General features: G+C 68.4%; 55 protein-coding genes (1 of these 55 only partly in view). 31 read left to right on the top strand and 24 right to left on the bottom strand.

Annotation, left to right across the window (positions count from 1 at the left end):
* Together ABD116_RS11980 and ABD116_RS11975 are read left to right on the top strand one after the other, a co-directional pair.
* Positions 1–189: the final stretch of an alpha/beta fold hydrolase gene (locus ABD116_RS11980; RefSeq protein ID WP_343968066.1), read on the top strand. It extends 450 nt beyond the left edge of the window; 189 of the gene's 639 nt are visible here — the last part of the coding sequence; the start codon falls outside the window, past its left edge; its stop codon occupies positions 187–189.
* 62 nt (positions 190–251) lie between these two features.
* Positions 252–1,181, top strand: a complete 930-nt coding sequence (locus ABD116_RS11975) for an acyl-ACP desaturase (protein WP_343968064.1) — start codon at positions 252–254, stop codon at positions 1,179–1,181.
* On the opposite strand, the gene ABD116_RS11970 is transcribed toward ABD116_RS11975, so the two are convergent.
* On the bottom strand, positions 1,178–1,840 hold the full coding sequence (locus ABD116_RS11970; protein ID WP_343968062.1) for a MerR family transcriptional regulator: 663 nt from the start codon (positions 1,838–1,840) through the stop codon (positions 1,178–1,180). The genes ABD116_RS11975 and ABD116_RS11970 overlap by 4 nt on opposite strands.
* A 76-nt stretch (positions 1,841–1,916) precedes the next feature.
* Between ABD116_RS11970 and ABD116_RS11965 the strand changes: the two genes are divergently transcribed.
* Together ABD116_RS11965 and ABD116_RS11960 are read left to right on the top strand one after the other, a co-directional pair.
* Positions 1,917–2,390 (top strand): DUF4188 domain-containing protein, encoded by a 474-nt coding sequence (locus ABD116_RS11965; protein ID WP_343968060.1) that lies wholly within the window; start codon positions 1,917–1,919, stop codon positions 2,388–2,390.
* 19 nt (positions 2,391–2,409) lie between these two features.
* Positions 2,410–3,693, top strand: a complete 1,284-nt coding sequence (locus ABD116_RS11960; RefSeq protein WP_343968058.1) for an MFS transporter — start codon at positions 2,410–2,412, stop codon at positions 3,691–3,693.
* On the opposite strand, the gene ABD116_RS11955 is transcribed toward ABD116_RS11960, so the two are convergent.
* From ABD116_RS11955 to ABD116_RS11940, 4 genes are read right to left on the bottom strand one after another with little or no spacing between them, the layout of a single operon-like run.
* Positions 3,668–5,041: an ABC transporter permease gene (locus ABD116_RS11955; protein WP_343968056.1), complete on the bottom strand. Its 1,374-nt coding sequence runs from the start codon at positions 5,039–5,041 to the stop codon at positions 3,668–3,670. The two genes, ABD116_RS11960 and ABD116_RS11955, sit on opposite strands and share 26 nt — an antisense overlap.
* Positions 5,038–5,730 (bottom strand): ABC transporter ATP-binding protein, encoded by a 693-nt coding sequence (locus tag ABD116_RS11950; RefSeq protein WP_343968216.1) that lies wholly within the window; start codon positions 5,728–5,730, stop codon positions 5,038–5,040. The genes ABD116_RS11955 and ABD116_RS11950 overlap by 4 nt, the downstream gene beginning before the upstream one ends.
* A gap of 23 nt (positions 5,731–5,753) precedes the next feature.
* Complete coding sequence (locus ABD116_RS11945) at positions 5,754–7,052, bottom strand: peptidoglycan-binding protein (protein ID WP_343968055.1); 1,299 nt, start codon at positions 7,050–7,052, stop codon at positions 5,754–5,756.
* Positions 7,049–8,137 (bottom strand): hypothetical protein, encoded by a 1,089-nt coding sequence (locus ABD116_RS11940; RefSeq protein WP_343968053.1) that lies wholly within the window; start codon positions 8,135–8,137, stop codon positions 7,049–7,051. Before ABD116_RS11940 ends, ABD116_RS11945 begins: the two co-directional genes overlap by 4 nt.
* A gap of 111 nt (positions 8,138–8,248) precedes the next feature.
* On the opposite strand from ABD116_RS11940, the gene ABD116_RS11935 reads away from it, so the two are divergent.
* The 4 genes from ABD116_RS11935 (at position 8,249) to ABD116_RS11920 (ending at position 11,981) form a co-directional block, all read left to right on the top strand.
* Positions 8,249–8,962, top strand: coding sequence for a response regulator transcription factor (locus ABD116_RS11935; RefSeq protein WP_343968051.1), 714 nt, complete (start codon positions 8,249–8,251; stop codon positions 8,960–8,962).
* Positions 8,952–10,835, top strand: a complete 1,884-nt coding sequence (locus ABD116_RS11930; protein ID WP_343968049.1) for a sensor histidine kinase — start codon at positions 8,952–8,954, stop codon at positions 10,833–10,835. Before ABD116_RS11935 ends, ABD116_RS11930 begins: the two co-directional genes overlap by 11 nt.
* Before the next feature lie 13 nt (positions 10,836–10,848).
* Positions 10,849–11,268 (top strand): MmcQ/YjbR family DNA-binding protein, encoded by a 420-nt coding sequence (locus ABD116_RS11925; RefSeq protein WP_343968046.1) that lies wholly within the window; start codon positions 10,849–10,851, stop codon positions 11,266–11,268.
* Between the two features lie 215 nt (positions 11,269–11,483).
* Positions 11,484–11,981, top strand: a complete 498-nt coding sequence (locus tag ABD116_RS11920; RefSeq protein WP_343968044.1) for a hypothetical protein — start codon at positions 11,484–11,486, stop codon at positions 11,979–11,981.
* Between the two features lies 1 nt (position 11,982).
* Here the strand turns inward: ABD116_RS11920 and ABD116_RS11915 are convergent, their stop codons facing one another.
* Positions 11,983–12,663 carry a DUF6518 family protein gene (locus tag ABD116_RS11915; RefSeq protein ID WP_343968042.1) on the bottom strand — a complete coding sequence of 227 codons (681 nt, stop codon included), beginning with the start codon at positions 12,661–12,663 and terminating at the stop codon, positions 11,983–11,985.
* Between the two features lie 94 nt (positions 12,664–12,757).
* Here ABD116_RS11915 and ABD116_RS11910 point away from each other — a divergent pair, with 94 nt between their 5' ends.
* Positions 12,758–13,381, top strand: coding sequence for a hypothetical protein (locus tag ABD116_RS11910; protein WP_343968039.1), 624 nt, complete (start codon positions 12,758–12,760; stop codon positions 13,379–13,381).
* Here ABD116_RS11910 and ABD116_RS11905 read toward each other — a convergent pair whose 3' ends face one another.
* From ABD116_RS11905 to ABD116_RS11880, 6 genes are read right to left on the bottom strand one after another with little or no spacing between them, the layout of a single operon-like run.
* On the bottom strand, positions 13,382–14,326 hold the full coding sequence (locus ABD116_RS11905) for an LLM class F420-dependent oxidoreductase (RefSeq protein ID WP_343968036.1): 945 nt from the start codon (positions 14,324–14,326) through the stop codon (positions 13,382–13,384). It abuts the gene before it with no gap.
* Positions 14,326–15,069, bottom strand: a complete 744-nt coding sequence (locus ABD116_RS11900; RefSeq protein WP_343968034.1) for an SDR family oxidoreductase — start codon at positions 15,067–15,069, stop codon at positions 14,326–14,328. Before ABD116_RS11900 ends, ABD116_RS11905 begins: the two co-directional genes overlap by 1 nt.
* Positions 15,070–15,078: 9 nt before the next feature.
* Positions 15,079–15,762, bottom strand: coding sequence for a histidine phosphatase family protein (locus tag ABD116_RS11895; RefSeq protein ID WP_343968032.1), 684 nt, complete (start codon positions 15,760–15,762; stop codon positions 15,079–15,081).
* A complete protein-coding gene (locus tag ABD116_RS11890) occupies positions 15,763–16,827 on the bottom strand; it encodes a phosphotransferase family protein (protein WP_343968029.1) in 1,065 nt (354 codons plus the stop codon).
* The gene (locus ABD116_RS11885) at positions 16,827–17,633 is read right to left on the bottom strand and encodes an SDR family NAD(P)-dependent oxidoreductase (RefSeq protein ID WP_343968027.1); all 807 of its coding nucleotides are present in this window, start codon (positions 17,631–17,633) and stop codon (positions 16,827–16,829) included. Before ABD116_RS11885 ends, ABD116_RS11890 begins: the two co-directional genes overlap by 1 nt.
* Positions 17,630–18,859 (bottom strand): acyl-CoA dehydrogenase family protein, encoded by a 1,230-nt coding sequence (locus ABD116_RS11880; RefSeq protein ID WP_343968025.1) that lies wholly within the window; start codon positions 18,857–18,859, stop codon positions 17,630–17,632. The genes ABD116_RS11885 and ABD116_RS11880 overlap by 4 nt, the downstream gene beginning before the upstream one ends.
* Before the next feature lie 58 nt (positions 18,860–18,917).
* On the opposite strand from ABD116_RS11880, the gene ABD116_RS11875 reads away from it, so the two are divergent.
* A complete protein-coding gene (locus ABD116_RS11875; protein ID WP_343968023.1) occupies positions 18,918–19,793 on the top strand; it encodes a TetR family transcriptional regulator in 876 nt (291 codons plus the stop codon).
* Between the two features lie 138 nt (positions 19,794–19,931).
* Here the strand turns inward: ABD116_RS11875 and ABD116_RS11870 are convergent, their stop codons facing one another.
* Positions 19,932–20,942 (bottom strand): LacI family DNA-binding transcriptional regulator, encoded by a 1,011-nt coding sequence (locus ABD116_RS11870; RefSeq protein ID WP_343968021.1) that lies wholly within the window; start codon positions 20,940–20,942, stop codon positions 19,932–19,934.
* A gap of 131 nt (positions 20,943–21,073) precedes the next feature.
* On the opposite strand from ABD116_RS11870, the gene ABD116_RS11865 reads away from it, so the two are divergent.
* The gene (locus tag ABD116_RS11865; protein WP_343968018.1) at positions 21,074–23,011 is read left to right on the top strand and encodes a glycoside hydrolase family 30 beta sandwich domain-containing protein; all 1,938 of its coding nucleotides are present in this window, start codon (positions 21,074–21,076) and stop codon (positions 23,009–23,011) included.
* Here ABD116_RS11865 and ABD116_RS11860 read toward each other — a convergent pair.
* Both ABD116_RS11860 and ABD116_RS11855 read right to left on the bottom strand, forming a co-directional pair.
* Entirely contained in the window at positions 23,002–24,225 is a 1,224-nt protein-coding gene (locus ABD116_RS11860) for an amidase (RefSeq protein WP_343968016.1), read from the bottom strand. The genes ABD116_RS11865 and ABD116_RS11860 overlap by 10 nt on opposite strands.
* A 7-nt stretch (positions 24,226–24,232) precedes the next feature.
* Complete coding sequence (locus ABD116_RS11855) at positions 24,233–25,795, bottom strand: alkaline phosphatase D family protein (protein WP_343968014.1); 1,563 nt, start codon at positions 25,793–25,795, stop codon at positions 24,233–24,235.
* A 143-nt stretch (positions 25,796–25,938) separates the two neighbouring features.
* On the opposite strand from ABD116_RS11855, the gene ABD116_RS11850 reads away from it, so the two are divergent.
* Complete coding sequence (locus tag ABD116_RS11850; protein WP_343968012.1) at positions 25,939–26,394, top strand: GNAT family N-acetyltransferase; 456 nt, start codon at positions 25,939–25,941, stop codon at positions 26,392–26,394.
* On the opposite strand, the gene ABD116_RS11845 is transcribed toward ABD116_RS11850, so the two are convergent.
* Positions 26,391–27,008: a hypothetical protein gene (locus ABD116_RS11845; protein WP_343968010.1), complete on the bottom strand. Its 618-nt coding sequence runs from the start codon at positions 27,006–27,008 to the stop codon at positions 26,391–26,393. The two genes, ABD116_RS11850 and ABD116_RS11845, sit on opposite strands and share 4 nt — an antisense overlap.
* A 53-nt stretch (positions 27,009–27,061) precedes the next feature.
* Here ABD116_RS11845 and ABD116_RS11840 point away from each other — a divergent pair, with 53 nt between their 5' ends.
* Positions 27,062–27,865: an aminotransferase class IV gene (locus tag ABD116_RS11840; RefSeq protein ID WP_343968008.1), complete on the top strand. Its 804-nt coding sequence runs from the start codon at positions 27,062–27,064 to the stop codon at positions 27,863–27,865.
* Here ABD116_RS11840 and ABD116_RS11835 read toward each other — a convergent pair.
* Entirely contained in the window at positions 27,840–29,276 is a 1,437-nt protein-coding gene (locus ABD116_RS11835; RefSeq protein WP_343968214.1) for a CCA tRNA nucleotidyltransferase, read from the bottom strand. The two genes, ABD116_RS11840 and ABD116_RS11835, sit on opposite strands and share 26 nt — an antisense overlap.
* 63 nt (positions 29,277–29,339) lie before the next feature.
* On the opposite strand from ABD116_RS11835, the gene ABD116_RS11830 reads away from it, so the two are divergent.
* The 9 genes from ABD116_RS11830 (at position 29,340) to ABD116_RS11790 (ending at position 40,408) form a co-directional block, all read left to right on the top strand.
* The gene (locus tag ABD116_RS11830; protein WP_343968006.1) at positions 29,340–31,673 is read left to right on the top strand and encodes a hypothetical protein; all 2,334 of its coding nucleotides are present in this window, start codon (positions 29,340–29,342) and stop codon (positions 31,671–31,673) included.
* Positions 31,666–33,315, top strand: coding sequence for a murein biosynthesis integral membrane protein MurJ (murJ, locus tag ABD116_RS11825; protein ID WP_343968004.1), 1,650 nt, complete (start codon positions 31,666–31,668; stop codon positions 33,313–33,315). The genes ABD116_RS11830 and murJ overlap by 8 nt, the downstream gene beginning before the upstream one ends.
* A gap of 180 nt (positions 33,316–33,495) precedes the next feature.
* Positions 33,496–35,172: a protein kinase family protein gene (locus ABD116_RS11820; protein ID WP_343968002.1), complete on the top strand. Its 1,677-nt coding sequence runs from the start codon at positions 33,496–33,498 to the stop codon at positions 35,170–35,172.
* 71 nt (positions 35,173–35,243) lie between these two features.
* Entirely contained in the window at positions 35,244–35,846 is a 603-nt protein-coding gene (sigM, locus tag ABD116_RS11815) for an RNA polymerase sigma factor SigM (RefSeq protein WP_343968000.1), read from the top strand.
* Between the two features lie 109 nt (positions 35,847–35,955).
* Positions 35,956–36,717, top strand: a complete 762-nt coding sequence (locus ABD116_RS11810) for an anti-sigma factor family protein (protein ID WP_343967998.1) — start codon at positions 35,956–35,958, stop codon at positions 36,715–36,717.
* A 118-nt stretch (positions 36,718–36,835) separates the two neighbouring features.
* A complete protein-coding gene (trxB, locus tag ABD116_RS11805; protein WP_343967996.1) occupies positions 36,836–37,822 on the top strand; it encodes a thioredoxin-disulfide reductase in 987 nt (328 codons plus the stop codon).
* A gap of 51 nt (positions 37,823–37,873) precedes the next feature.
* Positions 37,874–38,203, top strand: a complete 330-nt coding sequence (gene trxA, locus ABD116_RS11800) for a thioredoxin (RefSeq protein ID WP_343967994.1) — start codon at positions 37,874–37,876, stop codon at positions 38,201–38,203.
* A gap of 59 nt (positions 38,204–38,262) precedes the next feature.
* Positions 38,263–39,390 carry an N-acetylmuramoyl-L-alanine amidase gene (locus tag ABD116_RS11795; protein WP_343967992.1) on the top strand — a complete coding sequence of 376 codons (1,128 nt, stop codon included), beginning with the start codon at positions 38,263–38,265 and terminating at the stop codon, positions 39,388–39,390.
* A 67-nt stretch (positions 39,391–39,457) separates the two neighbouring features.
* Positions 39,458–40,408 (top strand): DUF6528 family protein, encoded by a 951-nt coding sequence (locus ABD116_RS11790; RefSeq protein ID WP_343967990.1) that lies wholly within the window; start codon positions 39,458–39,460, stop codon positions 40,406–40,408.
* Here ABD116_RS11790 and ABD116_RS11785 read toward each other — a convergent pair.
* Positions 40,399–42,537 (bottom strand): MMPL family transporter, encoded by a 2,139-nt coding sequence (locus ABD116_RS11785; RefSeq protein ID WP_343967988.1) that lies wholly within the window; start codon positions 42,535–42,537, stop codon positions 40,399–40,401. The two genes, ABD116_RS11790 and ABD116_RS11785, sit on opposite strands and share 10 nt — an antisense overlap.
* Positions 42,538–42,607: 70 nt before the next feature.
* Between ABD116_RS11785 and ABD116_RS11780 the strand changes: the two genes are divergently transcribed.
* Positions 42,608–42,946, top strand: a complete 339-nt coding sequence (locus ABD116_RS11780; RefSeq protein WP_343967985.1) for a PadR family transcriptional regulator — start codon at positions 42,608–42,610, stop codon at positions 42,944–42,946.
* Here the strand turns inward: ABD116_RS11780 and ABD116_RS11775 are convergent.
* The 4 genes from ABD116_RS11775 to ABD116_RS11760 are packed head-to-tail and all read right to left on the bottom strand — an operon-like array spanning position 42,932 to position 44,854.
* Positions 42,932–43,597, bottom strand: a complete 666-nt coding sequence (locus tag ABD116_RS11775; RefSeq protein ID WP_343967983.1) for a permease prefix domain 1-containing protein — start codon at positions 43,595–43,597, stop codon at positions 42,932–42,934. The genes ABD116_RS11780 and ABD116_RS11775 overlap by 15 nt on opposite strands.
* A gap of 30 nt (positions 43,598–43,627) precedes the next feature.
* On the bottom strand, positions 43,628–44,008 hold the full coding sequence (locus ABD116_RS11770) for a DUF2784 domain-containing protein (protein ID WP_343967981.1): 381 nt from the start codon (positions 44,006–44,008) through the stop codon (positions 43,628–43,630).
* Complete coding sequence (locus tag ABD116_RS11765; protein WP_343967979.1) at positions 44,005–44,661, bottom strand: GNAT family N-acetyltransferase; 657 nt, start codon at positions 44,659–44,661, stop codon at positions 44,005–44,007. Before ABD116_RS11765 ends, ABD116_RS11770 begins: the two co-directional genes overlap by 4 nt.
* Before the next feature lie 16 nt (positions 44,662–44,677).
* The gene (locus ABD116_RS11760) at positions 44,678–44,854 is read right to left on the bottom strand and encodes a hypothetical protein (protein ID WP_328331468.1); all 177 of its coding nucleotides are present in this window, start codon (positions 44,852–44,854) and stop codon (positions 44,678–44,680) included.
* A gap of 215 nt (positions 44,855–45,069) precedes the next feature.
* Between ABD116_RS11760 and ABD116_RS11755 the strand changes: the two genes are divergently transcribed.
* The 8 genes from ABD116_RS11755 (at position 45,070) to ABD116_RS11720 (ending at position 51,752) form a co-directional block, all read left to right on the top strand.
* Entirely contained in the window at positions 45,070–46,380 is a 1,311-nt protein-coding gene (locus ABD116_RS11755) for an aminotransferase-like domain-containing protein (RefSeq protein WP_343967976.1), read from the top strand.
* A gap of 107 nt (positions 46,381–46,487) precedes the next feature.
* A complete protein-coding gene (locus tag ABD116_RS11750) occupies positions 46,488–47,435 on the top strand; it encodes a D-alanine--D-alanine ligase family protein (protein WP_343967974.1) in 948 nt (315 codons plus the stop codon).
* A gap of 88 nt (positions 47,436–47,523) precedes the next feature.
* Positions 47,524–48,366: an SURF1 family protein gene (locus tag ABD116_RS11745; RefSeq protein WP_343967973.1), complete on the top strand. Its 843-nt coding sequence runs from the start codon at positions 47,524–47,526 to the stop codon at positions 48,364–48,366.
* Positions 48,363–48,704: a DUF3817 domain-containing protein gene (locus ABD116_RS11740; protein WP_343967971.1), complete on the top strand. Its 342-nt coding sequence runs from the start codon at positions 48,363–48,365 to the stop codon at positions 48,702–48,704. Before ABD116_RS11745 ends, ABD116_RS11740 begins: the two co-directional genes overlap by 4 nt.
* Positions 48,705–48,802: 98 nt before the next feature.
* Positions 48,803–49,576 (top strand): class I SAM-dependent methyltransferase, encoded by a 774-nt coding sequence (locus ABD116_RS11735; RefSeq protein ID WP_343967970.1) that lies wholly within the window; start codon positions 48,803–48,805, stop codon positions 49,574–49,576.
* Between the two features lie 102 nt (positions 49,577–49,678).
* Entirely contained in the window at positions 49,679–49,987 is a 309-nt protein-coding gene (locus tag ABD116_RS11730; protein ID WP_343967967.1) for a nuclear transport factor 2 family protein, read from the top strand.
* Positions 49,988–50,250: 263 nt separating this feature from the next.
* Positions 50,251–50,805 (top strand): DEAD/DEAH box helicase family protein, encoded by a 555-nt coding sequence (locus tag ABD116_RS11725; protein WP_343967965.1) that lies wholly within the window; start codon positions 50,251–50,253, stop codon positions 50,803–50,805.
* Positions 50,806–50,930: 125 nt separating this feature from the next.
* The gene (locus tag ABD116_RS11720) at positions 50,931–51,752 is read left to right on the top strand and encodes an SCO6745 family protein (RefSeq protein ID WP_343967963.1); all 822 of its coding nucleotides are present in this window, start codon (positions 50,931–50,933) and stop codon (positions 51,750–51,752) included.
* Positions 51,753–52,666: 914 nt separating this feature from the next.
* On the opposite strand, the gene ABD116_RS11715 is transcribed toward ABD116_RS11720, so the two are convergent.
* Both ABD116_RS11715 and ABD116_RS11710 read right to left on the bottom strand, forming a co-directional pair.
* Positions 52,667–53,641, bottom strand: a complete 975-nt coding sequence (locus tag ABD116_RS11715) for a ParB/RepB/Spo0J family partition protein (RefSeq protein ID WP_343967960.1) — start codon at positions 53,639–53,641, stop codon at positions 52,667–52,669.
* Between the two features lie 311 nt (positions 53,642–53,952).
* The gene (locus ABD116_RS11710) at positions 53,953–54,891 is read right to left on the bottom strand and encodes a ParA family protein (RefSeq protein ID WP_343967958.1); all 939 of its coding nucleotides are present in this window, start codon (positions 54,889–54,891) and stop codon (positions 53,953–53,955) included.
* Positions 54,892–55,581: the final 690 nt, after the last annotated feature.

The raw sequence follows: 55,581 nt of genomic DNA, 5'->3' as shown, positions 1-55,581 counted from the left end.
CGCTGGCCGGACGTACCGATGCAGGCCGTGATTGCGACCGAGGATCTGCTGTTCCCGGCCGGCTATCTCCGCAAGCTGACCGTCGACCGGCTGGGGGTCGCGCCGACGGAGCTGCCCGGCGGGCATTTCCCGATGCTCGGGCACCCGGGCGAGCTGGCCGGTCTGCTGGAGGGGTGGCGACGGGCATAACCTACGGTTGCGTAACTTACGGTGCCGTAGGGTGGGGGTATCCGCCCGACGAAGGAGATCCGGTGAACGACAAGCTGGTCACGAACCTGCTGCACGAGCTGGAGCCTGTCGTCGAGGAGAATCTCGAGCGGCACCTGGCGATCACCAAGGACTGGAACCCGCACGACTACGTGCCGTGGAGCGAGGGCCGTGACTTCGCCTTCCTCGGCGGCGAGGACTGGGCGCCGGAGCAGTCCCGGCTCGACCCGGTCGCCAAGGTCGCGATGATCACCAACCTGCTGACCGAGGACAACCTGCCCTCGTACCACCGCGAGATCGCCACCCAGTTCGGGCTGGACGGCGCGTGGGGCACCTGGGTCGGCCGCTGGACCGCCGAGGAGGGCCGGCACGGGATCGCGCTGCGCGACTACCTCGTGGTGACCCGCGGCGTCGACCCGGTCGAGCTCGAGGTGGCCCGGATGGCGCACATGACCGCCGGGCACGAGGTCGACAAGAACATGCTCGAGGCGATCGCCTACGTCAGCTTCCAGGAGCTCGCCACCCGCGTCTCGCACCGCAACACCGGCAAGGCCACCGGCTGCGCGATCGCCGACCAGTTGCTGGCGCGGATCGCGACCGACGAGAACCTGCACATGATCTTCTACCGCAACCTGGTCTCGGCCGCCTTCGAGTCGGCCCCGAACGAAACCATGCGGGCGGTCGTCAACGAGGTTCGGGATTTCTCGATGCCGGGCGCCACCATGGAGGGGTTCGCCCGGAACTCGGTGACGATCGCCAAGGCCGGCATCTACGACCTGCGGCTGCACCACGACGAGGTCGTCGCCCCGATCCTGCGGATGTGGAAGGTCTTCGAGCGCGAGGACCTCAGCGGCGACGGCGCCAAGGCCCGCGACGAGCTGGCCGAGTTCATGACCGCCCTCGACGCCCAGGCCTCCCGCTTCGTCGAGCAGCGCGCCCGTCTCCTCGAGCGCCAGGCAGCCCGCGCCAACTAACCCGTACTGCGTACGCCGCCCTCACCCACATCGCACGCCGGCCGCCGCGGCATCCCGTAGCGGCGGGCGGAAGCGCTTTGCTGGGCCAGTCGCCTGAGGGCCAGCAGCACCGGCCCTCCCAGTGCGGTGACGAGGACCGTTGCCTCGACCGTTCGTTGACGGTCGTCGGCCGGTAGGGCGGCGACTTCGGCGTCGGCGACCTGCGTGGCCGCCGACGCGTACGTCTTCAGCAGGTCGTCGTCGAGGTGATAACCCACCTTCTCCAACGCGTCGAGCGCATTCGCCAGGAGCGCTCGATCCGGCGACCCGGAGTGGACCTCCCAGCCGCGCTCGGCGATGAGGTCGTCGACCCGGCGCCGGGACTCGTCGGTCGCCGGGAGGTCGGTGGGGATCAGCGCGCCATGGGCCGCGCCCAGGACGTCGTGCATCTCGAGGGACTCCTCGTCGACCTCGGCGAGCACGTTGCGGACCCGGGCCAGCGACAATCCGCCCGCCTCGACGAGTGCCCGGATCAGCCGGAGCCGGCGGACGTGCGTTTCGCCGTACCGGGCTCTGGTCGCGCCGACCGCTTCGCCGGCGGGCAGCAGGCCTTCGCGTAGGTAGTACTTGATCGTCGCCACCGGCACGTCGCTCTGCCGGGACAGTTCAGCGATCCACATCCGCGCCCTCCTCTTGACTTTTGGAGAGTATCACTTTCCAATATTGGGTAGTCGAACTATCTAAAGAGGAGTCACGATGAGCATTGTCGAGGGACGGCAGACCGCGGCGTACGAGGGCGAGATCGTCGTCTTCGTGATCGGCTTCCGGGTGAACAAACTGCGCGCCTTCCGCCAATGGCTGCCGGTGGCCCGCGCGATGGTCCCGATGCTGCGCGAACTGACCGCCGACAAGGACAGCGGCCTGCTCGGCTTCCGCACCTTCCCCGGCCTGCGGACCACGACGATGATCCAGTACTGGGAGTCGGCCGAGAAGCTGCAGGCCTTCGCCAACGACCCCGGCCGCACCCACCGCCCGGCCTGGACCAACTTCTTCAAGTACGCCTACCAGGGCAACAACGTCGGCATCTACCACGAGACCTACGTAGTCCCCACCGGCCACACCGAAACCATCTACGGCAACATGCCCATCACCGGCCTCGGCAAAGTCGCAGGCGTCATACCGGTGAACAAGCGGGGCCAGACCGCGGCCGAGCGGCTGGACGTCAAGTAAGTGTGGTTACAGTGCAGGCGTGCAGTTCATGCGGGACTTGGGGCGGTTGTTGCGGCGGGGGGATTTCCGTCGGCTGTTTGCTGTTCGGTTGACGTCGCAGTTCGGGGACGGGGTTTTTCAGGTCGCGTTGGCGGCTTATGTGTTGTTCTCGCCGGAGCGGGCGCCGGATGCGGCGGCGATCGCCGGGTTGTTCGCGGTGGCGTTGCTGCCGTTCTCGGTGCTGGGGCCGTTCACGGGAGTGCTGCTTGATCGGTGGTCCCGGCGGCAGATTCTGTTCGGGGCGAATCTGACCCGGGCGGCGCTGGTGCTGGTGGTGGGTGGAATTGTTGCCTTGGGCAACGCGGGCGTGCCGTTCTATCTGGCGGTGCTGCTGACGTTGGGAGTCAACCGGTTCCTGCTCAGCGGGCTCTCGGCGGGGCTTCCGCATGTGGTGGAGCAAGATGAGCTGGTGATGGCCAATGCGGTCACGCCTACCTCCGGTACTGCGTTCTTCCTCATCGGTGGGGGTGTCGGGGCGGGAGTCAAGCTCATCTCCGACTCGGACTTGGCGGTGCTCGGTACGACGGCCGCCGTCTATCTCACCGCCGCCCTTCTCGCGTTGCGACTCGGGCGCAAGCAGCTCGGGCCGGATCTGACCGGCGACGAGCCGGGGGTGGTCGAGGCGATCCGCGGCATCGTGGCCGGGCTGATCGACGGTGGCCGGCATCTGAGGGAGCGACGGCAAGCGGCTCTCGGGCTGGCGGCGATCGGGTCGCTGCGGTTCTTCTTCGGGCTCGTCACGGTCGCGATGATCCTGCTGTACCGCAACAAGTTCTACGGTCCCGACCAGCTGGACCAGGCGTTCGGCGCGCTCGCACTGGCGACCGGAGCAGTCGGTGCCGGCCTCTTCATCGCCGCGCTGGTGACACCGTGGGCTACGAGGGTTCTGACGCTGCGCCGGTGGATCACCGTGCTGTTCGTCGCGGCGGCCGTGGTGACGGCGGTACCGGGCGGGCTCTATACACAGCCCGCGATCCTGGTCTCCGGGTTCCTCACCGGCTTCTGCGCGCAGGGCGTGAAGATCAGCGTCGACACCCTCGTCCAGACGGGTGTCGACGACGTCTACCGCGGCCGGGTCTTCTCGCTGTACGACATGATCTTCAACGTCGGGCAGGTGTCCGCGGCCGCACTCGGCGCGGTCATCCTGCCCGACGACGGGAAGTCCTACCCGGTTCTCACCTTCGTGGTCCTCGGCTTCCTGCTGACCGCGTTCCTGTACTCGCGGTCCTCAGCAGCGGTCACGCACTCCCCCGCAATGCCGTGATCGGCTGAATGGCCGACGCCTTCCAGGCCGGGTAGGTGCCGGCGATCAGGCCGATCACCGCGCCGAGGAAGGGCGCCCCGAAGGTCAGCTTGTTGTCGAGGATCGGCGTCCAGTCCCGGGCGAACGAGACCCCGACGGTGAGCAGCACCCCGACGGCCGTGCCCAACAGACCGCCGAGGAAGCCGACGATCACGCTCTCCACCAGGAACTGCCCGGCAACGTGTCGTCGCGCGGCGCCCAGGGCCCGGCGCAGGCCGATCTCGCTGACCCGTTCCAGCACCGACAGCAGCGTCACGTTCGCGATGCCGAGGCCGCCGACCAGCAGGGCCACCGCACCCAGCAACAGGAACAGCGCGTTCAGGTTCGACTCGACGCCCTTGCGGACGCCGCCTTGCTTCGGTGGCGCGTCGACCTTGAGCGAGCTCGGGTTGTTCGGGTCGATCGCGACCGGTGCCTGCTTGGCGATCAGCTGCGCTGCGCCTACCGACGTACGGATCTCCACCGACTCCGGCGCCTTCAGCTTGTACGCCGTCTTGGCCGTCCCGTTCGGCATGATCACCGAATCGAGCAGCTCGGCCTTGCCGCTGACCGAGTCGAGGATGCCGATCACCGTGTACGCCTGGTCGCCGATGAAGATGGCCGGCTGGGAGTCGACCCGGTTGATGCCGAGCCGCTTCGCCGCGTTCTTGCCCAGTACGACGACCTTGTCCCCGCGGGCGTCATGACCCGCATCGAAGAACCGCCCGGTCTTCAGCACCGAGCGGACCGCGTCGAACAAGCCACCCGACGCGGCCATCACCTGCAGGTTGAGTCCGTCCTTCTGCCCGTCCAGCCCGGCGACGCTGTGGACCGTGTCGGCCCCGACGTCGACGTTGCTGACCGTGCCGGCGGCGTCGACTCCGTTCAGCCGGACGATCCGCTGCGGCGCGTCCCACGGCAGCTGGGTCGCCTGTTCGTCGGAGCCGTTGCTGTCCGGGCTGACGACGACACGAGTCGCGGCCGCCAGGTCGAACAGCTGGGTGATCTGACCAGCCGCCGTCTGCCCGAGCCCGACCGTGCCCACCAATGCGGCGATCCCCAGCACCGTACCGAGCGTCGTCAGAATCAACCGCGTCGGCCGAGCCGCAACCCCCGCAAGCGCCTCGTCGAGCAGATCCCGCAACGCAGGCCCGCTCTTGCGCCGTGGTGTCCCAGCACGCGTTGGCCGTTGGTCGTCTCGGCGGGCGCCGGCGATTTGCCGCACCACGCTCGCCAGCGCAAGCCGCCCCGGCTTGCGCTGGCGATGCGAGGTGGACGGCCCGCCGGCGGGATCCGGGGGGCCTGCTTGAGGTTTCTTCCGCCAGCTCACCACTGGAGGGTCCCGTCGACGATGCGGACTCGGCGCTGGGCGCGTTCGCTGACGTGGTCGTCGTGGGTGATCACCGCGAGCGTCATGCCCTCGTGGTGGAGTTCGTCGAACACCTCGAGGATCGCCTCCGCGTTGGCACTGTCCAGGTTTCCCGTCGGTTCGTCGGCGAGCAGCAGACTCGGCTCGGCGACCAGCGCCCGGGCGATCGCGACCCGCTGCCGCTCGCCACCCGACAGTGTCGTCGGCCCGAACTCCATCCGGTGTGCCAGCCCGACCCGTTCCAGGGCGACTCGTGCACGCGCCATCCGCTCCTTCCGGGGCACTCCGACGTACACCATCGAGAGTGCGACGTTCTCCAGCACGGTCCGGTGGTCGAGCAGATGGAACGACTGGAACACGAACCCGATCCGCTCACCCCGCAGCACGGCCCGCCGCCGCTCCCGCAGGCTCATCGTGTCGACGCCGTCGAGCCGGTAGACGCCACCGGTCGGGTTGTCGAGCAGCCCGAGCAGATGCAGCAGCGTCGACTTGCCGGACCCCGACGGGCCGACGATGGACAGGTACTCGCCTTCGCGGATGGTCAGGTCGATCTCCCGGATCGCCTGGACCTCGGGCGGCCCGGGGAAGAACCGCCGGACGCCGATCATCTCGACCACCGGCGCCGGCAACGCCACCGCCGTCGAGCCCATCGGCGCGATCGCGCTCGACGCGGTCATTTGCCGACCACCACTTGATCGCCCTCGGACAGCTTCGCATCCCCGGTCGCCGTCACCTGGGCGAACCCGTCGGCCGACAGTCCGACCTTGACCGGTACCAGCTCGACCTTGCCGTCACGGAGTACCTCGACCCGCGAGCTGCCGTCCGAGCCCGCTGAGAGCGCGGCCAGCGGCACGGTCAGTACCTTGCCGTTGGTGCTCTTGAGCGGGATCGTCACCTTCACGTTCGCGTCCCGCAGCCGGTTGAGCTGGGCCGGGGTCAGCGACTTCGGCGAGATCACCACGCTGTACTCGTCCCCGCTGCCCGTGATCCGGACGATGGTCGCCTTGATGATCGTGCCGTCGCCGATGTCGAACGTGGCCGGCATCCCGGCCTTGAGCCGCTCCTTGGTCGCCGCGTCCACCTTCACGCTGACCACCAGCGAGGCGCCGCTGGCCGACATCACCACTCCGTTGACCGTTCCACCGCGCTCGACCTTGACCTCGTCGACCCGGCGCGGCAGCGACTTCACGTAGACGACTTCCGACACCGGCAGCGGCGTACCGGCCTTGAACTCGGCTTCGTTCTTGGCCTCCACCGCGTCGGCCAGGTTCTCCTCGGCGTCGTCGACCGCGCCCTGCTGCACGGTGGTGTCCGCCTTTCCCGGGCCGGCCTTGGCCTGCTTGAGCGCGACCTTCGCCTGCCGGAGCGCGTTCTTCGCCGCGTCGACGTTCTTGTCGGCGGCGTCCACGGCCTGCTTGAGCTGCTCGTCCGGCTCCGGTGCGTCGTACCCGGCCGCCTCGTAGAGCTTCTCCACCGCATGCGAGGTGTCGGTCGTGTACTTCGTATCGACCTTGCCCGGATCGAACCCCAACTTCTCCAACGTCTGCTCGAGCTGCAACACATCCGGCCCCTTCGACCCCGGAGCAAGCGCCCGGTACATCGGCAGTACGCCGGGAAGCCCAATGACTGGCCGACCCGCGATCTCCAAAAGCGCCTTGCCCGCCTGGAGCGTCGAACCCACCTTCGGAACCTTGCCCGTCACCACGGCCGGCGTCTGCAGCCCGCTCGTCTCGACCCGGATGTTCACCGCTCCGTCGAACGAGGTGTCCCCCCGTCCGACGACCTTGCTGGACAACGCCTTCAGCTCCACCGGCACGGTGATCTGCGAGGCCTTCGGCGGCGCCGTCTTGGCCGCCGCGTCCTCGGGCGACATCAACCGGCTGCCGGCGGCGACGCCCACCCCGAGCGAGAGCGTCGCCACCGCGGAGACTCCGACCAGGACCCGGCGGCGCGACTTGGGTGAGGCGGTCACCGCTCCGACACCGAGTCGCGGTACGCCTCGAGCTGGGTCTTGTTCGCCGCGACGAACTCCTTCTCCAGCTCGTACTGCGCCTTCTTGGCGGGCTCGTCGTAGACCTTCTTCTTGCAGCCCTGGTCCGCCTTGGCCAGCTCGATCTCTTCCTTGCGCAGGTCGGCCAGCTGGGCGGCCGGGACCTTGTCGAGCGACGGCGCCTGGAACACCGTCACGTTGCCCTTGCCGTCGCCGCCGGCGCTGGTCGGGCCGCCGTCCTTCTTCGCGCCGGTGAGCTTGTCGAGTTTCTCGCTGATCGAGGACCGCGGGTCCTCGAGCTTCTTGAAGCCGCTGTGACCGGCGTCGGCCAGGCAGTCGGCCCAGGCGGCGGTCGCGTCGATCACCCGCTGGTCGGCCTCGAACCGCTTCCGCAGCGCGTCGAGGTCCTTGAACAGCGAGTCGAACTTGGCGAAGTCGGCCTGGTGGTCCTCGGCCTTGCCGTACACCTCTTCGGCGGCCTTGCCCCGGCAACCCATGTCGGTCGGCTTGCCCTTGCCGTCGGCCGGCTGCATGGAGATCACTCCGCCGCTGCCGTTGCCGCTGATCGCGAGCTGCCCGTTCAGCGCCTTGTCGTAGGCCTTCTGCGCGTTCGGTGACAGCGCCTTGCGGATCTTGGCGTTCGGATCGTTGTTCTGCGCGTCGTCCGGCTTGCCCCAGTCGATGGTGCTGACGCCGTAGCCGTACTGCTCGGCGAACTTGTCCGGCGGCAGGTTGAAGGCCTCGTCGAACTTGCCCTTCTTCTCCTGCTCCGGCGGCACCACCACGTAGTCGAACCCGGCGGACTTCATGCAGGCGGCCGTCGACTCCTCGATCTTGCGCTGCTTGGCCAGCTGCTCCTCCGACGACTCGTTCGGGCCGCCGATCGCCCGGGTGGCCATCATCGGGCCACCGGAGTTGCTGATGAAACCGTCGCCCATGTACTCCGCGAGCGGGCTCTTGTCCTCGCCGTTCTTGACCGGTTCCTTGTCAGCTGCCGAGCTGCTCGCTCCACAGCCGGCGAGAGCCAGGACGGCCACCAGGGAGAGCGCTATGCGTGAGTTCTTCATGCCGTGGAGCGTGGCTGGAACGCTGTGAAGAACCTGTGAAGGACCGATCAGCACCCGATGCTCTCAGCCGATCTTCATCGAAATCTCATGAAGATCAGTCATCGTCAAGGCATGCCAGCCCGGATTCTGATCGCCGAAGACGATCTCAAGCAGGCGGAGCTGATCCGGCGCTACCTGGAGCGTGAGGGCCACCTGACCGTGGTCGTGCACGACGGGCGGGCCGCGATCGACGAGGCCCGCCGGCGCAGCCCGGACCTGCTCGTCCTGGACGTGATGATGCCCAAGGTCGACGGTCTGGACGTCTGCCGGGTGCTGCGTGCCGATGCCGCCGGCAACGGCGACGTACCGATCATCATGCTGACCGCCCGGTCCACCGAGGACGATCTGCTGCTCGGCCTCGACCTGGGCGCGGACGACTACCTGACCAAGCCGTACAACCCGCGCGAGCTGGTGGCCCGGGTCCGGACCGTACTGCGGCGCACGCGGATCCGCTCCGAGGGTGAGGTCTACCGGGTCGGCGCGCTGGAGATCGACCCGGTGCGGCACGAAGTACGGCTGGACGACGAGCTGGTCGAGGTCACGCCGGCCGAGTTCAAGATCCTCGCCTGCCTCGCCGCCTCCCCCGGCCGGGCGTTCTCCCGGCAGCAGTTGCTGGAGCACGCGTTCGGCTTCGACCACTACGTCTTCGACCGGACGATCGACGTCCACGTGATGAACCTGCGGAAGAAGATCGAGCGGGCGCCGGCCAGCCCGGCGTACCTGAAGACTGTGTACGGCGTGGGCTACAAGCTCGCCGACAAGGTGGTGACGACCGATGCGTCGTAGTGTCCTGCTGAGATTTCTCGGGCTCTCGCTCGCCGTCGCGCTCGGCGCGGTCATCGCGACCGCCGTGATCGCCACCTACAGCACCTCGGAGAAGCTCCAGGGCGAGCTCGACCAGAACACGTCGCAGCTCCAGGTCGACGGCGACATCTACAGCCAGCTCAGCACGTACGCCGTCGACAACACGACCTGGTCCGGCGTCGACAAGCTCGTCTCCACGCTCTCCGACCAGACCGGCCGGCGGATCGCGCTGACCAAGCCCGACGGTACGGTGCTCGCCGACTCGGCCCGGATGCTCGGCGCCGGCCCCGACCTCCCCTCGGTGCCCGCGGCAACCATCGACGTGAGCACGCAGCCGGGCGTGTCGATGTGGAGCACCAGCGGCGTGCCCGCGGTCGCCGCCGGGACGGCAGCGCCGCGTTCTGTGACGTATCGGGCGGCCACCGCCGTCGCGCTCGGCAGCCAAGCGCCGGGCTCGCCGGACTGGGGGCTGACGGACGCGGAGAAGCACGAGCGGGACCGGCTCACGGATCAGGCGGCCGCCTGCATGGAGGCCCGTGGCACCGATGTCACCAAGACCGAGCCGGCCGCCGGCGGTTACGCCGGATTGATCGTCGAGTCCGGGCAGACGTCCGACGGCGCCACCGTGAAGCAGTTCCAGGACCCGGCCACGCTCGCGAACGACCCGTGCGTGCCGCCAGGGCTGTACGCGCCGAGCGCGAAGGCCAAGGCGGTCAACGTCGACGAGATCCAGCGGGCTGAGCGGTGCCTGGACTCGGCCGGTGAGACCTACGATCTGGGCACGAATTCGGCGTACGGGCTGCTCTCCGTCGTACCGGTGGACAGCCAGTCCCCGGCGTCGGCCGCCTTCGCGACCTGCGTCGACACGGCCCGGACCGAGGCCCTCGCGCCGTATGTCGCGCCGGAGGCCAAGCTCTATCTCGGGGCGAAGAGCACCTTCAACGTCTTCTCCGGCGAAGGCCTCGCCCGTACTGCGGCCACCGCGCTCGGCGTACTCCTGATCGCGGCGCTGGTGATGGTGTTCGCCGGCCGCCGGCTGGTCCGGCCGATCCTGGCGCTCACCGGCGCGGCCCAGCGGATGACGAACGGCGACCACGCCGCCCGGGTCCCGGTGACCGGGCGGGACGAGGTGGCCCGGCTCGGGCACGCGTTCAACGCGATGGCCGAATCGATCCAGCATCACGATCACCAGCGCAAGGCGATGGTCAGCGATGTCGCCCACGAGTTGCGGACGCCACTGGCCAACATCAAGGGGTATCTCGTCGCCTCCGAGGACGGGGTGGTGCCGCTCGATCGTGAGCTGGTGACCTCGCTGCTGGAGGAGGCCGGGCTGCTCGAGCGGCTGGTCGCGGATCTGCAGGATCTCGCCCTGGCCGATGCGGGCAAGCTGCGCATCCATCCTGAGCTCAAGGACCTGTCCGAGCTGGCGCAGCAGGTGGTGTCGGCGCATCGGCCCGCGGCTGAGGCAGCCGAGGTCACGCTGACGGCTGAGGTCAGCGGGCCGGCGCCGGCGGTGGTGGACAACGCGCGGATCCGGCAGGCGCTGGGCAACCTGGTCTCGAACGCGATCCGGTTCACGCCCAGCGGCGGGCGGGTGCTGGTCGGCGTACGGCGGGTCGGCAACGGCTACAACCTGACTGTCGCGGACAACGGGACGGGGATCTCGGAGGAACACCTGCCCTATCTGTTCGACCGGTTCTACCGAGCCGAGCAGTCTCGCAGCCGGACGACCGGTGGGAGCGGGCTCGGCCTGGCCATCACCAAGCATCTGGTCGAAGCGCACCACGGCACGATCGCGGCGACCAGCCGGGTCGGGCACGGATCGACTTTCACGATCCATCTACCTGCGCGGTAATTAGACTGCCGGGATGGCGAGGAGTCGGAAGGCTCGGGTGGCCGACGTGCATGCGGTCGCGGCGGGGATGCCGCATGTGACCGTGGTGCAGGGCGGCGGGGAGAACCCGGTCTACCAGGTCGGCGGCAAGTCGTTCGTGTTCTTCCGGACGCGGCGGCCGGACGCGTTCGATCCGGAGACGGGCGAACGGTACGACGACGTGATCGTGTTCTGGGTGCCGGCCGAGGAGGACAAGCTCGCGCTGGTGGCGGACGAGAGCAACCCCTTCTTCACCACGCCGCACTTCGACGGGCATCTGTCGGTGCTGGTCCGCGGCAGCCGGCTGGGCGAACTCACCGTGCAGGAGCTGACCGAAGTCATCCAGGACGCCTGGCTCTCCCGCGCTTCCAAGCGCCGCGCCACCACCTGGCTCGAAGAACACCGCCTGACATAGACCCCTCCACTGCAAAACTACGAAGCGTGAGCTCACCGACACCTCCTCCTGGTCAGAACGGTCCGCAAGGCTACGGGCCGCCGCCGCAGGGGTACGGGTCACCGCCACAGGGGTACGGGCCGCCGCCCCCGGGCTATGGGCCACCGCCGGGATATGGGCCGCCCGGGTACGGGCCGCCGCCGAAGCGGAGCAATGTCGGGTCGATCATCGGGATCGTGGCCGCTGTCGTCCTGGTACTGATGACGATCGTCGGCCTGGTCGTCATCATGCAAGGCGAGGGTGAGGGCGAGGTGCCGACCGAGCCACAGGGGCAGCCCGGTCTGACCCAACCCAGCCAGCAGGTGCCGAGCGAGGGGCTCCCACCGAGTCCTACGGCGACTGCGACGGCGCCCCGCGTGGCGGCGGCCACGGCGATGGCCGCGAAGTTCGTGGCATTCATGAGCGCGAACCAGCAGAAGGAGGCCGCGGCACTCGGTTGTGAGGACTCGAAGCAGCTTCTGCCCGGCGCGCTGATGCTGATCGTCGACGAGCAGACCAAGCTCAGGGTCAGCGGCAAAGCGATCGTCCAGGAACCCGGCACGACCGCCTACCCGATGCGGATCGTACTGGTCCCCATCGCCGGGAAAACCCGCTTCGGGCCGGAGAGCGGTTTCGTGCGGATCCAGGACATCTCCGGTCAGCCGCTGTGCGTGCGAATCTACGAGCTGAAGTGACTCAGGCGGCCAGCAGCATGTCGAGCAGGCCGTAGGCGGCGACGCCGAGTAGACCCAGGGGGATCAGGAGGAGGAATCCGGTCACCCGGTCACGGCTGCTGTGGGCCAGCGACAGCGGCGCGAGAACCGCCGCGATGAGTTCGAGCCGGCCGGAGGCGTGCTTGTTCTCCACCCGCCAGAGGAAATGGATGCCCTCGGCAAGCAGCACGGCACTCAGCAACGCCACCGCGACGACCGACCGGCTGAGGTGCCACAACCGCGCCTCGGCCCGATCCGACTCGCCACCGCTGCTCAACCAGGTGCCCGTACTCCGCACCGCGCCATCCTCACTCCACCACGTCCCAGCGACCCCGAAGACGGGTCCACCCACGAGCGCGGCGAGCACCCAGACCGCCATGGTCGACGCCGAGCTGGTGACCCCTTCGATGAAGCGGGCCGATACGTAGTACCCGGTCAAGGCACCGAACAGGGTGATGAAGCCGATGAGCGCCGACCACCCGGTCGGCAAGCGCCAGGCGGCGGTGACCATGAAGGCGACGATCACCCAGACGACGCCCGAGTTGGCCAAGGTGTTCCAGTTGCCGGGCAGCTCGCCCTGCAGGTACTGGGTGAGGAATCCCAGCGCGACCCCGACCACCAGCGCACCGGCCACGGCCCTGACTATTCGTGAGGGATCGGTCACCGGATCAGTCTGCTGCACGGCAAGGGGCAAGAGCCGTCGAGACGCGCGAGCGAACGGCAGGTCGGGATGGACCTCTCGCTGCCACACTTGCCTCGTGAGCTACCCATCGCCGCAGAATCAGCCCAGCAACTGGGCGACGCCGCCGTACGGCACACCGCCGCCGAAGAACCGCGCTGGCCTGATCATCTTCCTGATCGTGGTGCTGATAGCGCTGATCATCGGCGTGATCGGATTCGTCGCCTACCGGCTCACTTCCGGCTCCGGCGGGAGCGACGGTGGTACAGCACCGGCAGGTCCGCTGACCAGTACTCAGGTGACCACGGCACCGAAGCCGGCGCCCTCCAAAGTCGTGCCCAGCAAGCCTGTGCTCAGCAAGCCCGCGCCCACGCAGACCGCGCCGAGCAAGCCGGTGGTCAGCAAGCCGGCCGCCGGAACGAAGCAGGCCGCGTTCGCCCTGGCCGGAAAGTTCGCCGGTCAGCTCAACGCCGGCGACACCGACGCCGCGGTCGCGATGACCTGCGCCGACACCAAGGCGACGATGCCGACCCTGATCGACTTCTGGATCGGGGGAAAGACCAGCCTCACCGTGAGCGAGCCGGTGCTCGGCGAAGATCCCTACGTCGTTCGGTTCACGGGCACCACCAAAGGCCAACAGGTCACGGGGATGGTCATCGTCCAGGGGCCCTGCGTCAAGGTCTTCCAGCTCTCCGCGAACTGATCAGGGCGCCAGCGAACGGGCGGTCTCCAGGAGGTCCGCGCCGGTCGGCAGGGTGGCGAGGATCGGGGTGTCGAGGCCGTTGGCGACGTACTCGTTGATCTGCGCCCGGCAGTCCGCCGCCGAGCCGTGCACGACCAGGTCGTCGATCACCTCGATCGGCACGGCGGCCATCGCGGCGTTCCGGTCGCCGGCCGCCCACGCGTCGCGCATCGTCTTCATCGCCTCGCCGCGACCGAGCCAGTCGTGGAAGGCGGCGTACCCGGGAACGGTCAGGTAGGTCGCGATCAGGAACCGGCCGATGTTGCGGGCCATCTCGGCGTCCTCGGTGACGCAGACGAAGATCCGCGCGGCCAGCTCCTTCTCGTCGCCGAGCTCGGCCCGCACCTGCCGGACGTCCGCCGCCGACAGCCAGTTGGTGATCGCGCCGTCCGCCTCCCGCGCGGCCAGCTTGAGCATCTGCGGGCGGAGCGCGGCGAGCATGATGGCGGGCGGTACGTCGGGCGCCTTCTCCAGCCGGAACCGCTTGATCGTGAAGCTGTCGAACTCGCCGTCGACCTTCTCCCCGGCGAACGCCTGGCGCAGGAACCGCAGGACGTCACGGGTGCGAGCGAACGGCGGGTCGTACGCGATCCCGTTCCAGCCGGTGACGATCGTCTCCGACGAAGCCCCGATCCCCAGCACGAACCGCCCGGGCGCGAGATCGGCCAGCGCGGCCGCGCTCATCGCGAGCGCCGCCGGACCGCGGGTGTGAACCGGTACTACGGCCGTCCCCAACCGCAGCTCCTGCTCCCACTCCGACGCCAGCACCAGCGGGGTGAACGCATCGGCGCCGGCCACCTCGGCCGACCACAAATCGGTGTACCCCAGCGAGGCCAGCTCGGTGATCAGCGGCTTGTGATCCCGGATCGGTACTCCGGTCAGCGGAACCGTCAGACCCCAGCGCATCAGATCATCCTCTTCACGAGCGGCAGCGGAGCGTACTTGAGAACCCTGGCCATCACGACCCAAGGCCAGCCGGGCACGAACGCCTTCGCCTTCTCGGCCTCGATCGCGGCCACCATCGCCCGGACGCCGGGCACGGTGTCGACGATCAGCGGGGTCTTGGCGACGTGCTCGTTCAGCTCGGACTTGATGTAGCCGGGAGCGATCGTACTCACCTTGATCGGCTTGCCGAGCAGTTCGAGCTGGAGGCCTTCGGACAGGGTCGCGACGGCGGCCTTCGTCGCCGCGTACGTGGTGACCGACTTCGGCAGGCCGCGCACCCCGGCGACCGACGAGATGAAGACCAGGTGGCCGGCGTTCCTTGCCCGGAACAGCTCCATCGCTGCTTCGGCCTGGGCGAGGACGGCGGTGAAGTTCGTCTGGGCGGTGATCAGGTTGGCGTCGAAGCGGCCGGTGCCGAGTGGCGCGCCCTTGCCGATGCCGGCGTTCACGATGATCCGGTCCAGGGTGAGCTCGGCGTCGATCGCGCGGAACGTCTCGAAGACCGCGTCGTGATCGTTCACGTCGAGGGTGCGGACCAGGATGGTCAGCTCGGGATGCTTGCTGGTCAGCTCGGTCTGCAGCGCCTTCAGCCGGTCTTCGCGCCGGGCGGTCAGCGCGAGGTTGTGGCCCTTGGCGGCGAATTGCCTGGCCATCTCCTCGCCCAGGCCCGAGCTCGCCCCGGTGATCAGGATGTTGCGTCGCATCAGGTCGCCCTATCTGTAGGAGAGCAGTTCGGTGCCGTCGAGATGGCCGTGTTCGTTGAAGCTCACCAGGGTGAGTCCGCTGCGGCCGACGGTGAGCTTGGTGATCGCGGTGTTGACGGTGACCGGGTTGAGCTTGAGCCAGAGGTCGTCGGTGCCGTTGAGGAGCCGGCTGGTGACCGCGGCGATCGGGCCGCCCGAGGTGAAGACGACGGCTGTCTCGCCCTTGCCGAGGCGGGTCGCAGTACGGCGTACCGCGTCCTCTGATCTTTGGCAGAAGGCCTGGAAGGATTCCGGATAGTCGTCGCCGTCGGTCTCGACCCAGCGTTGCGTCGCGGCGGTGAACATCTCTTGGAACGCCCTGGTCGGGTGGCCGGTGCGGGCGAGGTCGGCCAGTAGGACCGCGCGGCGTTTGTAGGCAGGCTTGTACGCGACGATCACGTGGTCGTGGTCGAACTCGTTGAGGCCTTCGTCGATCTCGGTTGGTACTTCGATGCCGGCGGTCCTGAGGGCGATCTCGGCGGTCTGCGCGTGGCGGCGCATCGCGCCCATGACGACCCGGGTCGGCTTGATACCGCGTTCTGCGAGCGCCTTGCCCAGTACTGCGGACTGCTGCTCGCCCTGCGGCGAAAGCCGGTCGTAGTCGCTGCGCCCGAACGACGCCTGCGCGTGCCGGATCAGGTAGATGGCCGGCATTCAGCGGCTCATGATCTTGCGACAGCGCCGCTCGAGCAGATTGACCGGCAGCCAGAGATTCTTGAAGCGCGGGTTGCGGGTCTGCTTGTGGTGATACCGGTAGTAGATCTGCTGCGCGATCACCGCGAGCCGGAACAACCCGAACACCTCGTAGAAGGCCCAGTTGGAGGCGTCGAGGCCGGTCTTCTCGCAGTAGTACCGGACGATCTCGTCCCGCCCGATCATCCCCGGCACATCAGAAGGCTGCAGCCGGAACCTCCTGAACGCCCAGTCGTCATCGGCTTGCACCCAGTAGGCCAGCGCACTTCCGAGATCCATCAACGGATCCCCCAGCGTCGCCAGCTCCCAGTCCAGCACCCCGACGATCTTCAGCGGGTCATCCGGCGCCAGCACCACATTGTCGAGCCTGAAGTCGTTGTGGATAACGCAGATCCGCACATCCTTTGGCTTGTTCGCTTCCAGCCAAGCCATCACCTTCTCGAAACTCGGCACATTCCACGTCTTGGCCTTCCGGTACCGCCCACTCCACCCGCCGACCTGCCGCTCGACGAACCCCTCGCCCTTCCCCAGATCCGCCAGCCCAGCAGCCACCGGATCCACCTGATGCAGATTGACGAGCGTATCGATCAACCTGTACCCGAGCTGCCGCGCCTGCTCCGCGGTCAGCTCGACCCCCAACTCGGACCGCCGCGGGATCGTCCCGGCGATCCTCTCCATCACGTAGAACTCCGAACCGATCACCGCATCATCGTTGCAGTAGGCAACCATTCGGGGCACATACGGAAAGACCGGCGCCAACTGCTGCTGGATCCGGTACTCCCGCCCCATGTCATGCGCACTCTTCGCCTTGGTCCCGGCCGGCGGCCGCCGCAGGATCAGATCCTGGTCGGAGTACTGCAGGAGGTAGGTGAGGTTGGACGCCCCACCCGAGAACTGCCGAACCTCCGGAAGCTCGTCCGGCAGTTTCGTCTGCTGCCGGAGCCAGGTGTCCACAGCCAGTACGTCGAAGGCGTCCTCGTCGCGGACCGGTCGGGCGCCTTCGACTGCGCTTGGGTTGGGTGGCATCAACGGTCTCCGGCGGCCTGCTTCGTCGCGGTTTCGGCCCGGTCGCGGGCTCGGGTGGCGATCTTGCGCATCTGGCGGTCGTACAGGGGGCGGGCGAAGCGTTTGGTGCGCCAGGCGAGCAGGGCCGGGCGGTCGGGGATGATCAGGAACTGGTGCTTCTTGATGCCGGTGATGACGTTGGCGGCGATCTCGTCGGCGGTGCGCGGGGACTTCTCGATCAGCTTGCGGGCGGTGGCGCGCATCTCGATGTCGTCGCCCTGGATCGAGTCGCCGAGGTTGGTACGGAAGAAGGACGGGCAGACGACGGAGACGGTCACGCCGTACGGGTGCAGTTCGTGCGAGAGCGTCTCCGAGAGCGCGACGACACCGGCCTTCACCGTGTTGTACGAGCTCATCATCGGCGGGTGCACGAGCCCGGCCGCCGAAGCGGTGTTGACGATGTGGCCGGAGCGCTGACGCTTGAAGAGCGGCGTGAAGGCACGACAACCACGCACGACACCCATCAGGTTGATGTCGACGACGCGGTCCCACTCGTCCAGCGACTCGACGTCGATCCGCCCGCCGGTTGCGATCCCGGCGTTGTTGACCAGGATGTCGAGCCCACCCCAGTTCTCCTCACACCATGCGACCGCCTTGTCCCAGTCCCCCGCGTCGCGCACATTCAGCTGCCGGTACTCCGCGCCTGCCGGCGGCGTCGACTCCGCCGCCACGTCGGTACTGAGAACTTGGTGGCCGTCAGCAACAAACCGGGCAACGAGCGCCGCCCCGAGTCCACTGGCCCCACCGGTGACGAGAACCCTGCTCATTCGGACTCCTTGTACTTCGCCAGCTCGATCTTCGCGACCACTCCACGATGCACCTCGTCCGGCCCGTCGGCCAGCCGCAGTGCGCGCGCACTCGTCCAGGCCCCGGCGAGCGGGAAGTCATCGGACAGCCCGCCACCGCCATGCAGCTGGATCGCCATGTCGATCACGTCCTGCGCCATCCGCGGCACGGCGACCTTGATCTGGCTGACCTCGCTCAACGCGCCGGCCAGGCCCTTCGTGTCCAGCAGGTACGCCGTCTGCAGCACCAGCAACCGCGCCTGGTTGATCGCGATCCGAGCGTCGGCGATCCGTTCGCGGTTGCCACCGAGGTTGACCAGCGGCTTGCCGAACGCGGTCCGGCTGGTGCCCCGCAGGATGGCCAACTCGAGCGCCTTCTCGGCCAGCCCGATCAGCCGCATGCAGTGGTGCACGCGACCGGGACCGAGCCGGCCCTGGGCGATCTCGAACGCGCGACCAGGACCGACCAGGATGTTGGACACCGGCACCCGCACGTCGGTGAAGGAGACCTCGCCGTGGCCGTGCGGTTCGTCGTACCGGCTCATGGCGGGGAGCAGGCGCTCGACCTTCACGCCGCGGGCGTCGCGCGGCACGAGGACCATCGTGTGGCGGGCGTACCGATGGGCGTCGGGGTCGGTGAGGCCCATGAAGATCAGCAACTCGCAGTCCGGGTGGCCGACGCCGGTGCTCCACCACTTGCGGCCGTTGATGACGACCTGGTCGCCGTCGACGATCGCGGTGGCGGCCATGTTGGTCGCGTCGGAGGAGGCGACGTCGGGCTCGGTCATGCAGAACGCGGACCGGATCGTGCCCTCCAGCAACGGCTCCAGCCACTGCTGCTTCTGCGCGGCGCTGCCGTAGCGGAGCAGGACCTCCATGTTGCCGGTGTCGGGGGCGTTGCAGTTGAACACGTACGGCGCGATGAACGAGCGGCCGGTCAGCTCCGCGATCGGGGCGTAGTCGAGGTTGCTCAGTCCTTCGCCGTACTGCTCGTTGCCGGGCTCGGCGGGTGGCAGGAACAGATTCCACAGACCCTGCTTGCGGGCCTTCGCCTGCAGCTCCTTGAACGCAGGCTGCGGCTCCCACGGATCACTGGCGGCCTTGGTCGCGGCATGCATCTCGGCCTCGACGGGCTCGATCTCGGTCCGGATGAACCCGTCGACCTGCCCGATCAACTCCTGCGCCCTCGCGGACGGTTCGAACCCCATCACGTCTCCTCGGTCGGCTCCCTTGACGGTAGCGCGTTACTGAGCAATGCTCAATAGCGTGAAAGCCGGTGAACAAACCCCCACCGATGCGCCCACGCGAGCCGGGGAGAACACGGCACCACAGGCCGAGCCGGACGGGTCAGCGCGGGACGGCGCTGAGCCGTCGCTGACGGCTGACGCGCAGGCGTCGCCGGAGCCGTCGCTGCAGGCTGACGCGAAGGCGTCGCCGGAGCCGGAGGCTGACGCGGAGGCGTCGGCGGAGCCGGAGCCGGAGCTGGAGGCTGACGCAGCGGCGTCGCTGGAGGACGGTGGGGTGCGGGCACGGGGCGGGGCTGAGGCACCGGATGGGCGGCGTCGGCGGTTGACGGCGGAGGATCGGCGGAAGCAGTTGGTGGGGATCGGGCTGATGATGCTGCGGACCCAGCCGATTCACGAGCTGTCGATCGATGCGGTCGCGGCGGAGGCGGGGATCTCGCGCGGGCTGCTGTTCCACTACTTCCCGACCAAGCGCGACTTCTACGTCGAGGTGATGAGCGCCGCCGGCCGCCGCCTCTTGCGGGTCACCAAACCCGACCCCGACCTGCCGCCCGACGAGCAACTCCGACAGATGCTCTTGTCGTTCGTAGCCTTCGTCACCCGCCGCCGAGACTCCTACATCTCCTTCGTCCGCGGCGCTGCCGGCGGCGACAACTTCGTCGTAGAGGTCTACGCCACCACCCGAGCCGGCCTCACCAACCGGGTCCTCACCCTCCTCGGCACTCCCGACGCCACCGCCCCGGCGTCCCCAATCCGCCTCACCGTCCACGCCTGGCTCGCCTACGTAGAAGACCTGACCATCGAATGGTCCGGCCTCCCCGAACCCGACCGCCCGACCACCCCAGACGAACTGGTCACCCACTTCATCGCAGCCCTAACCGCCCTCCGCGCGCTGTAGTCACCACCCGCCCCGGCCCGCTGGCGCGGCCGCCCACGCACGCACAACTCCGCCGTACGACGGTTGATGCGGTGGCAGCACCGGACTGGCAACGACTTATGCGTGCGCCGGCGAGCGCGGCTGGAGGGACTTCGTGGGTTAGCGCGGAGGGGCTGTGGAGTTGCGGATGACTAGTTCGGTGGCCAGTTCTACGTGGAGGGCTTCTAGTTCGTGGCGGTCGAGGAGGCGGGTTAGGAGGCTTACTGCCATTCGGCCCATTTCCTGGAGGGGTTGGCGGACGGTGGTGAGGGCTGGCGTGGTGGAGCGGCTGATGTCTATGTCGTCGAAGCCGGCGATGGAGAGGTCGTGGGGGACGGAGAGGCCTCGGGTGGCGGCGGCTTGGAGGGCGCCTACCGCTGCTTTGTCGTTGAAGGCGATCAGCGCGGTGGGGCGGTCAGGGAGGTCGAGGAGTTGGGCGGCGGCGCGGTGGCCGTGTTCGGTGGTGGGTTGGATCGGGCGGACGAGGGTGGGGTCGGGGAGGATGCCGGCGTCGGCGAGGGCGGCGGCGTGGCCGCCTAGGCGGGCGTCGGAGGCCAGCCATTCGCTGGGGCCGCCGATGACGCCGATCCGGGTATGGCCGAGCGACAACAGGTGAGCCGTGACCTGCCGCGCCCCGGCGAAGTGGGCTGCGGAGACGGCGGCGATGTCGCGCGGCAGCGGCGTACGGGGATCGACGACGACAAACGGGAACCGCCGCGCGCGGAGCTGGATCAGCTCGTCGCTCGTCTCCGGCGGCAGGATCAGGATCGCGCCGGCGAGGTCGCGCTGCGCGGGCAACTTGGTGAGGACCTGGTCATGCTGCGTCGCCTCACCCGCATTGAGCACCAGCCGCCGCCCATGCCGGTCCAATGTCTCCGCGATCGACGAAACGATCAGCCCGAAGTAGTCGGTCAGCACATACGGACACCGCAGATACACCGCCCCGCCAACCGGCTTCGGCGACCCACCCCGCGGATTGGGCGCCCGTACGCCGAGCCGCTCCACCGCCCGCTCGACCAGTTCACGGGTGGCCGGCGCGACGTTCCCCTGCTGGTTGAGCACTCGCGAAACCGTCGCGATCGAGACGCCGGTCTCGGCCGCGATGTCCCGGACCGTGGCCCTACCCGGCATTTGTTACATCGCCTTGTTTCACACTCCGGACGCTAGCAGATCTTGACAGCCCTCGCCTGCCGTCGTTTCCTGAGGCGCAGATGTTGCGTTCTTGTTTCATTTGTTACATCGGGGTTGACCTGAGGAGAACGATGAAGAGACCTGCGATCGGCGCCGTCGTGGCCGGCTCCGCCCTACTACTCAGCGGACTGTCGGCCGGGGCCCAGGCCGTCGAACTGTCCCCCGCGCAAACCCAGCAAAGCGGCAAGACCAGCAAGGCGAGCATCTGGGTCACCACCCCCGACCGCGCCGAGCTCATGCACCAGCGTCCGGACGTCGCCTTCGCCAAGGGCCAGAGCACGCAGACGACCATCACGGTCGACCCGGCGACGAAGTACCAGACCATGGACGGCTTCGGCGCCTCGATCACCGACTCGTCGGCGGCGGTGCTCTACCGGCTGACCCCGGCCGTGCGCGACCAGACGATGCGCTCGCTCTTCGACCGTGACCAGGGCATCGGCGTGAGCTTCCTGCGCCAGGTGGTCGGCTCGTCCGACTTCACCGCGGCGCCACAGCACTACACCTACGACGACGTACCGGCCGGACAGACCGACTTCCCGCTGCGGCACTTCAGCATCGCGCACGACCAAGCGCAGATCCTGCCGCTGCTGCGCCGGGCCAAGCAGCTCAACCCGTCGCTCAAGGTCATGGCGACGCCGTGGAGTCCGCCGGCCTGGATGAAGACCGGTGACTCACTGGTCGGTGGCCGGCTCAAGGACGACCCCGCGGTCTACAACGCCTACGCGCGCTATCTGGTGAAGTTCGTGAAGGCGTACGAAGCGGCCGGCGTACCGGTGGACTTCATCTCGATCCAGAACGAGCCGCAGAACCGCAAGCCCAGCGGCTACCCCGGCACGGACATGCCGGTCCGCCAGGAAGCCGCAGTGATCGAGCAGCTCGGCCCACTGCTGCGTGCATTGAGCCCGCGTACCAAGATCCTCGGCTACGACCACAACTGGACAACTCACCCGGGTGACGTCAACAGCACCCCGCCCGGTGAGGACCCGGAGACCGACTACCCGTACCAGCTGCTCGACAGCCCGGCCGGCAAGTGGCTGGCCGGTACGGCGTACCACTGCTACTCCGGGAATCCGAGCAACCAGAGCAACCTGCAGAAGGCCTTCCCCGACAAGGGCATCTGGTTCACCGAGTGCTCCGGCTCGCACGGCGCCAACGACACGCCGCCGCAGATCTTCCGCGGCACACTGACCTGGCACGCCCGCACGCTGATGCTCGGGACCACCCGCAACTGGGCCAAGTCGGTCGTCAACTGGAACATCGCGCTGGACGACAAGGGCGGCCCGTACAACGGTGGTTGTACGACCTGCACCGGACTCGTCACCGTGCAGCCGGACGGCAGCGTCACCACCGACGCGGAGTACTACACGATCGGCCATCTGTCGAAGTTCGTGCGGACCGGCGCCGTACGGATCGCCAGTACTTCGTATGGCACGACCGGCTGGAACGGGCAGCTCATGTCGTCGGCCTTCCGCAACCCGGACGGCTCGACGGCGCTGGTCGTCCACAACGAGAACGACGACCCGCGGACCTTCGCGGTGGCGGTCGGCGACGAGTCCTTCGAGTACACGCTGCCGGGTGGCGCGATCGGTACCTTCGTCTGGCAGCGATCGCCGAAGTCGTCGATGACTCCGGTTTCGCTGGACGGCGCGACGGCTAGCGCAGTACCGGCTGCCGATGCGGCGCTGGCGTTCGACGCTGACGGCTCCACTGTCTGGCAGTCGAAGGCAGCGCAGGCTGCTGGTCAGTACGTGCAGGTGGATCTCGGTACGGCGAAGCAGTTCCGACGGATCGCCATCGACAGCGGCGGCAACACCGGCGACTTCGCTGCCGCGTGGCAGGTGTCGACCAGCTTCGACGGCACCACCTGGCGTCCCCTGGCCTCAGGCACCAGCACGGGTCAGCTCACCAACGTCGACGTGAAGCAGACGCGCGCTCGCTTCGTCCGGATCGCCAACACCGGTACGAGCGACCACTGGTGGTCTCTCGCGGACGTGAGGCTCTACAGCTGAGCTTCGATCCACAGCGCCACAGCGCCGGCCTTCTGGTTGTCCCGGGCAATGACCTGGAGACCAACCGGGAGGCCGGCGGTCTTCAGCGGGATGGTGATGGCAGGGACGTCGGCGATGTTGGCCAGGCGGATGTGGCGCATCAGCGTGGCTCGGACGTCTGGTGCGTCTCCGAGCAGTGGAGCGACGATGGGCACTGTCGGCACGACTACTGCGTCGACGTGGTCCAGCACCTCGGACAGTTGCCTGGCCAGCTCGGCTGCGGTTGCTCGGGCCTGAACGTAGCGCCAGGCCGGTACCTCTGCCGCTTCCCGCAGACGTTGCTGGACATCTGGCTGGTAGAGCTCCGTGGACCGACCCATGTGGTTCGCCACCGCCTCGGGACCTTGCAGGTCGACACCTGTCCTCAGTGTGGTCGCCCAGTCAGGCAGCTCGACCTCCACTGTCGGCAGCTTCCCCAGCGCCTGCTCCCACACGGCACTGACCTCCGCGTCATAGTCCCTGTACTCCGGATTGCCCGGCACCCCCAGTAGCGGCGCACTGACAGCCGCCCGATCACCCCCGGACAGCGCAGCAATCGCATAGACCGCATCGGCAACGGACCCGGTCAACACCCCAACCACGTCAAGGCTCTGGGCGAGCGGCCATACCCCGTCGATCGGCAACGTCCCCCTGGTCGGCTTGAACCCGACTACCCCGCACAGCGCCGCCGGCGTCCGCACTGACCCGGCCGTGTCGGTACCGATCGCCAGTGGCACGACCTCGGCCGCTACTGCTGCAGCAGCCCCCGAGCTGGAGCCCCCGGTCATCCGCGACAGGTCATGCGGGTTGAGGCACGGCCCGGTGCGATTCGACGTACCGGTGCAGCCGTAGGCGAACTCATGCGAGTGGCTGAGCCCGATGACGACCGCACCGGCCGCACGCAACCGGCGTACGACGTCGGCGTCCTTAACAGCCGGCCCATCCATCGAAGCCGAGCCGCAGCGGTACGGCAGCCCCTCGACCTCGATGATCTCCTTGACCAGCACGGGGATGCCCGCGAGCGCACCCGTCCTGCTGTGGGCAGCAGCCACGGCCCGAGCACCCTCGACGTCCAAGTGGACGACTGCGTTGAGCCGCGCTGCGTCAGTTGCTCGCTGCAGCGCGGCCTCGACCAGGTCGACTGGGTCTAGTTCACCAGCACGGACAGCTGCTGCTGTGGCTTCCAGAGAGGGCACTGGCCCATCAGATCACCTCTACTGTCGAGCTCCCCCGCGCAGTGCGGACCTGATAGCTGGTGCTGACTCCTGCGTTGGCGTGCAGCTTGTCTACGGCCCGGTAGGAGAGCTTGGCGTCGTCCTGGGTGACCTCGAGTACGCCGTACCCGTGCTGCCGCATGTCGACCTGCTTGAGATGCGGGTTGTACTGCAGCCGCTTCTGCTCCTCCGCCTTCGCACCGGCCACGCCCTTGGTGTCGCCGGTGTTGGTCGAGGACACGGACGGTACGACGAACTCGACACCGGCCCGCCGCGTGCCGCCGGGGTTGCCCGGCGTACCGGGTGCGAAGCCCGTGTCCCACAGCTCGCCGGAGAACGTGTCGTGGTCGTCGCCGGTGACCACGACCAGGTCGGACACGCGCTCGGCCGCCAGCGACAACAGCTCGGTGCGCTCGGCGCCGTACCCGTCCCAGGTGTCCATGAATGCACGCTCGCCGGCCGCGCCGGTGACCATACCCATCATCATGTTGGGGTTCGCCAGCACCTTCCAGCGCGCACCCGACGAGCGCAGCCCGTCCTCCAGCCACGCCTTCTGCGCCGGGCCGAGCATGCTGCGACCAGGCGCGTCGGCGGCCGCGCAGATGATGCTGCCGCCGTCGTCGCAGGGCTGGTCGTCCTTGTACTGCCGGTTGTCGATGGCGAAGAGCTCGACGGTCCGGCCGAGCTTGAGCGAGCGGTAGGTGCGCGTCATGTCGTCGGCGTAGCGAGGTACCGGCATCCGCTCGAACCACGCGTGCCAGGCGGCGCTCTTCTTCTCCTGGAAGAACAGCTCCGGCAGCGTCCAGTTGTCCTTGCTGTAGTTGTTGCGGAATTCGTGGTCGTCCCACAGCGGCAGGAACGCGTGCTGCGCGTGCATCGCCTTGAGATCCGGATCGCTGCGATAGAGCGTGTACTTCGCTCGCATGCTCGGCAGGATCTGCGGATAGAGGTTGAGGTCGATCCCGCGGACGCCGGGCACGGTGGCCTCGTAGACGTAGTCGCCCAGGCACACGACGAGGTCGAGGTCCTCGGCGGCGAGGTGGCGGTGCGTCGCGTAGTACCCCTCGGTGAAGCCCTGGCAGGTGAAGAAGCCGATCCGGACCGGCTGGTTCGAGTCGGCCGGGCGCAAGGTCTGGAAGCGGCCGACCGGGCTCACTGTGTCCCGACCGCGGAACTGGTAGAAGTACTCCGCGCCGGCGGCGAGGCCGTTCGCCTGGAAGTGCACGCAGCCGTCCCACTGCTTCTCCGCGATCACCATCTCGACGATCTCCGGGCTGCTCAGGTCGCGCTGCCTCGACACCACGATCGCCAGCTCGGCATCGCCGTCGAAGAGCCCGCGTGGCACCCGCGTCCACAGCGTCGCGCCGTCGGTGCGTGGGACGCCGGCCATGATCCCCTCCGGGAAGGTGGCGCCGCGGACCAGGGTCGGCGAGGCGTCGGCGGCGGTGCGGAGGGTCGGCGTACCGGTGCTCCAGGCGGTGGCCGGAGCAGCTGCGGTGACACCGGCGACGCCCAGGGCGCCGAGGACGGTCCTGCGGGTGAGGTCAGCCATGCAGAAAATACTGAGAGGTAATGATGAATCTGGGAAGACCTCAGCGCGACCGATCGGTGACAGCCTGTCGACCTCACTGTCCCCCGGACAGGCAGTGAGGAAAGCGAAACAGGAGCGTCACGGCTGATTGCTAGCGTCGGCCCATGGAGCTGATGGAGGGCGTCGAGCTACGCCACGCCGACCGGACCGATCCAGCCGTCCTAGCGCTGGCCACTGCCCAGCAGAGCGAACTGGCCGCCCTCTACGGCGAAGACCAGCCCCTCGTCGCCCTGCATCCCGACATCGAGTTCATCCTGCTCACCCTCGACGGCACCCCCGTCGGCTGCGTCGGCCTGCAACCGATCTCCCCCGGCCTCGGCGAGATCAAGCGCATGTACGTCGAACCGACGTCCCGCGGCTGGGGCCTGTCCCGCCTCCTCCTGGCCGAGATCGAGGCCCACGCCCGCACCCGGGGCCTGACCACCCTCCGCCTCGAAACCGGCACCAGACAACTCGAAGCCATCGCCCTCTACACCCACCACGGCTACGACGAGACCCCGCGCTACCCACCCTTCGAGAACGAAGCAGTCTCCCGCTGCTTCGCCAAACACCTGGACTAGTCGGGCAAGTCCAGGACGAGGTGGTTGCCTTCGGGGTGGAAACCGAGGTTCTTGAGGTAGCCGTCGGAGGCGTTCATCCGGGGTGGGGCGAGGACCTGGTGGAAGCCGTGGTCGGTGAAGACGTCACTGCGGCGGTAGACGAACTCGCCGGGGGTGAAGTCGCGGTACTCGGGGAGGACGTAGTCGAGGTCGATCTGGGCGCGGCCGGAGCCGGCGTCGTGGGCCAGGACTACGCCGACGGTGCGTTCGCCGCGTTGGACCAGGAAGGCGTAGGGGCTGGTGGCTGACGTGAAGCCCGGGTTGAACTTGGAGATGTCCTTCTGGTGCGCGGTCAGCACGTGAGTGAGGTAGGCGTCGCCACTGTTCACTTCGAGGACCGCGTACTCCAGGTCGTCGTGACGATGCCGGAGCAGGCGCCACATGTGCACGAGGTTGATCACGGCGAGGACGGCATTCATGCCGACCATCGGCCAGACCGGGATGGCGAGATTGAAGCCGACCAGGATGACGCAGCCGATCAGGTTCAGTACCCGCAGTCGCAGGATCCGGGTCTGCAGCAACGACACGACGACCAGGGCCGACCCGCCCCACCCGATGATGCTCAAGAGGTCCACGGCGTGAGACTAGACCAGGTAGCGCAGTGGACTGATGCCCGCAGACTGGGCCTGTGACCCACCTCGTACAGCTGAACGACACACCGCTCGCGCTCGACGACCCAGCGTTGCTGAGCGCGGCCGGCTACGGCCACTTCACCTCGATGCAGGTCCGCGACGGCAAGGTCCGCGGCCTCGACCTGCACCTTGAGCGCCTTGACCGCAGCTCCCGCGAACTCTTCGGCCACGGCGTCGCCGCTGACCGCGTGCTGACCTACCTCCGTACTACGCTCGCAAGCTCGCCGTCAGGAGACCTCTCGATCCGCGTCAACGCGTTCACCAGGGACCGCTCCTTCATCGACGGCACCCCGGTCGAACCCGACCTGCTGCTGACGCTGACCGACCCCATCGAGCCCACCTCCGAGCCGCCGCGCCTGCTAGCCGTCGAGCACGAGCGGACCGCGCCGCACCTCAAGCACACCGGTACCTTCTCGCAGACCCACGAGATCCGCCGAGCCCGCCTGGCCGGGTACGACAACGCGCTCTTCTACAACCGCGCGGGCCACGTCTCCGAGGCGTCCATCTGGAACATCTGCTTCGCTGTCGACGACCGAATCGTCTGGCCCGCCGCCGAGGTGCTGCCCGGCATCACCATGCTCAGCCTCCGGGCAGCCCTCGATGTTGCACGTGAAACTGTCGACATTCCGCTGTCAGCCCTCGGCGACTACCGGGCCGCGTACCTGACCAACTCGATCGACCCGGCGCTCCCGGTCGCCTCCATCACGAGCCCGGCCGGCAGTACGGAGTACAAGCCCGACCCGGCGTCGGCCGACCTGATCGCGAACGCCTACCTCAGGATCCCGTGGCAGGAGATCTAGTGCTCCACCACTCCAGGAGCTTCTGGCCGGCGACTTCCTCGCCGAGCGGGCCCTCGTCCATCCGGAGTTCCATCAGGAACTTGTAGGCCTCGCCGACTTCACGGCCGGCGGCGATGCCGAGCAGCTGCATGATCTGGTTGCCGTCGAGGTCGGGGCGGATGGAGTCGAGTTCCTCCTGCTCCTGCAGGCGCTCGATCCGCTTCTCCAGATCGTCGTACGCCGTCCGGAGCGCCTCGGCCTTGCGCCGGTTGCGGGTGGTGGAGTCGGCCCGGGTCAGCACGTGCAGACGGCTGAGCAGGTCGCCGGCGTCGCGGACGTACCGGCGTACGGCGGAATCGGTCCACTCGCCGGTGCCGTAGCCGTGGAAGCGCAGGTGCAGCTCGACCAGCTTGCCCACCTGGTCGATCTGCTCGTTGCTGAACCGCAGCGCCTTCATCCGCTTCTTCGCCAGCTTCGCGCCGACCACGTCGTGGTGGTGGAAGGTGACCTTGTTGCCGTCCTCGAACCGGCGGGTCTTCGGCTTGCCGATGTCGTGGATCAGCGCGGCGAACCGGACCACGAAGTCGGGCAGCTCGACGCCGAGCCGGGGCTCCAGGTCGATCGCCTGCTCGAGCACGGTCAGCGAGTGTTCGTACACGTCCTTGTGCCGGTGGTGCTCGTCCAGCTCCAGCCGCAGCGCGGGCAGCTCGGGCAGCACGTGGTCGGCGATCCCGGTCGAGACCAGCAGGTCGAGACCGATCCGCGGGTACGGCGCGCAGACCAGCTTGATCAGCTCGTCGCGGACCCGCTCGGCCGACACGATCGTGATCCGCTCGGCCATCTCCTTCATCGCGGTCACCACGGCCGGGTCGGGGGTGAAGCCGAGCTGGGCGGCGAACCGGGCCGCGCGCATCATCCGGAGCGGGTCGTCGGAGAACGAGTCCTCGGGCGAGCCAGGGGTCCGGATCACCTTGTTGGCGACATCCTCGAGCCCGCCGTACAGGTCGACGAACTGGTGCGACGGGAGCATCACCGCCATCGCGTTCATGGCGAAGTCGCGGCGGGCCAGGTCGCCCTGCAGGCTGTCGCCGTAGGCAACCTCCGGTTTGCGCGAGGTGGGATCGTAGGACTCCGACCGGTAGGTCGTGATCTCCAGAACCCAGTCGTCCTTCTGACAACCGATGGTGCCGAACGCCTTGCCGATGTCCCAGACGTGGTCCGCCCAGCCGGCCAGCAACCGCTCCACCGCGTCCGGCCGGGCCGACGTGGCGAAGTCGAGATCCTTGCTCCCACGACCGAGGAGAATGTCCCGGACAGGGCCTCCGACCAAGGCGATCTCATGGCCGGCCGCGGCGAACCGGGCACCCAGTTCGTCGACCACCGGAGCGATCTTCAGCAACGACTGGACACCTTGCCGCTGTACCGCGGACAACGATCCGGCAGAGGCTGAGCGGTCGGGAGTAATGGACACGGGAGACTAGGTTACGGTGACGGCGTGTTCAGACGGCGACTGAGGCTCTCCGCGGCGGCGGGCGCGAGCCTGCTGATCGCTGCGTCGGCCGCCGCGCTGGCCCCGGCGCAGGCGGCCGCGACCGCGGCGGAAGACAACCCGATGGTCGATGTCGCCATCGATTCCTTCAGCCCGTCGACCCCTGCGCCCGGCCAGGCGGTCACCATCACGGGACGCGTCACGAACACCAGCCAGACCACCTTCGAGGGCTCCCAGGCGACCGCCTGTATCGAGCGCGACCGGCTGTCGACGGCCGCCCAGGTCGCGGCCATCCCGACCGAGGCGGACGTCCCGGTCAAGGACCGCAACGACTGCTCCGGCCTGACCAACCCCGAAGCGTCCACCTTCCAGGAGTTCGACGCTCCGCTGGCCCCCAAGGACTCGGTCCCGTTCACCTTGGTCGTGCCGTGGAGCGAGTGGAAGATCTCGAGCGAGCCCGGCGTCTACTCGGTCGGCGTCCGGTTCCGTGGCAACGTCAGCAAGACGGACCGGACCACCGCCGGGCTGACCCGGATCCTGATGCCGGTGATCCCGAAGACCCCGTTGCCCGGCCGCGTGAACGCCGCTGTGGTGCTGCCGTTGACGCATCGGCCGACGCTGCTCGCCGACCACCTCTTCGCCAACGACTCGCTCGCCGAGGCGATGGCGCCGACCGGCCAGCTCGGCCGGCTGCTCGCCCTCGGCCAGAAGCGGCTCGTCACCTGGCTGGTCGATCCGGCGATGATCGACGAGGCGCGCACGATCGCCGAGTCCGACAGCTACAAGGTCGCGGCCGGCCCGGGCCAGACGAAGGCCGGTACCGGCCGCGCGATCGTCAAGGCGTGGCTGGAGGCGTTCGACAAGAGCCGCAACGTCAACCCGACCGTCCTGCTCCCGTACGGCGATCCCGACATCGCGAGCCTCGCCGCCGCCGGTGACGCGGCCGACAAGATCATCAGCAGCGCCCGGTCGGCCAGCGAGCGGTACAACCTGCGGATGCCGCTGTCCGAGCAGGGCAACCCGTCCGGCCTCTGGCTCGGGGACCGGCAGGTCGACTCCAAGACGCTGGCCGCCGGCTCCTTCGGGTTCGCCGCGCAGCGCGACGACGACGTGAACATCCTGCCGAGCTCGGCCTGGGCCGCCAACGAGCGGCCGAAGCTGCAGCCCAGCCCGGTGTACAAGGTGCTGACTCCAGAGGCGCCGGCCCCGAAGTACGTCAAGGCAGTGATCGCGGACTCCGCTCTGCTGGCCGGCGGTCCCGACCCGGCGAGCGCGAAGCAGCCGCTCCAGCTGCAGCAGCGGTTCGCGGCGGAGACTTCGCTGCTCGCCGGCAAGGCCGGTACGTGGACAGTGGTCGTCGTACCGCCTCGCGGCTGGGACAACGACGGCCTGTCGACCTCTGCCGTCCTGCAGACGATGTCCACCTCGCCCTGGATCACGCCGGTCGGGATCAACCAGGTCACCAGCCTTGCTGCCGGCCAGACGAAGGCTCCGGCCGCTCCGGCTGAGACGTCCGGCCTCTCCGGCGGGCAGCTGGACAAGATCCGGGATCTGAGCAGCACGACCTCGACGTACGAATCGCTGCTGTCGGACCCGGCCGCGCAGACCCCGTTGAGCATGACCCAGGGACTGCTCCGGTCGGCCTCGCTCGAATGGAGCGCCACTCCGAACGAAGCGCAGCGCTTCGTCAACTACCAGCGCAACGCCGTCGCCGCGCAGCTGAAGAAAGTCCACCTGGTCACCAACAAGAGCAAGGGCCAGCACGACGGCATCAAGGTCAACCTCTCCGGCAGCAAGGGCAGTTTCCCGCTGACCGTCGAGAACGGGCTGGACGTGACGATCCGGGTCGGCCTGGAGGTCACCGCGACCGGCAACCGGAACGACCTGAAGATCGCCCAGCTGCACACCCTGCTGCTGCCGGCCGGTCAGAAGGGCACCTTCCAGGTCAAGGCGAGCGCCGAGCAGAACGGCGTCATCAACGCCACCGCGCAGCTGGTGACGGCGGGGAAGCAGCCGGTCGGCGACTCGCAGCCGCTGGTGATCCAGGCGGCGCAGTACGGCAGCGTCGGCTGGATCCTGGTCGGCGCCGCGGTCGCGCTGCTGTTCGGTACGTCGATCGTCCGGATCTACCGGCGAGTGCGCTCCGAACGCCGCAACCCGACGCCGAAGCCCGAGGCCGACGCGCTGCATCCGGAGCCGCTGCCGCTCGAGGACCTCGGCCAGGACGACCCGGCCACCAGCCCGAACGGCGCCTCACACTCTGACGCCCCGGCACCGCTCGTGCCTGGGCAGAGCGATCTCGAAAGCCTGAAAGAAGGAGTCGGAACGAAGGATGGCTGACCGCACCCTGCGCTCCGCGGCGGTGATGGCAGCCGGAACGGTGCTGTCCCGCCTGCTCGGATTCGTCCGGATCGCCCTGCTCGCCGCCGCCATCGGCACCGCGCTGCGCGGCGACATCTTCACCGCCGCCAACACGATCTCGAACAGCCTCTACATCCTGCTGGCCGGCGGCATCTTCAACACCGTGCTGGTGCCGCAACTGGTCCGTGCGATCAAGAACCACGACGACGGCGGCCAGGACTTCACCAACCGGCTGCTGACCTTCGGCTTCCTGGTGCTGGCCGTGGTCACCGTGGCCTGTGTGGTGCTGGCGCCGCAGATCTCGGAGCTCTACCTGCCGAAGGAGCTGCACGACCCGTCGCGGCTGGCCGAGAAGAACTCGATGATCATGTTCGCCCGGCTCTGCCTGCCGCAGATCTTCTTCTACGGCGCGTTCGTCCTGGTCGGCCAGGTGCTGAACGCCCGGCGCCGGTTCGGCCCGATGATGTGGGCGCCGATCGCGAACAACGTGGTCGCGTGCGCCTCGATCGTGATCTTCCTGCTGGTCTACCGGGCCGGCGACAACCCGCCGACCTTCAGCCACGGCGAGGAGCTGCTGCTCGGCCTCGGCCACACGCTGGGCATCGCCGTGCAGTTGCTGGTGCTGCTGCCGTACCTGAAGGCCAGTGGCCACACCTATGTGCCTAAGTTCGGGCTGCGCGGCACCGGCCTCGGCCAGACCGCCAAGCTCGGCACCTGGACCGTTCTCTTCGTCGCGGTCAACCAGGTGACGCTGGTGGTCGTCACCAAGCTGGCGATCGCCGGTAGCGCCTCGAACGATCCCGGCGCCAAGGCCGGTCTGTTCGCCTACAGCACCGCCATGCTGATCATCCTGGTGCCGCACGGCATCGTCACCGTCTCGCTGGCCACGGCCGCGCTGCCGCAGATGTCGGCGCTGGCGGCGGCGGGTGACGTGACCGAGGTGGCCCGGCTGTCGGCCCGGTCGATCCGCCAGACGCTGGCGATCGTCGTACCGGCGGCCGCGGCGATGATCGCCTTCGCCTATCCGATCGTGACGGTGATCGCCGGCTACGGGTCCGGTAAGAACAACCTGCAGTTGATGGCGTACACGCTGATGACGCTCGCGCTGGGGATCGTGCCGTTCACGGTCCAGTACTTCCAGCTGCGCACCTTCTACGCGTTCGAGGACACCCGGACGCCGTTCTTCATGCAGTGCGCGATCGCCGCGACGAACATCGCCGCCGCGCTGATCGGCGTACGGGTCCTGCTGGACGAGCAGCACCTGCGGTTCAGCGGCGTGGTGCTCGGTGCCGCGTATGCGCTGGCGTACCTGGTGGCCGTGCTGATGTCCCGCCGCGTGCTCCGCCGCCGGGTCCCCCGGGTGGCCGGCTCGGGCATCGGGCTGCCGCTGCTCGCGATGGTGATCGCCGCCGTGGCCGGGGCGGGCATCGGCCGCGGGGTGCTGACCGTGTTCGACTCCGCCGTCGACTGGACCGGCCCGCTCGCGGCGGTCGTCCAGCTCGCCGTCGGCGGCGTCGTGATGCTCCCGGTGTACGTCGGTGTGGCGCGGGTACTCCGTATCCACGAGGTCACCGACGTGGTGGCCGCGGTCACATCGAAGCTCCCCGGCCGCTCCCGGTAGGCCCTGATCGGCCGCTTGTGCACTCGTGCACCACTTGTCCGGTCAGCGGGGCACTAGCATGGGGGCTGCGATCGGACCGCCAACCGTTCGCACCTGCCTGGATCAGCCGAATTCGGCCGCCGACCGGATCCAGGGCGGAGACGCAGGACGACCAGTGCATCGAGGAGGGCGAGAGACACCGTGTCGAACCAGACCGTCAGTCCTGGTGCCCTGCTCGCCGGCCGGTACCGGATCGCCGAGTTGCTCGCGGAGATCGACGGTGCGCGGGTGTGGCGAGCAGTGGACGAGGTGCTCAGCCGGGCAGTGGTCGTAGACGTCCTGCCGGTTGGCGACCCGAGGACGAACCAACTCTTCGACGCGGCCCGGCGTGCCGCGGCAGCAGCGGACCCGCGGTTCCTCCGGGTGCTCGACTGCGACATGCACGAAGGCGTGACGTACTGCGTCCGTGAGTGGGCCGGTGGCCGGCCCCTCGAGCGGATGCTCAGCGCTGGACCGCTGACCGGCCAGCAGGCCGGCTGGCTGGCCCGCGAGGTCTCCGAGGCACTGGAGAACCTGCACCGCACCGGCCACTCGCACGGCTCGATCAGCCCCTCCACCGTCGTCGTGACCGACGCCGGAGCCATCAAGGTCGTCGGACTCGCCACTGAGGCCGCCCTGCGCTCCACCGGGCCCGGTTCGCCGGAGGAGGACGTCCGGGCGCTCGGCGAGCTGCTGTACGCCTCTCTGACCGGGCGCTGGCCCGGCCCGGCCCCGGCCTGGGGTCTCCAGCCCGCCCCGGTCGAGCACGGTCGGCTGCTGAGCCCGCGCCAGGTGCGCGCCGGCGTACCGCGCTCGCTGGACGACATCTCCGACCGCTTGCTCGGCGACCCGCCGCGGCACCACTCCGTCCCGATCACCAGCGCGGCAGGCCTGTCCGCTGCGCTGTCCGGGGTCATCGGCAGTTCGCACGAGCCGCCGAGCCAGATGGACGAGACGGTCGCGGTCGCCCGGCAGAACGGCAGCGTCGACGACGCCACCCAGATCGCGCCGCCGATCCAGGCGCCGCCCGCACTCGACCCGACGCCGCAGATCCCGGAGTACCAGCAGAGCGCCTACGCCGAGAACAACGGCCGCGTCCCCGCTCAACCGGCCTACGCCGCGGCAGCGGAGACCCGGCCGGTACGCCGCCAAGCCCCGCCCCCGCAAAACGGTGGCCGGCGTAAGCCGCCCGCCGACGAGCCGAAACAGCGCGGCAGCTGGGGTGGCCGGATCCTGATCCTGCTCGCCGTCCTGGCGCTGCTGTCCGTGGTCGCGATGGCGCAGTTCCTGGTCAAGGGCGCGATCAACAAGGACCAGGGCAACGACAGCAAGACCAACCCGCCACCGGCCGCCAGCTCGCCACCCCCGTCGGCGTCCGGCGCCCCGGCGAAGATCGTCGCCGCCAAGGACTTCGACCCCGAGCCACAGGGCAACGGCGAGGAACACCCCAAGGACGTCGGCAAGACCTACGACGGCGATGCCAGTACGACCTGGACCACGATGTCGTACAAGAACAAGCCCAACTTCGGCGGCAGCAAGGACGGCGTCGGCATCATCTACGACCTCGGCGCGCTCACCGATGTCTCCAAGGTGACGGTCACTCTGGTCGGCGACGGCACCAGTCTCGAGCTGATGGTGCCGAAGGCGGACCCGAACGTCTCCGCACCCGCGGTCAGCGGCTGGAAGTCGGTGGCGTCACTCGGGGATCAGGGCGAACAGGCTGTGCTGACGCCGGCCGCGCCCGTCAAGACCCGCTATGTGCTGGTGTGGCTGACCAAGATCCCGAAGGACGGTACCGGGTACCGCGGCGAGATCGCGGAGGTCTCGGTCCAGAAATGACCTCTGATATCACTCGGATAGGCCCCCCTGTAGATGGCGGGCCCTCGGCTCTGCCGCCGGGCTACGACACGATGGACGACCACGAGCTGCTCCGGCTGCACGTGGCCGGCAACCCGGACACCTTCGGCATCCTGGTCAAGCGGCACCGCGACCGGATGTGGGCGGTCGCGATCCGCACCCTCGGCGAGCCCGAGGAGGCGGCCGACGCGCTGCAGGAGGCGTTCATCTCGGCGTTCCGCCGGGCCGACTCGTTCCGTGGCGACGCCAAGGTGACCACCTGGCTGCACCGGATCGTGGTGAACGCCTGTCTGGACCGGATCCGCCGCCGGCAGGTCCGCCAGGCCGACCCGCTGCCCGAGGACGAGGACCGCGCGGCCGAGCTGGCGGGGCCGGTCGAGGAGGACGCGGCCGAGGTCCGCGAGCGCCGTCTCGACGTACTGAATGCTTTGAAGCAGATCAACGTCGACCAGCGCAGCGCGCTCGTCCTGGTCGACATGGAGGGCTACTCGATCGAGGAGGCGGCCGCCATTCTGGGCTGTGCGCCGGGCACGGTGAAGAGCCGCTGCGCCCGCGGGCGGGCCCGGTTGCTGCCGTTGCTGCGCCATTGGCAGACCACCCGCGGCGGCTCCGACGTACCGGCGAAGACTGCCGCGGAATCAGTGGGAACCGAATGACCGCCGTCCCCGTCGAAGCAGAGTCGCCATCCTGCGACCCCGTGATCGCCGACCGGAGCTTTTCACCGATGACCACTCTGCGCACCTCCCGTGAGGAGGCGAGTTCCCGATGACCGAATCCGGTCTGCCGACCAGTGAGCACCTCGAGCACCTGGACACGGACACCATCGCCGACCTGATCGAGAACCTGCTCCCCGCACCCGACGCGCATCGCGCTCGTGAACACGTGAAGGCCTGCCCGGACTGTCAGCAGACGTACGACGCGCTGCTGCAACTGACCGAGGACCTGGCCGACGAGGGCCGCGCCGACATCCCGATGCCGACCGCCGTCGCCGAGCACCTCGACTCCGTCATCGTCTCCGAGTCCGTACTCCGCGCCTCCACGGTCGGCGTCCACTCGCTGGTCCAGATGCGCGAAGAGCCACGTCGTCATCTCCCCAAGCTCGTGCTGGCCGCCGCCGGCGTGCTCGCGATCGCGGGGATCGGCGTCGGCGTCGCGCTCGGCACCGCCGGCCACGGCAACGAGGGCGCCGCCGGGATCAACCCGACCGTGCCGATCGACTCGATCCCGTCGCTGTCGACCGACCAGGTCGGACCGAACGTGCAGCGCTGGCTCGAGAACGCCAACGGCCCGCTGCTGCATGCCACCCCGACCGAGGTCGACTGCGCCCGCAGCTTCGCAGCCGGCCGGTCCAACCCGGACCTGCGGCTGGTCCAGCAGGCCAAGGTCGACGGCAAGCGGGCGACGGTGATCGGCGTCCAGGGCAGTTCGCCGAGCGACATCCAGATCACCGTGGTCACCGGTTGCAACACGTCCGGTGGCGTCGCCACGCCGGTTTACGAGACCACGGTGACGTTGCGCAACCGTTGATTCCAGGCGGTGAGCCGATTGGGTAGCGGCTCACCTCCATGGGTACCGTGGGAATGGTCGGCCTCAAGGATCCGTTGAGTACGACGTACCCAGTCTCGACGACCCGAGGAACGCCTGAATGAGCGAGGCAGAAGTCCGCAACGTCATCATCATCGGTTCCGGCCCAGCCGGTTACACGGCCGCCGTCTACGCCGCGCGCGCCCAGCTGGCGCCGCTGGTCTTCGAAGGTTCCGTCACGGCCGGTGGCGCGTTGATGACCACCACCGAGGTGGAGAACTACCCGGGCTTCTCCGAGGGCATCATGGGCCCCGCGCTGATGGACGAGATGCGCACCCAGGCCGAGCGCTTCGGCGCCGAGCTGGTCGCCGACGACATCGTCGCGGTCGACCTGACCGGTGAGATCAAGTCCGTCACCGACTCGGCCGGCACCGTGCACCGCGCCAAGGCCGTCATCCTCGCGATGGGCTCCGGCTACCGCAAGCTCGGCCTCGAGCACGAGGACCGGCTGTCCGGCCACGGTGTCTCCTGGTGTGCGACCTGTGACGGGTTCTTCTTCCGCCAGCACGAGATCGCCGTGATCGGCGGTGGCGACACCGCGATCGAGGAGGCGACCTTCCTGACCCGGTTCGCCGACAAGGTCACCATCGTGCACCGCCGCGACGAGCTGCGCGCCTCGAAGATCATGGCCGAGCGGGCCTTCGCGAACGAGAAGATCGAGTTCGCGTGGAACTCCGAGGTGGCCGAGATCAAGGGCGACGAGAAGCTGACCGGCATCGTGCTGCGCGACACCGTCACCGGTGAGACCCGCGAGCTGCCGGTGACCGGCCTGTTCATCGCGATCGGTCACGACCCGCGCTCGGAGCTGGTCAAGGGCCAGGTGCACCTGGACGAGGACGGCTACGTGCTGGTCCAGCCCGACAGCACCCGGACCAACCTGCCCGGTGTGTTCGCCGCGGGCGACCTGGTCGACCACACCTACCGCCAGGCCATCACGGCGGCCGGCACCGGCTGTTCCGCAGCTCTGGACGCCGAGCGCTTCCTGGCCACGCTGGAGTTCGAGGCGACCGCCGCGGCCGCTGAGGCCACCGAGCCGGTCACGGTCTGACTCCGAACCACCCTTCGCCACTTCGAGCAGCAAACCCTTAAGGAGATCGCCATGGGCGACAAGATGAACGCAGTCACGGACGCCGAGTTCGACGCGACCGTGCTGAAGAGCGACAAGCCGGTACTGGTGGACTTCTGGGCCGAGTGGTGCGGACCGTGTCGTCAGGTCTCGCCGATCCTGGAGGAGCTGGCCGGCGAGCACAGCGACAAGGTGACCTTCCTCAAGATGAACGTCGACGAGAACCCGGTCACCCCGAGTACTTACCGCGTCACCGGCATCCCTACCATCAATGTCTACGTGAACGGTGAACTGGCCAAGTCCATCGTGGGCGCGAAGCCGAAGGCTGCGCTGCTCCGGGAGCTGGCTGACTTCACCGGCTGAGACACTGCTTTAGGCGCCCCCGTGAGGGGACGTTTTCCGCCGCATGGCAAGGAGCATTGATGGCAGCCTCCCAAGGCATCTACCGAATCGGCGACAGTGGTGAAGCCGTCGCCGAGATCATCGGAAAGCTGCAGCGACTGGGGCTGCTGCAGCCGGGCGGTCACGACGTCTACGACGAAGCGACCGCTCATGCCGTGCGGGGGTTCCAGCAGCAACGCGGGCTGATGATCGACGGCATCGTCGGCCCGCAGACGTACCGCGCGATCGACGACGCCCGTTGGCGGCTGGGTGACCGGCTGCTGACGTACGTCGTCTCGCACCCGCTCACCGGCGACGACGTCCAGGCCCTGCAGGCGAAACTGCAGGAGCTGGGCTTCGCCGTCGCCCGAGTGGACGGCATCTTCGCGGCCGACACCCAGCGCGCTGTGACCGAGTTCCAGCGCAACATGGGCTTGCCTGCTGACGGCACGTGTGGCCCCTCGACGTTCAAGGCGCTGCAGCGGATCCGCCCGATGGCGACCGGCGGCCGTCCTGACGCTTTGCGCGCCTCGGAGGCTGTCCGCGCGGCCGGCCCGCGTCTGTCGGGCAAGACGGTCGTGATCGACCCCGGCCATGGTGGTTTCGACTACGGCTGGGAAGGCTTCGGGCTGCGCGAGTCGGACGTGGCGTACGACCTGGCTTCGCGGATCGAAGGCCGGCTGGGCGCTACCGGCGTACGGGCCTATCTTTCGCGGGGTCGCGATCAGGGGCCGGACGAGTTGGCCCGGGCTGCTTTCGCCAACGAGACGGACGCGAATCTGTGCGTCTCGCTGCACACCGACGGGTCGATGAACCCGGAGGCGCAGGGCATCGCGACGTACTACTACGGCAGCGACCTGCACGGCGCTTCCTCCAGCGTCGGCGAGCAGTTCGCCGGGTTGGTGCAGCGCGAGATCGTCGCTCGCACCGATCTGCTGAACTGCCGCACCCACCAGAAGACCTGGGACCTGCTGCGGCGGACCAAGATGCCCGCGGTCCGGCTCGAGATCGGGTACGTGACGAACCCGCACGACTCGTCGCGGCTCGCGGATCCGGCCTTCCGCGACGTGATCGCCGAGGCGATCGTGGTCGCGATCCAGCGCGTCTACCTGCCGCCGGAGCAGGACGCGTCGACCGGCATGCTGCACTTCGGTCAACTCACCGTCTGAGATCGCCAGTTTCTGACGTCTCCACTACCGTCGTTGGTAGGAAACCAACCTGGGGTGGTAGAGAACTGTGGTCCGGATTCTCGGCGCGGTCGGCCTGCTGGCGGCCCTCCTGGTACCAGTTGGTCAACCGGCCCAAGCAGCTGAGGCAGGTCGTCTGGTCGCGGTGACCGACCAGCAGTCCGAGAACGGCCCGGCTGCGCGGATCCGCTTGCTGGACCCTGCTGTCTACAACTGGAACACCGCAGCGGCTCTGAAGTGGTCCTGGTTGCCGACCACTGCCAACGGCTTCAGCGGCCTCACCTCCGCCTGGGGACTCCCGTCCGACGTGAAACTGCGGATGGACCGCGCAGGCGCCTACGTGGCCGTGGTCTCCGACTCCCGGGGTCTCGCCGGCCTGATCATCTACCCCGGCGGCCAGCGAATCTGGGCTCTCAACGTCGGCTCCGCGAACAACCCGCACAGCGTCGAGCTACTCCCCGACGGCAACGTCGCAGTGGCCGCGAGCGCCGGCGGTTTCATCCGCGTCTACACAGCGTCGCAAGGCTCGTCTTCCAGCAAGTACGCCTCGTACCCGCTGCCGGACGCGCACGGCGTGACCTGGGATCCGACTCAGCAGGTCCTCTGGGTGCTCGGCGGCAATCGCCTGGCAGCGTTGAAGATCAAGGGCACCGCCGCGGCGCCGGTACTGGAGGAATCGAAGGTGGTGACGCTGCCGACCGGCGGTGGCCACGACCTGACGCCGGTACTGGAGAACCACGACCTGCTCTGGGTCTCGACCGGCTCGAAGGTCTACCAGGTCAGCAAGTCGTCCGGTGCGATCGTGTCCACCGAGAACGTCGGCGGTATCAAGAGTGCGAACAGCATGCCCAATGCCCAGCAGGTCCGCACCACACCGAAGGCCGGGTGCTACACGTCCTGGTGCACGGACACGGTGCAGTTCGCAGTACCGGCGGCGACGCGGACCTTGGCCGGCGCACAGATCTACAAGGCCCGCGTCTGGAGCTCCCGCTACGAGTGAACGAGCTGCTCGGCCGGTACTGCATCCGCCTCCTCCTCGCGCTCGAGCGCTATCACCGGAAGCAGCCGGTCCAACCAGCGAGGCAGCCACCAAGCGCGAGCACCCATCAGGCGTAGTACCGCCGGAACGATGACGCACCGGATCAGCAACGCGTCGAGCAGGACGGCGACCGCGAGCCCGAGGCCGAACTGGTTCAGCATCCGATCCGGGCTGAGCAGGAAGGCGCCGAAGACGACGATCATGATCGCCGCTGCCGCCGTGATCACGCTGCCGGTGTTGGCGAGACCCTCACGGACCGCCTCCCGGGCATCACCGCTCCGCCGCCACTCCTCGTGGATGCGGGAGATCAGGAACACCTCGTAGTCCATCGACAGGCCGAACACGATCGCGAAGATCATCACCGGCACGAACGCCTCGATCGGCCCTTGCTGCGCGCCGAACCAGCCGTGCTGGAAGACCAGCGTGATGACGCCCAGTGAAGCGCCGATGCTGAGCAGGTTGAGCACTGCCGCCTTCAACGGGATCAGCAGCGAGCGGAAGACCGCCATCAGCAGCAGCGCGGACAGACCGACCACGACCAGGACGAAGATCGGCAGCCGCTTGCTGACCGCACTGGCGAAGTCATCCGCGGCGGCCGTCGATCCACCGATCAGGTAGGTCGCCTTCGTCTCGTCCGCGAGCGGCGGCAGCGTCTCGTCGCGCAACCGCTGAACGAGGTCACTCGTCTCCTTGTCCTGCGGTCCCGACTTGGGGAAGGCGAGCATCGTCGCGACCTTGCCATCGGCCAGGAGTTGCGGCGGAGTCACGCCGGCGATGCCCGGATCCTTTGCCAGCAAGGTGTTGAGCTCCTTGGCCGCCTCCGGGGTGCCCTCGGACATTACGATCAGCGGACCGTTGAAGCCGGGGCCGAAGCCGCTCGCCAACAGGTCGTACGCCTTGCGGCTGGTCTTGGCCGGAGCGTCCGTACTCGCGTCTGCGAACCCAAGTCGCAGGTCGAGGGCCGGCAGGCAGAGCGCGACGAGAGCGACCGTCCCGAGCACGAGCGGCACCCACGGTCCGCGCTGGACCGCCGTCGCCAGCTTGCGCCAGCCGTCGCCCGGGTGGCGGCGCGACTTGGCCGCGTGCTTGCGAATGCTGCGTTCGATCCGCTTGCCGAACAAGGTGAGCAACGCGGGCAACAGGCTGACGGCGGCGAGCATCGTCATCAGCACGGTAACCGTGACGCCCAGCGCGAGGCCTTGCAGTGACCCGAGTCCGAGCGCCAGCAGGCCGAGGAGGGCGATCACCACAGTGCAGCCGGCGAAGATCACCGAGCGGCCGGCGGTGTCGAGGGCGATCCGGGCGGCCTTCGCCCGGTCGGCGCCCTTGAGCAGCTCACCGCGGTACCGGGAGAAGATCAGCAGCGCATAGTCGATGCCGACGCCGAACCCGACCAGCATCATCACCGGAGCCGTGTAGCTGGGGATGGTGAAGACGTGCGAGGCGATCACGAGCAGACCGAGCGTGCCGCCGACCGCGAAGACGGCGGTCAGGAGCGGGAGACTCGCGGCGAGCAGTGAGCCGAAGAGGAAGACGAGAATCACCAGCGCAGCAAGGATTCCGGCGCCTTCGGAGGCTCCGCCCGCACTCTCCTCGGCGCTGCGGACCAGGTCACCACCGAGCTCGACCTGCAGCCCGTCGGTCGCGATCCCCTGCGCCTTGTGGATGATCGCCCGTACGTCCGCGGCGGGCATGTCCGCCGCGGCGACGTCGAGGTCGACCGTCGCGTACGCCGTCTTGCCGTCGGCCGACAGGGAGCCCTTCGCCGTGAAGGGATCGGCGACGGCCGCGACGTGCGGCAACTCGCCGACCTCGGCCAGCATCCCGGCGATCCGGGTCTTGGCCGACGAGGCAGCCAAGCCGTTCTCGTCGTACAGGACGATCTGGACCGAGTCGGTCGCGCCCTGTGGCTGGTGCTCGCGGAAGATGTCGATCACCCGTTGCGAGTCCGTCCCCGGCAGCGAGTTCGTGTTCTTGTAGGCGCTCCCGATCAGCGTCGCTCCCGCGGTCACCACGATCAACGCGACCAGCCACAGCGTCACGGCCAGCCCCGCCCGCCGCATCGCCCACCCCGCTACCCGGTGCACCATCGTTTCTCCCTACATGTAGCGCGTCTACTTATACACACGACGGTAGCACCTGTATGAGTAGACTGACTACATGAAGGCGGATGCGCTCCGAGGGCACCTGGACCCGATGATCCTGGCGGTGGTCGAGTCAGAACCGCTGCACGGCTACGCGATCATGGAAGCGCTGCTGGAGCGCAGCGGCGGCGAGCTGGACCTGCCGACCGGCACGCTCTACCCGGCGCTGCGGCGACTCGAGCGAGCCGGCTACCTGGCCAGCGAGTGGAGCACTGTGGGCGGCCGCAAGCGGCGGACGTACCAGCTCACGTCAGCCGGTCAGAAGATGCTCGCCACCGGCAAGACCGAGTGGGAGACGTTCCGCGCCGTCGTCGAGGGCGTACTCCGGCCCAAGGGCGCGTCAGGCCAGGCGTAGACAGCGGTGGGCCGCACGGCTCACCAGCAGCAGCGGCCCGACCACGAACGCGAAGACGACCAGCAGTCCGGTCGCGTCGGTCTCGTTGACGATCGCGCTGGCCGTGCTGAGCAGCAGCGCGACGATGCTCACCGCGGCACAACTCGACAGCGCGAATCGGGCCGTCACCCTGGTCACGTGCTCACGGACCGCCGGGTAGCGCAGCCCGATGCCGGTAGCGATCAGCGCAAGCATGCCGCCCGCGATCGACAGTCCGCCGGCCAGCATCACCAGCTGGTTGAGGAAGATGACGACCGGGGCGTCGGAGTCAGGGTGCTGGTTCCAGACCCAGAGACCCTCCTGCCAGACGATCGGCTGGGCGATCATGACGATCAGGAGCAGTACCGCCGTACGCCGCCCTTGCGCGATCCCCAGTTCGGACCGGTACCCCGGTACGACCTCGGCCAGGTCGCCGAAGTCCTCGACAGCTCGCTCAGCAGCCTCCGCTGGGCTCAGTCCGTCGGCTTCGTAAGCCTCGGTGGCGTCGACCAGGCTGTCCCGCGCCTCCGCCATCAGGTCGGCCTTACGCCGGCGCGGTCCACTCAGCGCGCGGCTCAGACCGGTCAGGTACGTCTCGACCGGGTCCTGGACGACGGTTCCGTGACTGGACACAGCTACCAGTATGGGGACGAGCGGACCGGATCACGTCCGGGTCTCCACTGAGCGAGCCCTGGTTCGTCGGCTGACGAAGTACAGGCCGAGGTAGGAGATGACCAGCAGCGCGAAGCCGACCTTCTCCGCGACCCAGGTGTAGCCGGCCGGGTAGACGGTGCCGTCGATGTAGTGCTGGATGAAGCCGCCGGCGTACGGCTGCTCGCCACCCTCGCGGCGCCAGTGCTTCTCCAGCGCCGTGATCGGGCAGCCGAAGTCGAGGATCACGATCGCCAGGTTCCAGGCGCCGACGAACAGATGCGCCCAGATCACCCGCCGCCACTTCCACGCCAGGAAGCCGCCGATCAGGAAGAACACCAGCAGGGCACCGTGCACGATCGCGACCAGATCGGCGAGCACCCGGTAGATCATGACGACGGTTTGCGGGTCAGGGTGTCGCGCACGGCCGCCGGCGCGGGCCGGGCGGGCTCGGGCCGGATCGCGCCCATCAGGCGCTCGACCGCGGCCTCCATCTCGCTGCGCCAGATGATGACGGAGCGGAGATCGAGCCGGAGTCGCGGATTGCGCGGATGCTCCCGTACTACGCCGAACCCGACCGCCTGGAGGAAGTCGGTCGGCCAGACGCAGGCCGGTCCGTGCCACTGGGAGTCGCCGAAGGCCTCGACCGCCCGGAAGCCGCGCTTGAGCACATCCTTGGCGACGGCCTGGATGAGGACCTTGCCGAGTCCCATGCCCAGGTACCGGGGCAGGATGCGCCCTGTTGCCAGTACGACGGCGTCGGGGCTCGGTGGAGCGGTGGGGAAGGCCTGAATGCGGGGCAGGTACGCCGCGGGGGCGTAGAGGGCGAATCCGGCGGGTGCGTCGTCGACGTACAGGACGACTCCGGCCGTACCCCAGTCCAGCAGCAGCTGGGAGAGCCAGGCTTCCTTCTCGAGGTGGGTGTCACCGGTGCGGCTCGCCTGGCGCGCTGCGACCGGATCGAGCTCCCAGAAAACACAGGAACGGCATGGCACCGGCAGCTCGTCGAGGTTGGCGAGCGTGAGCGGTTCCAGCCGTCGTGCCATCAGCGCATCCGGTCGGTCACCGGGCAGCCGGCGCCGGGGTCCTGGCGTCGGGTGTCTCCGCCGCCTCCGGAGCGACGTACCGCTGTTGCACCTTGGCCGCCGGCTGCCGTCTGAACAGCTCGCCCGCGAACCCGGCGAGGACGCCGAACAGTAGTCCGCCGAGCGCCAGTCCGATCGCCTTGCCCATGCTCATCCGATCCCGCCTTCCGCACCACTCCAGGTCGTGCTCCAGGGCCAGTGGTCATCTCAGCCACCAGTCGGCACCATGGTCGAACCTGCCCCTATAAGGCATGGTAGTGAGAGGTAGCGCCGATCGGCAGTCCGGGCACGCGAACACGCTCGGCTACTTCGGCGTAGCCTGGTGCCTTCCCCGGCATGCCCCTCGTCGCCTGTTCTTGGAGCCGCTCCGTGAGTGCTGACCTGCCTGATGTCCGGCAGACCCGTCTCGACAACTACGTCGACCGGTACGCAGCACGGACCAAGGGTATGACCGCATCGGAGATCCGGGCGCTGTTCTCGGTCGCGAGCCGCCCGGAGGTGGTCTCGCTGGCGGGCGGAATGCCCAATATCGCAGGGCTTCCGCTCGATGTGGTCGGTGGCGCGGTCCGCGATCTGGTGGTCGACAACGGCGCGGTCGCGATGCAGTACGGCTCCGGCCAGGGCGACCCGACGCTGCGCGACCAGATCTGCGACGTGATGCGGCTGGAGGGTATCGACGCGCATCCGGACGACATCGTCGTCACTGTGGGTAGCCAGCAGGCGGTCGATCTGGTCACCCGCGTGTTCTGTGATCCTGGTGACGTGGTGATCTGCGAGGCCCCGTCGTACGTCGGTGCGCTCGGTGTTTTCCGGGCGTACCAGTGTGAGGTCGTTCACGTTGCGATGGACGACGACGGTGTGGTGCCGGAGGCGCTGGAGCAGGCGATCGCCGCGGTCCGGGCGGCCGGCAAGAAGATCAAGTTCTTCTACACGATCCCGAATTTCCACAACCCGGCCGGCATCTCGCTGTCCGACGAGCGCCGCCGGCGGGTGCTGGAGATCTGTCAGCGGGCCGATCTGCTGATCCTCGAGGACAACCCGTACGGGCTGCTCGGGTTCGACGGTGAGCCGCAGCGCGCGTTGCGGGCCGACGATCGCGAAGGGGTCATCTATCTCGGCTCCTTCTCCAAGACCTTCGCCCCGGGCTTCCGGGTCGGCTGGGCGGTGGCGCCGCATGCGGTGCGGGAGAAACTCGTGCTGGCGCAGGAGTCCGCGACGCTGTGCCCACCGATCTTCAGTCAGCTGGCGATCTCGTCGTACCTGATGCGGCACGACTGGCTCGGCCAGGTGAAGCAGTTCCGGGAGATGTACCGCGAGCGCCGGGACGCGATGCTCGCGGCGCTCGCCGACAAGATGCCTGCGGCAACGACCTGGACCCGGCCTGGTGGTGGGTTCTATGTCTGGCTGACCCTGCCGGACGGGCTCGACTCGAAGGCGATGCTGCCGCGCGCGGTCACCGCCCGGGTCGCGTACGTCCCCGGCACCGCCTTCTTCGCCGACGGTTTCGGCTCCCAGTGCATGCGGCTGTCCTACTGTCATCCGACGCCCGAGCGGATCACCGAAGGGGTCGCCCGGCTCGCCGCGGTGATCAACGAGGAGCTCGAGCTGCGGCAGACGTTCGGTCCGCTGAAGCCCGGCGCGGGCCGGGACTACGACGCGCCAGGGCCAGAGCTTAGTTAAGGATTTGCCGGGCACCGGTCTGACCGGCCCGGTGGTGGCGGTACCGTTCAAATGGGCCTCGGGACCGGCGCCCGCCGGAGTCGCCCACTAGCGATCGGGAAGTTTCTATGAGTGATCTGGGTCGAGTGCTGGTACTGGCCGGCGGACTGTCGCACGAACGGGATGTCTCGCTGCGCTCCGGCCGGCGCGTCGCCGACGCTCTGCGCAGCGTCGGGGTCGAGGTCGAGCAACGCGACGTCGACGCGAGCCTGGTCGAACGGCTGCGCAACGACCCGCCTGACGCGGTCTTCCCGGTCCTGCATGGCGTCACGGGCGAGGACGGCGCGCTCCGACAGGTGCTCGACCTGTATCGGGTGCCTTACGTGGGTGCCGATGCGGAGGCTTGCCGGACCGCCTTCGACAAACCGGTTGCCGCGACGATGGTGACCTCGGCCGGGCTGCACACGCCGCCTTCCGTCGTACTGGGTCATGACACTTTCCGCGAGCTGGGCGCCGCCGCGCTGATGGAGGCGGTGATCAGTCAGATCGGGCTGCCGCTGGTGGTGAAGCCGGCTCGGGGTGGATCGGCGCTCGGGGCTTCGATCGTGCGGGCGGCCGATGAGCTGCCTTCGGCGATGGTGAATTGCTATGCGTACGGGCCGGTCGCGTTGATCGAGCGGTACGTCGATGGCGTCGAGGTGGCTGTCACCGTGGTGGACACGGGTGATGGCCCGCGCGCGTTGCCGGCTGTTGAGATCCGGCCCGACTCCGGGTTCTACGACTACGAGGCTCGGTATACGGCGGGGGCTACGCAGTTCGTCGTACCGGCTCGGCTCGAGACCTCGGTTGCGCAGGCTTGTGCTGCGGCGGCCGTGACTGCCCACACTGCTTTGGGATTGCGGGATCTGTCGCGCTCGGACCTCGTCGTCGACGCTGACGGGGTGCCGTGGTTCCTCGAGGTCAACGTGGCGCCGGGGATGACCGAGACGTCGTTGGTGCCTTTGGCCGCGGAGGCAGCCGGTATCGAGCTCGGGGTGCTGTGTCGCGATCTGCTGGCCGCGGCTGCTGCTCGTTGAGTCACTGATGTCTGTCGCGCCTCCTACCTCGCCTGTGGCCCCGTCGCTGGCGCGACCCTTGTGGCGAACGGTCTTCACGCCACGCTGGATGGCACTGCTGCTCCTCGCGCTCGCGATCGCCGCCACCATGTCGGTACTCGGCGTTTGGCAGCTGGACGTCTATCACTCGAAGACCGCGGCAGCGACGGCGAAGCGGGCCGAGGGTGCGCCGGTACCGCTGAACACACTCTTCTCGATCGACGAAGGACTGACCTCGAAGGCCGTCGGGCGGAAGGTGACCGTCACTGGGACCTGGGGACCGGCCGCTGACCAGCTGTACATCTCAGACCGCCGGCTGGGTGACAAGAACGGCTTCTGGGTGGTCTCGCCAGTCATGCTGGATTCGACCGGGAGCGCCGACGCCTCGACCGGTGCCGTGATGGTCGTCCGTGGCTGGGTACCGACTGTCGCGGACCCTGCGGTGAAGCCACTGACCGGCCGGGTCGAGCTGACCGGCGCCGTAGCTCAGTCCGAGGCCCAGGATGCATCCGGCGACGCAGCCAAGGGCCGCACTCTTCAGTCCCTGCGGATCCCGACCATCGTGGACCTGGTCGACTACCGCATCTACGACGCCTTCGTCGTGCTCTCCTCGATCGACAAGCCCGCTGCTTCCTCGGCTGCTCTGTCTCCCGCGATCGTCCCCGCCCCATCCCCGCCGACCGACCACGCCGGTCTCCGCAACGTCGCTTACGCCTTCCAGTGGTGGATCTTCGCCGCCTTCACCCTGTGGATGTGGGGCCGCATGGTCCTCGACGCCCACCGCTCCGACGACAGCGACGCGGCTGGGTCGGACGACGCCGACAAGCGCGACCCGGACGACGACCGGCCTCGCTCGGGCGAGTCGGACCAGGCGGACGGCGAGCTGGAGTCAAGCGGTACCGTTTCAGCGTGACCTCCCCCGCAGACCCCGCCACGTCCGCCCTGTCCCCGGCAGTGAAGAGCGCACTCACCCGGTACCGCGTGATCGCCTACGTCGTCGGCGTCATGCTGCTCGTTCTGGTGTTCGTCGCGATGCCGCTCAAGTACCTCGGCGACAACCCCTCGGCGATGAACGTGGTCGGCCCGCTGCACGGCTTCCTCTACGTCGTCTACCTGCTCGGCGCCTTCGACCTCGCCCGCCGGGTCCGCTGGAGCCTCCCCCGCCTCGTCCTGGTCGCGCTCGCCGGCACCATCCCCTTCCTCTCCTTCTACGCGGAGCGCAAGGTCACCCACGAGCTCACCCGTTCCTGACCCACCGCGGGGGCGGCGGCTTCGCCTCACCCGCCCCGGGCCCAGCCTCAGCGGTAAATGCAGTGCGGCGTCTCCAGCTCTGACCTAGCTTCAGCCGCATGACCGACTCACTCGAGCAAGTCACCGAAGCCAACCGCGCCAGCTGGAACCAGATCGCCCCCGTCCGCCAAGGCCAACCCGCCGAGTTCTTCGGAGCGGGCGGCCTGGCCCTCGAAGACTTCGAGCTGGCCCTGGCCGGCGACGTCCGCGGTAAACGCGTCCTCCAGCTCGCCTGCTCCTGCGGCGACCAGGTCCTCTCCTGGTCCACCCTCGGCGCGACCGCCGTCGGCGTAGACATCTCTGAAGTGGCCCTCGCCATCGCCCGGCAGAAGTCCACCGACGCAGGCATCCCAGCCGACTTCCGCCGCGCCGACATGTTCGACCTGCCGGACGACCTCGTCGATCTCGACCTCATCTACTTCAGCTGGGGCGCGATCTGCTGGGCCCCTGACCTCAGCCGTCTGGCCGACATCCTCGCCACCCGTCTCCGCCCCGGCGGCTCTGTCCTCATCGCGGACCACCACCCCCTCTGGGAAGTCCTGGCAGTCCGCGGCGACAACCACCTCGCGGTCACCGGCGACTACTTCGGCCGCACCACTCCCCGCGCCGAAACCGACGACGCCAAACTCCCCTTCGGTGCCCGCGGCACTGCCACCCCGCCACCCTTCAACGCCTTCGTCTGGCCCACCAGCGACGTGGTCATGGCCCTCCTCAACGCCGGCCTCCGCCTGGACGCCTTCACCGAACACTCCACCCCCGACGGCTACGCCGGCCTAGGACCGACCACCGCCCACCTCCCGGCCTACTACGTCATCAAAGCCACCAAACCCTGACCCCAACCGCGATGTTTCACATGAAACATTCCGGCCGATACGTCGCCAAGTAGCTATGTCGACAAATCCCGCAGCCACCCTCCCGACTAGGACCCCCCTCAGATGTCGAGCCGAGAAGCCATCAAAACCCTCATCCTCAGGTACGCCGAACTGGTAGACGCCGGCGACTTCGAAGCCCTAGGAGCCCTACTCGCCAACGCCGCCTTCACCGGCACCACCTCCGTCACCGGCGCAGCAGCCATCACCCAGAACTTCAACAACACCGTCATCCGCTACCCCGACGGCACCCCCCGCACCCGCCACATAGTCACCAACTTCCTCATCGAGGTGGACGAGCCGTCCGGCACCGCCACCTCCCGCAGCACCTTCACCGCCTACCAAGCCCTCCCCGACTTCCCCTCCAACCCATAGCTGTCGGCCACTACGACGACACCTTCACCAGAACCACCACCTGGCACTTCACCACCCGCCACGTAACCATCGACCTCCCCGGCACCCTCACCCACCACATCAAGTCCGGACCCACCCAGCAGTCCTCCGCCAGCTCCTCCACACCCGCGAATGGCTCACAGACCTCCCAATGACTAACCCTCAAAGCCGCCGCGCAGTCCCAGCAGACGCACCAGCAGTGGCGAAACTCCTAGCTCCCGCTCCCCCCGGCCCTGTGACAGCCGATGCCTAGGACCGTCTTCCTTTCCGGGCCTGCCGGCTCCGGGAAGACGACCGTCCTCCGACTGAGCTACGCGGAGAAGGTCGCGACGTGGGGTCGCACCGCTGCGGTCGACACCGACCAACTGTTCCTCATGGTCGATCCCCAGTGGGACCTGCCGTATGACGACGCACGTACCGCACTGGTCCTACGCCAGTGCGTCCAGCTCGCCGAGTCGTTCTTCGCGGCCGACTACGAGAACGTGCTCATCGCCGGCAACAGCATCCACGACGCCATCGACCTGAACCCGGTCATCCCGGACCTGCTGCGCATCGGCCAGGTCTTCCACTGCTCCCTGACGCCCACCACGGAAGCGGTGCTCCGCCGAACAGCCAACGATCCAGACCGCTCACCGGCCCATCTACTGGACGACCACCGCAATCTGCGGACCAAACGGTCCCCTTGGTCGGCGCCCGTCGACAATTCAGTCCTCACTCCGCTGGAAACCCTCCAGGAAGTCGCACGTCTGGTCGCATCCGGCGAGGGCCAGGTCCATGGCCTGCTCCCAACCCCTCGCTGACGTTCCACGTGAAACGGCGCCGCTTCGGTGGGGAGGATTCGGGCACTTTGTCGAAAGGGCGTGAGGTGGTTCGTAGAGAGGGTGAGGGACCGGCAGCGGGCCGGTTCGGGATGAGGAGAACTGCGATGGCGAGCGTGGCGCAGCAGCTGAAGGACTTGTTCGTTCCGATTCACGAGGTCGCCTATATGGCGGACGAGCCGAACGAGGAGCTGCAGGCGCTGGGCTACGAGGGCTACTGGCCGCTGTACTTCGCCTCGCGGTCGGCGCCGCTCGGCCGGGTGCCTGCTGAGGTGGTGGACGCGCTGTTCTACAACTTCGCTCCGGGCGAGGTCGCCGCCTGCATCCCCGCCGTCTGGGACGTCGCAACACCGGAGGCCGTGCTCGCCGCCCGCCAGCGCGGCTGCGTCGCCGCACTCCGCAACATCCTGGGCGAGCTGGCCCACAGCCCGGTGGTCGCCCGGGCAGCCGAACTCTTCCTGAAGGCGGCGGTGAGCGTTCCCGTCGAGGGCAGGATGCTCTTCGCCGGCCTCCGTTCCCTCCCCGTACCCGAGGAGCCGCTCGCTCGTCTCTGGCACGCAGCCACGCTCCTTCGTGAACACCGCGGCGACGGCCACCTGGCCGCGTTGATCGCCAACGGCATCAACGGACAGGAGTCGCACGTACTCCTGGCCCTCTTCTGGGACATGAAGCCCCGCGACTTCGGCCGCCTCGATCCCCTCAGCGACGCGCAATTGGAAGAAGTCATCGACGGCCTACGCCAGCGCGGCCTGGTCGACAACGACGGCTGGTTCACCCCAGCCGGCCGAAAGCTCAGGACCGACATCGAAGACCTCACCGACGAACTAGCCGCCCCGGCGTATACCTGCCTCTCAGCCCAAGAAATAGCAGAACTCACCACCGGCCTCGCTCCCCTAGTCGAAAAGATCAAAGCCGCCAGCCCGTTCTGACCAGCCACCCCACTCCCCGTCGCCCCCCACCCCCTCACCCACCCATGCGCCGACCTGCGCCGCCCCACATATCGAAGCTCCGGCCCGCGCTGTCCCACCCAACGAAGCGCTGATCCGCGCCAACGCCCCAAACGGAGCGGGTCCTGTGCCGTCGCACCCAATGGAGCGCCGGCCCACGCAACGAAGCGCTGGTCGGCGTCGACGCCCCAAACGGTCCGGGTCCTGTGCCGTCGCACCCAACAGAGCGGCGGCCCACCCAACGAAGCGCTGATCCGCCTCGACGCGCCAACCGGTCGCTGGTCTATGCCGTCGCACCGAACGGAGCGCTGTCCGTGTCGACGCCCCAACCGGAGCGCCGGCCTGCGCCGTCCCACCTACTGAGGCGCTGGCCTCCGTCGACGCACCCAACCGCGCGCTGGCGTGGGTCGTTGCACTACCGGCCTCGCCGACCTTGCTGAGGCGCCGCGGCCGCTACCGCGCCGATCGTCTCCGCCGTCACCCTCGAGAGAGCCGCGCGACTAGCGGCAACCAGAGCCCCGCCAGTCGCGGGCACAGACGGCCCGAACTAGCTGCGACCAGAGAGCGGCGGGGCCCGCACCGAGGTAGCGGACGGTCAGACGGCGGTACATCCGAAGCCCAAACCTGACCGAAGCCCGGACCCGATTGAAGCCGGGCCCGGTTAAGCCGGTCTCGATCGTGGCGGCGGGTCTGAGCGAAGCGAGCCGGGCCGACGTTGGGGCCGCACCGGCGTGGGGGCCGCTGGCAAGGGTCGGGCTCGGCGGGAAGAGGGCGGCCAGCTGAGGAGGTAGATCGCCACGGCGCCCGGGCAGCCCGGATGAATGGCGGCGGGTTGTGGTCGGGCGGGGGCGGATCCTCGGCGAGGCGCGGTTCTTCGGACTCGGGGAGTTCTGTGGTTAGGACTCGGGGGAATCTGTTGGGTCGGTGGAGGTCTTGTTCGGGTCCATCAGGGTGACGATTCGTTCCAGGTCGTCGATGGTGGCGAACTCGACGGTGATGCGGCCCTTGGTTTTGCCCAGGTCTACCTTGACTCGGGTTTCGAACCGGTCGGAGAGGCGGTCAGCCAGGTCGACCAGGCGCGGGGCTACCGGCTTGTTGCGGCGGCGGGCGGGGGTCGGGTCGTCGGCGGACATGTCGCCCATCGCGACGATCTCTTCGACGGTACGGACCGACATGCCTTCGGCGACGATTCGCTGGGCTAGGCGTTCGATGGCGTCGCCGCTGGGCAGGCCTAGGAGCGCACGGGCGTGGCCGGCCGAGAGGACGCCGGCGGCTACTCGGCGCTGGACCGATGCCGGGAGCTTCAGCAGGCGCAGGGTGTTGGAGATCTGCGGGCGGGAGCGGCCGATCCGGCTGGCCAGGACCTCCTGGGTGCAGTCGAAGTCGTCGAGCATCTGCTGATAGGCCGCGGCTTCTTCCAGCGGGTTCAGCTGGCTGCGGTGCAGGTTCTCCAGCAGCGCGTCACGGAGCATGACGTCGTCTGAGGTGTCCCGGACGATCGCCGGGATCGTGGTGAGGCCGGCCAGCTGGGTCGCGCGCCAGCGGCGTTCACCCATCACCAGCTCGTACGTCGTATCGGTCAGCCGCCGGACGACGATCGGCTGCAGCAGGCCGATCTCCTTGACCGAGTGCACCAGCTCCGCCATCGCGTCCTCGTCGAAGACACTGCGGGGCTGCTTCGGGTTCGGGGTGATCTTCTCGACGTCGATCTCGGCGAACTCCGCACCGGGGACCGCAGCGAGCTCGGGGCCGGCCTGGACCGGCGGTGCCCCCGGAATCGAGCTGGACTTGCTGCCCAGGCTGTTGGTTGTGCCGGGAGCAGGCGTGCTGGGAATCAGCGCACCGAGTCCGCGTCCGAGTCGGGTGTTCATCGCTGCTCCCTCGAGTTCAAGTGCTTCGGATCGATCAAGTGTCGTCGACAGCAACTGCGCCACGGTAGCTGGTCTCAGGTGACGGCCGCAGAGCCGGTCCCCCTCCTGTGGAGAACTCCCTCACCAGCAACCCGTTTCACGTGGAACACCAGCTCCACCGATGGCCGGGTTTCACGTGGAACATCAGTCGAGCCGTGGTTCGGTTTCACGTGGAACACCCACTGGATCACCAGTCCGGGTTTCACGTGAAACGCCTAGTAGTACAACGAACGGCTCGCCAGCAGGGCCGGCGAGCCGTCAGTCAGTTCTGGTCAGGAAGCGTTGTTGCGCATCGCGATCTCGCGCGACGCCTCCAGGTAGGACAGCGCGCCGGCCGAGGCCGGGTCGTACGCGAGTACGGTCTGGCCGTGGCTCGGCGCTTCAGAGATCCGGACCGAGCGCGGCACGGCCGTGCGCAGTACCGAGTCCTGGAAGTGGTTGCGTACTTCGGTCGCCACCTCGCCGGCCAGCTTGGTGCGGGCGTCGTACATGGTGAGCAGGATTGTCGACACATCGAGAGTCGGGTTCAGGTGCGACTTCACCATGTCGATATGGCGGAGCAACTGGGACAGACCCTCGAGCGCGTAGTACTCGCTCTGGATCGGAACCAGTACCTCACGGGCCGCGGTCAGCGCGTTCACGGTCAACAGGCCGAGCGACGGCGGGCAGTCGATGAAGACGTAGTCGTACCTCTCGCCCGCGGCCTCGGTCTCGGCCAGGTGCTGATCGAGCGCCTTCTTCAGCCGGCTCTCGCGAGCGACGATGCTGACGAGCTCGATCTCCGCGCCGGCCAGGTCGATCGTGGCCGGGACGACCACGATGCCAGGGTGCTCGGCGCAGGGAGCCAGCAGCTTGCTCAGCGGCTCCCCCTCGATGACGGCCTCGTAGACACCGGGGGTGCCTTCCGAGTGCTCGATCCCGAGGGCCGTCGAGGCGTTGCCCTGGGGGTCGAGGTCGATCACCAGGATGCGCGCGCCGTACAGCGCGAGGCCGGCGGCGACGTTGACGGTTGTTGTGGTCTTGCCGACGCCACCCTTTTGGTTGGCGACCACGAAGACCCGGGTCTCTGCGGGCAGCGGGAACTCGCGGCCCATCGTGCGTCCTTCATTCACCAGCAGGGTCCGTTCGGTGGCGGCGGCGATCGGAGTTTCGAGAAGTCGTCGCTGAAGCTCGTCCGAGGTGGCCCGCGCGGCGATCTGTGCGGCAGTCATAGCGCCCATTCCGATAGGTGCGGTACTTGGCCCGAAGAGGATGTCGGTGGGGGTCGGAGCGGCTCTGCCCCCAGGTTTATCCACAGCCCTCTGTGGATGAGTTCCCGCGTAGGGAGGCGTTTCCAGGGGGTAGTCATCCACAGGCCGGGGCGATTCGGGGAACTCTTCCTCAGACCGCTCGGCGGCGGCCGTTTCGGACGAAACGGCCTCTGGAGTTTCACGTGAAACGGCTTCTGACGGCGTCGCCTCCGGCTCGTCACCGAGCCCGATCGAAGCGGCCGCCTGAAGCGCGGACTGCCCTTCCGGGGTCCTGTCAAAGTCTCGCTCGCCCGACCCGTCCAACTCAACCTGTCCACCAGAATCAACCGACGATTCCGGCCGGACCGGCGGAGTGAACACCGGAGCCGCCGGCAACCCGTGCGCCGGCGCAGCCCTAGTAGGCTCCGCGTCCGCAGGTCCGGCGCTGGTGGGTTCGGCCTCCACAAGTCCCGCGACGCTGGATGCAGCGGCGGGCGCCGGGGAAGGCTGGGTAGCTTGTCCGCCCGAACTAACGGCGGGCACGGCACCGGATGCAACTCCGGGGAGCGCGGGTACCTCGGCGGCTTCAGGTGTCTCGGCCCGTGCGGCGGCCGTACCGGCGGCGGGCACAGGCGCGGTGGCGGCTGCAGCTGGCTCGGCTGCGGCCGCCTC

Origin of the sequence: Kribbella koreensis, assembly GCF_039525325.1 — a bacterium.
Taxonomy (GTDB): domain Bacteria; phylum Actinomycetota; class Actinomycetes; order Propionibacteriales; family Kribbellaceae; genus Kribbella; species Kribbella koreensis.
The sequence above is the reverse complement of the archived record's forward strand: the minus strand, read 5'-3'. Positions and strand labels throughout refer to the sequence as shown.

What these genes read in the sequence shown, in the direction of transcription:
- ABD116_RS11970 (WP_343968062.1), bottom strand. Translation starts at nt 1,840, where the DNA reads ATGTGGATCGCTGAACTGTCCCGGCAGAGCGACGTGCCGGTGGCGACG.
- ABD116_RS11965 (WP_343968060.1), top strand. Translation starts at nt 1,917, where the DNA reads ATGAGCATTGTCGAGGGACGGCAGACCGCGGCGTACGAGGGCGAGATC.
- ABD116_RS11950 (WP_343968216.1), bottom strand. Translation starts at nt 5,730, where the DNA reads ATGGGCTCGACGGCGGTGGCGTTGCCGGCGCCGGTGGTCGAGATGATC.
- ABD116_RS11940 (WP_343968053.1), bottom strand. Translation starts at nt 8,137, where the DNA reads ATGAAGAACTCACGCATAGCGCTCTCCCTGGTGGCCGTCCTGGCTCTC.
- ABD116_RS11935 (WP_343968051.1), top strand. Translation starts at nt 8,249, where the DNA reads ATGCCAGCCCGGATTCTGATCGCCGAAGACGATCTCAAGCAGGCGGAG.
- ABD116_RS11930 (WP_343968049.1), top strand. Translation starts at nt 8,952, where the DNA reads ATGCGTCGTAGTGTCCTGCTGAGATTTCTCGGGCTCTCGCTCGCCGTC.
- ABD116_RS11925 (WP_343968046.1), top strand. Translation starts at nt 10,849, where the DNA reads ATGGCGAGGAGTCGGAAGGCTCGGGTGGCCGACGTGCATGCGGTCGCG.
- ABD116_RS11905 (WP_343968036.1), bottom strand. Translation starts at nt 14,326, where the DNA reads ATGCGCTGGGGTCTGACGGTTCCGCTGACCGGAGTACCGATCCGGGAT.
- ABD116_RS11900 (WP_343968034.1), bottom strand. Translation starts at nt 15,069, where the DNA reads ATGCGACGCAACATCCTGATCACCGGGGCGAGCTCGGGCCTGGGCGAG.
- ABD116_RS11895 (WP_343968032.1), bottom strand. Translation starts at nt 15,762, where the DNA reads ATGCCGGCCATCTACCTGATCCGGCACGCGCAGGCGTCGTTCGGGCGC.
- ABD116_RS11890 (WP_343968029.1), bottom strand. Translation starts at nt 16,827, where the DNA reads ATGCCACCCAACCCAAGCGCAGTCGAAGGCGCCCGACCGGTCCGCGAC.
- ABD116_RS11885 (WP_343968027.1), bottom strand. Translation starts at nt 17,633, where the DNA reads ATGAGCAGGGTTCTCGTCACCGGTGGGGCCAGTGGACTCGGGGCGGCG.
- ABD116_RS11880 (WP_343968025.1), bottom strand. Translation starts at nt 18,859, where the DNA reads ATGGGGTTCGAACCGTCCGCGAGGGCGCAGGAGTTGATCGGGCAGGTC.
- ABD116_RS11870 (WP_343968021.1), bottom strand. Translation starts at nt 20,942, where the DNA reads ATGCCGGGTAGGGCCACGGTCCGGGACATCGCGGCCGAGACCGGCGTC.
- ABD116_RS11865 (WP_343968018.1), top strand. Translation starts at nt 21,074, where the DNA reads ATGAAGAGACCTGCGATCGGCGCCGTCGTGGCCGGCTCCGCCCTACTA.
- ABD116_RS11855 (WP_343968014.1), bottom strand. Translation starts at nt 25,795, where the DNA reads ATGGCTGACCTCACCCGCAGGACCGTCCTCGGCGCCCTGGGCGTCGCC.
- ABD116_RS11850 (WP_343968012.1), top strand. Translation starts at nt 25,939, where the DNA reads ATGGAGCTGATGGAGGGCGTCGAGCTACGCCACGCCGACCGGACCGAT.
- murJ (WP_343968004.1), top strand. Translation starts at nt 31,666, where the DNA reads ATGGCTGACCGCACCCTGCGCTCCGCGGCGGTGATGGCAGCCGGAACG.
- sigM (WP_343968000.1), top strand. Translation starts at nt 35,244, where the DNA reads ATGGACGACCACGAGCTGCTCCGGCTGCACGTGGCCGGCAACCCGGAC.
- ABD116_RS11810 (WP_343967998.1), top strand. Translation starts at nt 35,956, where the DNA reads ATGACCGAATCCGGTCTGCCGACCAGTGAGCACCTCGAGCACCTGGAC.
- trxB (WP_343967996.1), top strand. Translation starts at nt 36,836, where the DNA reads ATGAGCGAGGCAGAAGTCCGCAACGTCATCATCATCGGTTCCGGCCCA.
- trxA (WP_343967994.1), top strand. Translation starts at nt 37,874, where the DNA reads ATGGGCGACAAGATGAACGCAGTCACGGACGCCGAGTTCGACGCGACC.
- ABD116_RS11795 (WP_343967992.1), top strand. Translation starts at nt 38,263, where the DNA reads ATGGCAGCCTCCCAAGGCATCTACCGAATCGGCGACAGTGGTGAAGCC.
- ABD116_RS11785 (WP_343967988.1), bottom strand. Translation starts at nt 42,537, where the DNA reads ATGGTGCACCGGGTAGCGGGGTGGGCGATGCGGCGGGCGGGGCTGGCC.
- ABD116_RS11780 (WP_343967985.1), top strand. Translation starts at nt 42,608, where the DNA reads ATGAAGGCGGATGCGCTCCGAGGGCACCTGGACCCGATGATCCTGGCG.
- ABD116_RS11770 (WP_343967981.1), bottom strand. Translation starts at nt 44,008, where the DNA reads ATGATCTACCGGGTGCTCGCCGATCTGGTCGCGATCGTGCACGGTGCC.
- ABD116_RS11765 (WP_343967979.1), bottom strand. Translation starts at nt 44,661, where the DNA reads ATGGCACGACGGCTGGAACCGCTCACGCTCGCCAACCTCGACGAGCTG.
- ABD116_RS11760 (WP_328331468.1), bottom strand. Translation starts at nt 44,854, where the DNA reads ATGAGCATGGGCAAGGCGATCGGACTGGCGCTCGGCGGACTACTGTTC.
- ABD116_RS11750 (WP_343967974.1), top strand. Translation starts at nt 46,488, where the DNA reads ATGAGTGATCTGGGTCGAGTGCTGGTACTGGCCGGCGGACTGTCGCAC.
- ABD116_RS11745 (WP_343967973.1), top strand. Translation starts at nt 47,524, where the DNA reads ATGGCACTGCTGCTCCTCGCGCTCGCGATCGCCGCCACCATGTCGGTA.
- ABD116_RS11735 (WP_343967970.1), top strand. Translation starts at nt 48,803, where the DNA reads ATGACCGACTCACTCGAGCAAGTCACCGAAGCCAACCGCGCCAGCTGG.
- ABD116_RS11730 (WP_343967967.1), top strand. Translation starts at nt 49,679, where the DNA reads ATGTCGAGCCGAGAAGCCATCAAAACCCTCATCCTCAGGTACGCCGAA.
- ABD116_RS11725 (WP_343967965.1), top strand. Translation starts at nt 50,251, where the DNA reads ATGCCTAGGACCGTCTTCCTTTCCGGGCCTGCCGGCTCCGGGAAGACG.
- ABD116_RS11720 (WP_343967963.1), top strand. Translation starts at nt 50,931, where the DNA reads ATGGCGAGCGTGGCGCAGCAGCTGAAGGACTTGTTCGTTCCGATTCAC.
- ABD116_RS11715 (WP_343967960.1), bottom strand. Translation starts at nt 53,641, where the DNA reads ATGAACACCCGACTCGGACGCGGACTCGGTGCGCTGATTCCCAGCACG.
- ABD116_RS11710 (WP_343967958.1), bottom strand. Translation starts at nt 54,891, where the DNA reads ATGACTGCCGCACAGATCGCCGCGCGGGCCACCTCGGACGAGCTTCAG.